The sequence below is a fragment of the Aureimonas glaciei genome (assembly GCF_014643375.1).
In the GTDB taxonomy this organism is placed as follows: Bacteria; Pseudomonadota; Alphaproteobacteria; order Rhizobiales; family Rhizobiaceae; genus Plantimonas; species Plantimonas glaciei.
This window is the reverse complement of record NZ_BMJJ01000020.1, coordinates 1-46,995: the sequence shown is the minus strand read 5'-3', so window position 1 is coordinate 46,995 and position 46,995 is coordinate 1. Positions and strand designations below refer to the sequence as shown.

The 46,995-nt window shown below is 62.9% G+C and carries 36 protein-coding genes, 1 tRNA gene and 2 pseudogenes; 28 read left to right on the top strand and 11 right to left on the bottom strand.

Annotated elements, in window-relative coordinates; translation table 11 throughout:
• The coding region (locus IEX88_RS25660; RefSeq protein WP_373289670.1) for a DUF6538 domain-containing protein at positions 1-768 on the bottom strand (768 nt) is incomplete at its 3' end.
• Between the two features lie 164 nt (positions 769-932).
• A tRNA-Gln gene (locus tag IEX88_RS25655) sits at positions 933-1,015 on the bottom strand.
• Between the two features lie 215 nt (positions 1,016-1,230).
• On the opposite strand from IEX88_RS25655, the gene IEX88_RS25650 reads away from it, so the two are divergent.
• The 7 genes from IEX88_RS25650 to IEX88_RS25620 all read left to right on the top strand — a co-directional run bounded on the left by IEX88_RS25650 (position 1,231) and on the right by IEX88_RS25620 (position 7,712).
• A complete protein-coding gene (locus IEX88_RS25650) occupies positions 1,231-3,000 on the top strand; it encodes a DNA primase family protein (RefSeq protein WP_188855321.1) in 1,770 nt (589 codons plus the stop codon).
• Between the two features lie 325 nt (positions 3,001-3,325).
• Entirely contained in the window at positions 3,326-4,537 is a 1,212-nt protein-coding gene (locus tag IEX88_RS25645) for a phage portal protein (RefSeq protein WP_188855320.1), read from the top strand.
• On the top strand, positions 4,537-5,079 hold the full coding sequence (locus tag IEX88_RS25640) for an HK97 family phage prohead protease (RefSeq protein ID WP_188855319.1): 543 nt from the start codon (positions 4,537-4,539) through the stop codon (positions 5,077-5,079). The genes IEX88_RS25645 and IEX88_RS25640 overlap by 1 nt, the downstream gene beginning before the upstream one ends.
• On the top strand, positions 5,076-6,257 hold the full coding sequence (locus IEX88_RS25635) for a phage major capsid protein (RefSeq protein ID WP_188855318.1): 1,182 nt from the start codon (positions 5,076-5,078) through the stop codon (positions 6,255-6,257). The genes IEX88_RS25640 and IEX88_RS25635 overlap by 4 nt, the downstream gene beginning before the upstream one ends.
• A gap of 77 nt (positions 6,258-6,334) precedes the next feature.
• Positions 6,335-6,754 carry a hypothetical protein gene (locus IEX88_RS25630; protein ID WP_188855317.1) on the top strand — a complete coding sequence of 140 codons (420 nt, stop codon included), beginning with the start codon at positions 6,335-6,337 and terminating at the stop codon, positions 6,752-6,754.
• Positions 6,755-6,756: 2 nt separating this feature from the next.
• Positions 6,757-7,365 (top strand): head-tail connector protein, encoded by a 609-nt coding sequence (locus tag IEX88_RS25625; RefSeq protein WP_188855316.1) that lies wholly within the window; start codon positions 6,757-6,759, stop codon positions 7,363-7,365.
• Positions 7,365-7,712 carry an endonuclease gene (locus IEX88_RS25620; RefSeq protein WP_210319339.1) on the top strand — a complete coding sequence of 116 codons (348 nt, stop codon included), beginning with the start codon at positions 7,365-7,367 and terminating at the stop codon, positions 7,710-7,712. The genes IEX88_RS25625 and IEX88_RS25620 overlap by 1 nt, the downstream gene beginning before the upstream one ends.
• 10 nt (positions 7,713-7,722) lie before the next feature.
• On the opposite strand, the gene IEX88_RS25615 is transcribed toward IEX88_RS25620, so the two are convergent.
• The gene (locus IEX88_RS25615) at positions 7,723-7,881 is read right to left on the bottom strand and encodes a hypothetical protein (RefSeq protein WP_188855315.1); all 159 of its coding nucleotides are present in this window, start codon (positions 7,879-7,881) and stop codon (positions 7,723-7,725) included.
• A gap of 141 nt (positions 7,882-8,022) precedes the next feature.
• Between IEX88_RS25615 and IEX88_RS25610 the strand changes: the two genes are divergently transcribed.
• From IEX88_RS25610 to IEX88_RS25555, 12 genes are all read left to right on the top strand, one after another.
• Positions 8,023-8,412, top strand: coding sequence for a phage terminase small subunit P27 family (locus tag IEX88_RS25610; protein WP_188855314.1), 390 nt, complete (start codon positions 8,023-8,025; stop codon positions 8,410-8,412).
• Positions 8,384-9,982: a terminase large subunit gene (locus IEX88_RS25605; RefSeq protein ID WP_188855313.1), complete on the top strand. Its 1,599-nt coding sequence runs from the start codon at positions 8,384-8,386 to the stop codon at positions 9,980-9,982. Before IEX88_RS25610 ends, IEX88_RS25605 begins: the two co-directional genes overlap by 29 nt.
• Before the next feature lie 67 nt (positions 9,983-10,049).
• Entirely contained in the window at positions 10,050-10,523 is a 474-nt protein-coding gene (locus IEX88_RS25600) for a hypothetical protein (protein ID WP_188855312.1), read from the top strand.
• Positions 10,520-11,146 (top strand): hypothetical protein, encoded by a 627-nt coding sequence (locus tag IEX88_RS25595; RefSeq protein ID WP_188855311.1) that lies wholly within the window; start codon positions 10,520-10,522, stop codon positions 11,144-11,146. Before IEX88_RS25600 ends, IEX88_RS25595 begins: the two co-directional genes overlap by 4 nt.
• A 303-nt stretch (positions 11,147-11,449) precedes the next feature.
• The gene (locus IEX88_RS25590; RefSeq protein ID WP_188855310.1) at positions 11,450-13,021 is read left to right on the top strand and encodes a P-loop ATPase, Sll1717 family; all 1,572 of its coding nucleotides are present in this window, start codon (positions 11,450-11,452) and stop codon (positions 13,019-13,021) included.
• A gap of 5 nt (positions 13,022-13,026) precedes the next feature.
• Positions 13,027-13,482 carry a hypothetical protein gene (locus IEX88_RS25585; RefSeq protein ID WP_188855309.1) on the top strand — a complete coding sequence of 152 codons (456 nt, stop codon included), beginning with the start codon at positions 13,027-13,029 and terminating at the stop codon, positions 13,480-13,482.
• A gap of 383 nt (positions 13,483-13,865) precedes the next feature.
• Positions 13,866-14,456, top strand: a complete 591-nt coding sequence (locus IEX88_RS25580; RefSeq protein ID WP_188855308.1) for a hypothetical protein — start codon at positions 13,866-13,868, stop codon at positions 14,454-14,456.
• Positions 14,453-14,662 (top strand): hypothetical protein, encoded by a 210-nt coding sequence (locus IEX88_RS25575; RefSeq protein WP_188855307.1) that lies wholly within the window; start codon positions 14,453-14,455, stop codon positions 14,660-14,662. The genes IEX88_RS25580 and IEX88_RS25575 overlap by 4 nt, the downstream gene beginning before the upstream one ends.
• Positions 14,663-14,928: 266 nt before the next feature.
• Positions 14,929-15,648, top strand: coding sequence for a hypothetical protein (locus IEX88_RS25570; RefSeq protein WP_188855306.1), 720 nt, complete (start codon positions 14,929-14,931; stop codon positions 15,646-15,648).
• The gene (locus tag IEX88_RS25565; RefSeq protein ID WP_188855305.1) at positions 15,641-15,832 is read left to right on the top strand and encodes a helix-turn-helix domain-containing protein; all 192 of its coding nucleotides are present in this window, start codon (positions 15,641-15,643) and stop codon (positions 15,830-15,832) included. The genes IEX88_RS25570 and IEX88_RS25565 overlap by 8 nt, the downstream gene beginning before the upstream one ends.
• A gap of 4 nt (positions 15,833-15,836) precedes the next feature.
• Positions 15,837-16,031 (top strand): hypothetical protein, encoded by a 195-nt coding sequence (locus IEX88_RS25560; protein WP_210319338.1) that lies wholly within the window; start codon positions 15,837-15,839, stop codon positions 16,029-16,031.
• Entirely contained in the window at positions 16,015-17,097 is a 1,083-nt protein-coding gene (locus IEX88_RS25555; RefSeq protein ID WP_188855303.1) for a tyrosine-type recombinase/integrase, read from the top strand. The genes IEX88_RS25560 and IEX88_RS25555 overlap by 17 nt, the downstream gene beginning before the upstream one ends.
• Positions 17,098-17,403: 306 nt before the next feature.
• Here IEX88_RS25555 and IEX88_RS25550 read toward each other — a convergent pair.
• From IEX88_RS25550 to IEX88_RS26985, 6 genes and pseudogenes are all read right to left on the bottom strand, one after another.
• Positions 17,404-18,159 (bottom strand): annotated as a pseudogene (locus IEX88_RS25550) (IS5 family transposase).
• 106 nt (positions 18,160-18,265) lie between these two features.
• Positions 18,266-19,318 carry a M23 family metallopeptidase gene (locus tag IEX88_RS25545; RefSeq protein ID WP_188855302.1) on the bottom strand — a complete coding sequence of 351 codons (1,053 nt, stop codon included), beginning with the start codon at positions 19,316-19,318 and terminating at the stop codon, positions 18,266-18,268.
• A gap of 2 nt (positions 19,319-19,320) precedes the next feature.
• Positions 19,321-20,649 carry an HlyD family type I secretion periplasmic adaptor subunit gene (locus tag IEX88_RS25540; protein WP_244640502.1) on the bottom strand — a complete coding sequence of 443 codons (1,329 nt, stop codon included), beginning with the start codon at positions 20,647-20,649 and terminating at the stop codon, positions 19,321-19,323.
• 50 nt (positions 20,650-20,699) lie between these two features.
• Positions 20,700-23,624, bottom strand: a complete 2,925-nt coding sequence (locus tag IEX88_RS25535) for a calcium-binding protein (protein WP_444542188.1) — start codon at positions 23,622-23,624, stop codon at positions 20,700-20,702.
• 512 nt (positions 23,625-24,136) lie between these two features.
• Positions 24,137-25,912, bottom strand: coding sequence for a type I secretion system permease/ATPase (locus tag IEX88_RS25530; protein ID WP_188855299.1), 1,776 nt, complete (start codon positions 25,910-25,912; stop codon positions 24,137-24,139).
• A gap of 82 nt (positions 25,913-25,994) precedes the next feature.
• Positions 25,995-34,250, bottom strand: coding sequence for a peroxidase family protein (locus tag IEX88_RS26985; RefSeq protein ID WP_244640501.1), 8,256 nt, complete (start codon positions 34,248-34,250; stop codon positions 25,995-25,997).
• A 935-nt stretch (positions 34,251-35,185) separates the two neighbouring features.
• Here IEX88_RS26985 and IEX88_RS25475 point away from each other — a divergent pair.
• A complete protein-coding gene (locus IEX88_RS25475) occupies positions 35,186-36,520 on the top strand; it encodes a sensor histidine kinase (RefSeq protein ID WP_188855298.1) in 1,335 nt (444 codons plus the stop codon).
• Between the two features lie 50 nt (positions 36,521-36,570).
• Here the strand turns inward: IEX88_RS25475 and IEX88_RS25470 are convergent, their stop codons facing one another.
• Positions 36,571-37,248 carry a response regulator gene (locus IEX88_RS25470; protein ID WP_188855297.1) on the bottom strand — a complete coding sequence of 226 codons (678 nt, stop codon included), beginning with the start codon at positions 37,246-37,248 and terminating at the stop codon, positions 36,571-36,573.
• An 800-nt stretch (positions 37,249-38,048) separates the two neighbouring features.
• Between IEX88_RS25470 and IEX88_RS25465 the strand changes: the two genes are divergently transcribed.
• The 7 genes from IEX88_RS25465 to IEX88_RS25435 all read left to right on the top strand — a co-directional run bounded on the left by IEX88_RS25465 (position 38,049) and on the right by IEX88_RS25435 (position 45,454).
• Positions 38,049-39,050: a hypothetical protein gene (locus IEX88_RS25465; protein WP_188855296.1), complete on the top strand. Its 1,002-nt coding sequence runs from the start codon at positions 38,049-38,051 to the stop codon at positions 39,048-39,050.
• Positions 39,051-39,166: 116 nt separating this feature from the next.
• Positions 39,167-39,607, top strand: a complete 441-nt coding sequence (locus IEX88_RS25460; RefSeq protein WP_188855295.1) for a hypothetical protein — start codon at positions 39,167-39,169, stop codon at positions 39,605-39,607.
• The gene (locus IEX88_RS25455; protein WP_188855294.1) at positions 39,607-41,967 is read left to right on the top strand and encodes an AAA family ATPase; all 2,361 of its coding nucleotides are present in this window, start codon (positions 39,607-39,609) and stop codon (positions 41,965-41,967) included. Before IEX88_RS25460 ends, IEX88_RS25455 begins: the two co-directional genes overlap by 1 nt.
• Positions 41,968-42,079: 112 nt before the next feature.
• Entirely contained in the window at positions 42,080-42,412 is a 333-nt protein-coding gene (locus tag IEX88_RS25450) for a DUF6634 family protein (protein ID WP_188855293.1), read from the top strand.
• 783 nt (positions 42,413-43,195) lie between these two features.
• Entirely contained in the window at positions 43,196-43,615 is a 420-nt protein-coding gene (locus IEX88_RS25445; protein ID WP_188855292.1) for a hypothetical protein, read from the top strand.
• Positions 43,612-44,976, top strand: a complete 1,365-nt coding sequence (locus tag IEX88_RS25440) for a hypothetical protein (protein WP_188855291.1) — start codon at positions 43,612-43,614, stop codon at positions 44,974-44,976. The genes IEX88_RS25445 and IEX88_RS25440 overlap by 4 nt, the downstream gene beginning before the upstream one ends.
• 88 nt (positions 44,977-45,064) lie before the next feature.
• Positions 45,065-45,454, top strand: a complete 390-nt coding sequence (locus tag IEX88_RS25435) for a hypothetical protein (RefSeq protein ID WP_188855290.1) — start codon at positions 45,065-45,067, stop codon at positions 45,452-45,454.
• A 172-nt stretch (positions 45,455-45,626) separates the two neighbouring features.
• Here IEX88_RS25435 and IEX88_RS25430 read toward each other — a convergent pair whose 3' ends face one another.
• Entirely contained in the window at positions 45,627-46,436 is an 810-nt protein-coding gene (locus IEX88_RS25430) for an ArsR/SmtB family transcription factor (protein ID WP_188855289.1), read from the bottom strand.
• Positions 46,437-46,575: 139 nt separating this feature from the next.
• Between IEX88_RS25430 and IEX88_RS25425 the strand changes: the two are divergent.
• Positions 46,576-46,899, top strand: a pseudogene (locus IEX88_RS25425) (EamA family transporter); the annotation flags it as partial.
• Positions 46,900-46,995: the final 96 nt, after the last annotated feature.

Here is a 46,995-nt window from a genome sequence, read left to right as displayed (position 1 = left end):
GGCAATGATCTCACGCTGCGTTGAGGCGGAAGGCGGCGCCTCCGTCGCCGCGTCTGGTGCAGACACGAATGCCAACCCGACGCGCTCCTCTTCCGGCAGCGTCGTTGCGACGAGCGCATTCTGTCGATGGTCGATCATCGGCCAGCGTTCGGCGACGTTGAGGAGAGCATCTGCCTTGGCGCGGTACAGCTCCATCTTTGCCCGCTCACGATTGGCGAGGGTATCGGCGAGGCCGACATCGGCCATCTGCTGACGCACGTCGCGATCGAAGACGCTGCTGCGCGCTTGCCTCTGCTCGGCCCGGAACGTCTCCGCGATCGGCGCGATGTGAGGCTCGGGAATGCCGTGGCGCAGCAGCAGCCCCCGTCCACCACAATCCTTCTCAAAGGTCAGCAGGCGCGTCGTGCCGAAAAGCTGGATGAGGCGATACGCCCAGCCAACCTCGATATCGGCCTCCATTTCGCGAACGTCATCGACAGCACCACTTCGCCGAACGGCGAAGGCGATATCGTCGAGGTGAGCTGTCATTCGCTCAATCTCGGCGCGGAAGAGCTGGTCGAGCTGGTCTTTCGTGGTCATCGCGGCGGTCGGTCTCACAGTCAGGTCGGCAAGCAGCGTGTTCAGCCGCCGCGCCATGTAGGCCGCTTTGAGATGATCGGACAACCGGAGTGAGAAGGACAGGCGGGCCTGACGGCGCACCTGCCGGAAGCGAGTCGGCACGCGTGCACGCCAGTAAAAGGTATGACCACGCCGTTCGAGATTTGCCACGTCATGCCGAGTCGCCAACGACCGGATCCCTTGAGCTTGGAGCCCCGTGGGACGGCAATGGCCATCACCTCTGGGCTACAGGTTTGGGCCCAAGGCGCGAAAACAGCGCTGAGAGGATTCTCAGCTACCGAAAGCATCAATGATTACAATGGCTTGATATGGTCTGGCTGGGGAACCTGGATTCGAACCAAGACTAGCGGAGTCAGAGTCCGAACCATCCCTTTGGTTTCAATGCTGTTTTTCTCCGACCAAGGAGAAAACACCGCATGCAATATCAATGCGTTACGGCAGGAATGCCGACTGCCGCGCTGGTCCTTTTGGACCCTGAAACGAAAACCGCCGCCTCGGCTGGAACCCGAAGCGGCGGCGATTTCAGTAAGAGATTTCAGAGCCTCTCGACTTCTCAATCTATAGCTGAAGGCCTTGCCGCACAAGCCTTTCCTTGCGGAAAGGAGCTTCGTCATGGCCGATGAGAACAAGGGCAACGGGCTGGAGAAAGTCCGCTCGATTATTGCCGAAGCCGAGAAGCAGAGCCGACCTTCCGAGCCACGCGAGATCGTCCGGTTTGATGGGATGGAGCGCGTCGACACCAATGCCGACGTGCTGCGGATCGGCGACATCGAGATCGCAAGATCCCTGATCGAGCCCGGCGAGGCGTTCTTGATTGAGGCGGCAATTCAAGCTGAGCAGGAGCTGAGATTGGGAAGGCTGCCGCGCGAGGCGATAGCATCGTCGCAAAAGGCGTTCTCGGAAGGTTTGGACTTGGCCCGAGGTATCGCGGCAGCGCGAGACTGCGCAGAGCTTGAACAAAACGATCGAGACAATGCTGTGCGCTTCCTTCGACACTATCCGAAAGAATTCCTCTATGTGAGAGGGCGCGGCATCTTCGCGTGGACTGGTACTCACTACGAGTTCAACGGCGGATCGGATCGCGCACTTGTTCGAGCTGGCGAAGTAGCCAAGGCGATTCATCGCGAGGCTCGGTTCGTGCATGGGCGCGATAAAAAGGAAACCGAGCAGCGACGCATGCGACGGCACACTTTCGCATGTACATCCGGTAGCCATCGGCCGCAGAACAATATGATCCTTCAGATGCAGGCTCGCCGGTCAGTCGATGCGAATGATCTCGACGCTGCGGATCTGCGTTTCATCACCCGCAACGGAACGGTCGAGTTCAAGGCCGGTGAAGAACCAGGCGCGTGGAGCTTCGATTTTGCCGAGACCCACAACCCCGACCACCTTTCCAGCCGGCGAGTAGAGGTCGACTATCGACAGGGCGCCGAGTGCCCCAAATGGAGAGCGTTTCTCGCCCAGATGCAGCCGGAGGAGGAGAAGCGAACCTTCCTTCAGCGCTGGGCCGGTCTCGGCCTCCTCGGCGCCATGGATCACCAGTCATTTGTGGTGCACTACGGCACAGGTGCCAACGGCAAGTCGACGTATGCCGCCGCCCTGGCACGCATCATGGGCGGCTACGCTGTCAATGCGCGCCCGGAAAGTGTCCTTTCGAGCGCTCAGCGTAGCGGTAAGGATGCCAGTCCAGATCTTGCACGGCTGATCGGCGTGCGCCTTGTGCAGGTGCATGAATATCCGCGTGGTGGCGTCATTGACGAAACGATCGTGAAGACCGTGACCGGCGGCGAGAAAATCGTCGTGCGGAATAATTACGAGAGCTTCTTCGAGTTGGCGCCCCGCTTCAAGCTGGAAATCTACGCGAACGACAAGCCGGGCATCCAGGGAGGGACTGAAGGCATCTGGCGAAGGGTGAAACTGGTCGAGTGGTCGGCATTCATTCCAGTCGAGCAGCGTCGCCCTATGGCTGCCCTCCTCGCTGAGTTCGAGGAAGAGTCGGCCGGGATACTGAATTGGATGATCGACGGTGCACTCTTGTACCTTGAGGACGGTCTGAAACCTCCGAAAAGCGTCACCGATGCAACAACAGAGTATCGCGACGAGAGTGACCCGGTAGGCGTCTTCTTGCGCGAGTGCATCAAAGACGACCCCGGGAACCGTGTCAGCGCAAGGCACATGCTGGATAGTTTTGAGCGATGGTGCGCCGCTAATGCCGTCAGGCCTATGTCACAGAAACGGTTCGGCGCCGCACTCACAACGCATGGTCTGCATAAATTTACTTCTTCTGGGACATGGTATTCTGACGTTATACTTCACAACGTCCCTGATGTTGACCCTCTCCCCCGTGCCCCCACTCGGGAACCCAGCGAAGAGAACGCCTAGTCGAAACCATCGCGAAAGGATCTTGGAACCTTTGCGAAAGGATCAAACCCTTATGGCGCAGGGCCTCGAAACCTTCGAAACCTTCTTTCCCATAAACCCCATGGAACGCAAAAAAGCGAGGAATTTTCATATAGGGCCTTTTTGCGCCTCTAAAGGTTTCGAAGGTTTCGAGCTCCTGCGCCATAAGGGTTTGATCCTTTCGAGATGGTTTCGGATGGTTCCACGATCCTTTCGAGCAGCCATCGAGCTTCGCAGCTGGTTTTGTCCGCAGATGTCCTAAGTTGGCAAATACCGGCGCGCCCGCGCCCGCGCGAATATGCCGGGCATGTTCACACGGCTTCGCACCTTCCTGACGACCGGCTTTCAGACCCGCGACGCTTCCATGGCGGCGCCGTCTGATCTTCTTGCCGCCATCCTCGGCACCGCCACGGCTGCAGCCGGCGTCTCGGTTACCCCGTCGTCGGCAATGAGGTGCACTCCGGTTCGTTGTGCAGTGCAGACGATCGCGGAGTCGATCGGCCAGCTGCCGCTGCACGTCTACGAACGTGGTGAAGGCGGCTCCCGGCAGCGGGCGAGCGACCATCTTGTCGCCTCGCTCCTGAACGGTGACGCGAACGACTGGACGCCGTCCAGCGAGTTCCGCGAGCAGATCACCCGCGACGCGCTCCTCGAAGGCAACGGCTACGCCTTCATCAATCGTGTGCAGGGCGAGCCGCGCGAGCTGCTTCGCATGGCGCCGTCCTCGATTGCGGTCTCGGCCGATCGGAACACGCAAGAGCCGGTCTACCGGATCACCAGCGGCAGTGACGTCGGCCGTCACATCGATCGCGCGGATATCCTTCATATCAAGGCGCCATCGCTGAACGGTCTCGTCGGAGAAAGCCCGATCGTCCAGGCGCGCGAGGCCATCGCCAGTGCCTTGGCGATGGAAGAGCATTGCGCCCGGCTGTTCGGCAACGGCGCGCGGCCGTCTGGCGTGATCGAGTTCCCCGGCAATCTCTCCGAGGACGGGCTGAAGCGCATGAAGGCCGGCTGGGAAGCTGTACACGGTGGCGCTCACAAGTCTGGAAAAACCGCGACCCTGTGGGACGGCGCCAAGTTCCAGCCCCTCACCTTCTCGTCTGTCGATGCTCAGTTCATGGAACTACGTCGCTTTGCCATTGACGAGATCGCCCGCGTTTTCCGTGTCCCGCCGCACATGCTCTACGAAATGGGCCGGGCGACCTGGGGCAATGCCGAGGAGATGGGCGCGACCTTCGTGACCTACACGCTGCAGCGCTGGCTGAGGGCGTGGCAGGGCGAGATCCGACTGAAGCTCTTCACGCCCGCCGAACGGCCGAAGTTCTTCGCCGAATTCCTCGTTGACGACCTGCTGCGCGCCGACATCAGCGCGCGGTCCGTCGCCTACAGCTCGCTGATCGCGAGCCGGGTTCTCAATCCGAATGAGGTTCGGGCGATGGAAAACCGGGCGCCATACGAGGGCGGCGAAGAATTTATCAATCCGCACACGACGGCGGCACCTGAGGCGGACGCGTGATGGACCATCTTGATCTCCAGTTCCGCTTCTCGGCCACGGACGATACCGGCATTTTCACCGGCTATGCCGCGATCTACGCCGAAATGAACAGTCACGGCGAGACCATCAAACCAGGCGCCTTCCGCAAGACCTTGGCCGAACACAAGCGTTCCGGCACTCGGCCGGTAATGCTGTGGTCGCACAACCCGTCCGAGATCATCGGCGTCTGGGATGAAATCGAGGAAGACGCGAAGGGCCTCCGGGTAAAAGGCCGGATCATTCGCGAAACGGCGCGCGGTGCTGAGACCTATGCGCTGATCAAGGCCGGCGCGGTCAATGGCCTATCGATGGGCTTCCGGGCGCGCTCGGCTACTCGGAGTGCCGATGGTGGCCGTGTGCTGACGGACATCGAACTCGTAGAAATCAGCGTGGTCGGCCTGCCGTCGGCAGCCAAGGCGCGGATCAAAAGCCTGAACTCCCTCAGATCTGGCCGCTCTCTCAGCGCTGCGGCCTTCGTTGAAGCCTGCCGCAAGGCCACCCGCTCATTGGAGAAACGCAAATGAACACCCATTCCCCGCTTGAAACCCGTTCGGCGCTGCCGATCGAGACCCGCGACGAGGGCGACGTCGATCCTCTCATTGCTGCCACGGCTGCGGTCGAAGAGCTGCGCACCAGCTTCGAAACCTACAGGACCGAGGCCGAGACGCGCTCGACCGCCGCTGCGACGGCGGCTTCCGAACGCATCGCCGCTCTCGAAACTCGCCTGAACCGTCCAGGCGCTGGCGACGAGCAGAACCAGAACGCTGCCACCGCGATCGAGCAGCGGGCCTTCTCCTCGTTCGTGCGTCGCGGCGATGGCTCGATGAACGCCGAGGAACAGCGCGCGCTGCGCGTCTCGACCGAAGAGCAGGGCGGCTATTTGGCGCCCGAACAGTTCATCGCCGAGCTGCAGCGCAACCTCGTGGAGATCTCCCCGATCCGTGCCGCAGCCCGCGTCGGGAGCGCCAGCGCCGGGACCGTGATTATTCCGAAGCGTACCGGGCGCATGACGGCAAGCTGGGTCGGCGAGATCGAGGACCGTCCCGCGACTGAGCCGGCTTACGGCCAAGCGCGGATCGAGATGCACGAAATGGCGGCTTACGTCGATGTGTCGAATTGGCTCCTCGAGGATGCTGCGATCGACATCGCCGCTGAACTCGCCTTCGACTTCGCCGAGGAATTCGGCCTCAAGGAAGGACAGGCCTTCGTCAACGGTGACGGCGTCAAGAAGCCGGTCGGCGTGATGGTCGATCCCTCGGTTCCGACCGTGCTGAACGGCCATGCGACGACCCTGTCGCCCGACGCCTTGATCCGGCTGATGTACGCCCTGCCGGCCTTCTATCGCAATCGCGGGTCCTGGCTCCTGAACGGCCAGAGCATCGCGGCGGTGAGGCTCTTCAAGGACGCCAATGGTCGGTATCTCTGGCAGGAGAGCATCGCTGATGGACAGCCTGCAACCCTCCTCGGTCGCCCGGTGATCGAAGCGCCCGACATGGGCGACGTGGCTGCTGACGCCTTCCCCATCGCGTATGGCGACTTCGCGACGGCCTATCGGATCTATGACCGGGTCAATCTGTCCGTCCTTCGCGATCCGTACACAGTCGCGACCAAGGGCCTTGTTCGCTTCCATGGCCGCCGCCGGGTGGGTGGCGCCGTGACGCAGCCCGAGGCCATCCGCAAGCTCAAGATGGCGACGGCTTAAGCCGGCGGTTTGAACCGAAGGGCGGCTTCATGCCGCCCTTCCCCTGAACGCCTGATGGAGTGGCGACAATGAGAAGTATGCAGACACATTTCGCAATGCGAACCGTCCTCGCCGCTGCGGTCTATGCCGCCGATGCTGCGGGTGCCACTGTCGATCGGCTCGGCTTCGGAACGGTGACCTTTGCGCTCTCGATCGGCGCTGGTGGCGACACCTTCACCGGAACCAAGCGCATCGACATCGTCGCTGAGCATTCCGATGACGGGACCTCGTTTGCGCCTATCCCGCCCGAACAGCTCGACGGGCTGATCGGTGATGGTGCGGGTGTGGCATTGTCGCTTCGCTCGGCCCATGCCGCCGCCACGGTGCACAAGGTGGCGTACATTGGCGACAAGCGGTACTCGCGCCTGTCCGTCGATATCGTCGGCACTCACGCCGCCGGCACCCCCGTTGCTGTCCTGGCCCTGCTCGGCCAGCCGCAGTCGCTGCCGGCAGTCTGAACATGCTGAAGGTCGTGGCGCCCGCTTCCGAGACCAGCCTTGTCGATCTGGCCGTCGTCAAGCGGGCGCTGTCGATCGCAGACGCGAGCGGCGACGACCTCCTTATGGAGCTGATCAGCCGAGCGAGCAGCGTGATCACAACCTACTGCCGCCGTACCTTCGCGCTTGAGACCGTGCGGGAAACCTTCCGAGGGAATGGCCGGGGCGCTGACGGGCTGATGCTGGCGCGTTGGCCCGTGGTCGCCGTCGATGCTCTGACGATTGGCAGCACTGCCGCCGATCCGTCGAGCGTCGACATCGAAGGCACGTCCGGCATCGTCCATCGTGTCGATAGTGCTGGCCGGTGCATCGGCTGGCAGGGCGGCGACATCGTGATCGAGTATGCTGCGGGATACGTCCTGGCGCCTGCTGAGGCTCGCACCTTGCCGGCTGACATCGAACAGGCTTGCATCCTGATCGTCTCAGCTGGCTATCACGCCCAGAGGCGCGACCCGATGCTCCGGTCTGAGCAAGTCGAGGGCATCGGGCGCGCTGACTATCAGATTAGCGGCGGGCTGCCATCGCAGGTGACGGCGCTGCTGGAGCCATACCGCAACGTGGGGATAGGCTGATGCCGGTTAGCGCTCCCCGGATCTGTGGTTGCGGCGATAAGCTGGCGAGCGGCGCCGGCTGCCATTGCAAGGCCAAGCGCAAGCGCGAGGCCGATGCCGTGCGGCCGTCTGCGGCCAAGCGTGGATATGATGCAGCATGGCGGCGCGTCCGTGCCCTCTTCGTGGCCAAGCACCCGGTCTGCAGCGTCGAGGGCTGCGGCAAGCCGACGACGGACGTGGACCACATCCAGAGCGTCGAGACGCGGCCTGACCTGCGTCTGTCGTGGTCGAACCTCCGGCCCTTCTGCCACCCCCATCACAGCCAGCGGACTGCCCGCGACCAGGGATTTGCGAGGGCCCGGCAGTGACAGCGTTTGATCAATGTAGGCTTGCAACAACCCGCTTCAGCTTTCGGACGGCGTCGTCCAGTTCACTCAAGGCCTTCTGCGGGTCGTCGTTCTTGATAGCACGCTCGCAGTCGTCAAGCTCATTGCGGATAATGCGCTGGATCATCATGGCTGCTTCTTCATTCGACATTGCCTGTTCCTCCTCCCGAGTTCGCACAGTGATGCACGGATGGGGGGTGGTTGCCAACTTCGCCCGCAGGGGCCGGGACCGACAGGGGTCCATCGCGCACGATAGAGCCGAATTAGAATTTAAATCAGGAGCTTAAGCATCATGCGGGGGTCAAAGCCGCGGCTCATCATCGACAATGAAGGACCGCTGGCGGTGACGACAGCGCCCGAATGGATGAGCGCGGAGGCTCGTGACGAGTGGGAGCGGGTGCATCCGATCCTGTCCTCGCGCCGGATGCTGACGCCTGCCGACATGGGCTCGCTGGAAAATTACTGCACCTCGATCGGCCGATGTCGGCAGCTGGAGCGGCGAATTCAGGAACTCGGCGACGCCGTGGATCTGAAGATGCTGCGCATGCAGGACAAGATAATGTCGACTTGCCGGCAGCTCGCCGTCGAGATCGGCCTCACACCGACGTCGCGCTCGCGCCCGGCCTTCCGCGAAAGGGAAGACAGCAACCACAATGACCTCTTCTCCAAGCTGGATCTCTGACGGGAGCGAAATCCCTGATCCGTTCGGCTATGGCGAACGGGCGGTGGAATTCCTGCGCTTCCTGCGGCATCCGAAGAGCAAATCTCCGAACCGTCAATTCGAACTGCCAGACTGGCAGGAACGGATCGTGCGCAAGATCTATGGCCCATGCCGCGAGGATGGCCGCAGATTGGCGCGGACGGTCGTGATGCTGCTGCCGCGCGGCAATCGCAAGACCAGCCTCGGCGCCGCGCTTGCGCTTCTCCACACCATTGGCCCGGAGCGCGTTGACGGCGGCCAGGTGCTTTGCTCGGCCTCCGATCGGAAGCAGGCGCGCATCGCCTACGAGGAGGCCACCGGCATCCTGCAGCAGGACTCGCGCATCGTCGCCAAGATGGGCTTTCAGGATTACAAAAACCGGATCGTCCATCCGAAGAGCGGATCGGTTCTTGAGGCGATCTCGGCGGATGCCGGAACGCAGCATGGACGCACGCCGACCTTTGCCCTCGTTGACGAGCTGCACGCATGGAAAAACCGGGAGCTTTGGGACGTCATCCGCACTGGTCTTGTGAAGGTTCCGGGGTCGCTGATGGTGGTGATCACCACGGCCGGGCGAGGTCAGGAGAACATCGCTTGGGACATTGTCGACTATGCCCGCAAAGTGCAGAGCGGCGATATCGAAGACCCGTCCAATCTCCCGATCATCTTCGAGACTGCCAAGGATGACGACTGGCTGGACGAGGACGTTTGGCGCGCCGTCAACCCCGGGCTCGCGAACGGCTTCCCTGACATCGATGGACTCCGGGCTCTCGCGAGGGAGGGAAAAAACCGGCCAGGGGACCGCGAGGCCTTCCGCCAGTTGCACCTGAACGTCTGGCTCGATCATTCGGCCGACCCGTTCGTTGACATGGAGATATACGATCGCGGCGCGACGCCGGTCGACCTCGATGCTTTGGACGGACGGCCGTGCTGGCTCGGGGTTGATCTCTCCTCGAATCGCGACCTGACGGCAGTAGTAGCGGCATGGCAGGATGATGACGACGGCTTCATTGTGCATCCGTGGTTCTTCTGCCCTGCGGACAATCTTCGCGCCCGTGCCGAACTCGACGGCGTCCCTTACACGACGTGGGCCGAGGACAAGCACATCCACGCGACCCCCGGAAACGTGGTCGACTTCCGTCGGGTCGAGGAGACAATTCGCGAGCTGTGTGAACGCTTCGAGGTGCGGGAAATCGCCTTCGACCCGCATCTAGCGCGGAACATGCTGAACAATCTGCTTGAGGACGGGCTTCCCGCCGTCGAGATGCGGCAGGGCTGGGTCACGATGGCGCCGGCAGTCAAAGAGCTGGAGCGGGCGATCGTCGGCGGCAAATTCCAGCATGGCGGCCATCCGGTGCTTCGCTGGAACTTCAGCAACATCTCCGTCGACACCGACAAAGCCGGCAATCGCATGTTCCACAAGGGCAAGAGCCGCGACCGCATCGACGGCGCGGTTGCTGCCGCTATGGCGGTTGCTCGAGCAGCTGCCGGTGAAAGCGGCCGGTCGGTCTACGAGACCGAAAAATGGTCGGAAGACCTGTCCTACTTTTAGAAGGGAAATTCAGATTGGCAAAGAGAATTGCTCCCACCCGACGACCCTCTAGTGAGCAGTCGTCGCCATGAGCTCGTTGAGGACGATCCCGCTCGAAGGCGAGGTACTGCCGCCTCAGGCGATGCTATCCGTGGTCGCCGCTATGCACCCACTGAAGCCCGACCATGACGTCGTGTTCGTGCTGGCCGGCTCGAGCGTCGAGGAGATCGTCGCCCGCTGCGCCGAGCAGTGCGGCGTCAGCCGACTGGCAGATGGCGCCTATGTCGCGATCAACGGCCACCCGATCCCGCATGAGATCTGGCACCGCGTGCGTGTCAAGGACGGCGCCCACGTGGTCGTGCGAGCCACCGCTGGCAAGGGTATGGGCGGCATCCTGAAGTCGATCCTGCAAATCGCCCTTGTCATTATTGGTACGGCTGTAGGGGGGCCGGTGGGTGGAGCCCTGGGCGCCGCGCTAACAGCCGGGATCGCGTTCGGTGGCAGTCTCGTGAGGGATGTCTTCCCAGCAAAGCCCCGACCGCAGATTGGAGCCGGACAATGAGCGCGACGAACGTCATTCGGAAGGCAGACGCGGTTCACGTTCTCACGGACGGCGTCCTTTCCAACTGGATAGATGGCAGGATCCAGAGCACCGCGCTCTGCCACAAGGTCTGGCAACTGCCGCACCTGAACGCGGTGGTTAGCGTGAGAGGCTGGGCGCTGTTAGGGCCGCACCTGCAAACGCTGATTTCGACTGGCGCGTCGACCTTCGACGAGCTGCGGTTGAAAGTGGTCGATTTGATCAAGGAGACGATCGAGTTCAATCGCCAGCAGTTCGGGCAATCGTTTCAGCAGTGGTTCGACGTCATCGTTGCCGGCTGGACCGAGGCGGGCGAGCCCTCCAGCTACATCGTCGGCAACCACGACACCTATGGGTGGCCGGCTTGGACCGTCACCGACCTGGGAGATTTCGCCGTTTTGCCGGCAGACGCTGACATGAACGCCAGGATCCAAGCTGCATTCCCGCACGTTCATTCCGCGGCGGACTTCGACCCCGAAGTCGACGGCGTCGCCCTCGTAGACATGCAGCGCGAGAATCCGGAACACGGCATCGGCGGGTTCGTACAGCTCACAACCATTCGGCCGGATCTGATCACGACGAAGATTCTGCATCGGTGGGACTAGGACGTCGCAGGTTCACTCGCGTCACACGCCGGATTGTCCACACCTGGCCAGGCAGCATCGGCGAGCGGATCGATCCGTCTGCCCGTCACCCGACCAAAGTCGTAGGCGGCTTTGGTTCGAAGAAGCAGAAGACGTCGGCATGAGGGAAGCGGTCGACGTCGTACTCACCGCCGCAGCCGTGCTGATGGTCGTGGCGCTATTGTTCATTTGAGGAGCAAAGTTGGTCCGATGTCGGCGACGCGTGACTCGAGAGCCGTTCGGTGTTTACTTGGCCCGCGCAAACTCGCGCAGAGGCGGTCATATATGCAAACGGGATTGAAGGCTGCGTGTATCCGCAGCCTGAGCTTTGGCAATCAAATCGCAGAAGAAGAACGAGAAGGGCTGAAGGAATATTTCGTCCGAACGCAAGCCTGGGATCGAATGTTCCGAGGCGACGTCGATATCATCTATGGTCCAAAGGGCTCGGGCAAGAGTGCGTTGTACGTCCTGGCGCAGGATCATGCGGACGAGCTGTTCGACCGAAACGTCATCCAAGTAGCTGCCGAGAATCCCCGAGGCGCTCCTGCATTTCGAGATCTCCAGATGCATCCTCCAGCTTCCGAGCGGGAGTTCATTGGCATTTGGAAACTGTATTTCCTTTCGATCTTGGGACGCTCGCTCAGAGAGTATGGAATTAACAATAAACATTCGGCGGAGCTTTTTCAGAAGCTTGAAGAGGCGGGGCTACTCCCAACCCAGAAGACGACGCTCGGCACCATTCTTACTTCCGTTCGTAACTATGTCGCGAAATTCATGAATCCGAGTGAAGTTGAGGGAGGACTGGCTTTAGATCCGGTAACTTTAATCCCAACCGGGGTGACCGGAAAGATCGTATTCCAAGATCCTGACATGGAAAACCAAAAGGCCGGATATATATCTGTCGATGAATTGCTGTCGGTAGCTGATCTTGCACTTGAGGTTTCGGGATATACGGTCTGGCTTATGTTAGATCGTCTTGACGTGGCGTTTGACGAGTCATCGGAACTGGAACGAAACGCGCTGCGCGCGCTGTTCCGAGCCTACCGGGACAACCGAACACAGGATCGAATCAAACCTAAGATTTTCTTGCGCACGGACATCTGGAAACGAATAACAGAGGAAGGCTTCCGGGAAGCGACCCACATGTCGCGTGACATAAACCTGATTTGGGATGGCGCCTCCATTAAGAATTTGATAATCCGTAGACTTCTTAGCAACGCTCAAGTGCTTCAGCTATACAATATCGATAAAGATCGGACGCTTTCAACTTCGGCCAACCAAAATGCCTTCTTTGACATGGTCTTTCCCGAGCAGGTTGAGGTAGGCGAAAATCAATCTACGACGCTGAACTGGTTAATTAAACGAACCTCTGATGGCACCAAACGCACGCAACCAAGAGACATCATCGTTTTTCTGAACAAGCTTGTCGAAGTGCAGAACCGGCGGCTGGAAAGGGCAGAACCTGAACCCGCTGGGACGTGGCTGTTCGACCGATCGTCTTTTAAGGAGGCAATGCCCGGCCTTTCAGAGTACAAGGTTACTCGGCAACTATTCGCTGAGTATCCTCAACTTCGCCCATACATCGACGCACTCCGCGAACAAAAGACTGAGCATAATGCAGATTCTCTTGCTCGACTCTGGGAAGTAGATACGGAAGAAGGTGCCACTATTGCGAAACAGCTTCGAGATATCGGATTTTTCGAGGAAAGAAATTCCAAAGGCGATATCACCTACTGGATTCCATTTGTCTATCGTTCTTATCTAGCCCTGTCGCAGGGAAAAATGCAGGAACTGCAAGCCAACGGCGTGCTAGCTAACGACTTCAGTTTTCTCGACGACCTATTCGATGACGACTAAAGCTGATGCGCCTGATGTCGCGCCGCTTCGGAAATGGCGCGACTCCACTCAAAGCCTTCAAACGCGAAGCGGCTGTCGCCTTTAGGGAGCTGCTGGCCGGAATTGTCCTCAGATGTCAGATTACTAAGACGTCCCGCGTCATCGATGATGCCATTGTGTCTGACAGGAGTTCGCAAAACATGGCTGGCAAGCGAGTTGGGGCGTGGAAGGGCGGCAAGCGGACGCTCGAAGAGATCGTCCAGCGGATGCTGGAAGATGCGATTGTCAAGAGCGGCTACCGCCGGGAGGAAGTGGCCCTGGCGCTGGTCAAATCGGCCGCTGAGCTTTCCGGCGTCCAGAGCGACCCTTCGCGAAGGGCTGTCATCACGGCGATGGAAGCGGCGCTGGTCATCCTGCGGCGGGCGGATGGCTACGCTTTGATGCGGATCGAGGATCTGCAAGCTCCTGCGGACAAGCTCTAAACGACCGAAAGCATTCAGCCCCGAGGGGCTGCGCTTGATTAACGATGTCGGTTGAAGCATGCTGCTCTGTGGAGCGTAGCAACTCCCGAGAGCGGACCCGCCAAGGTCTGGGCTCTCAGCCACAGAGCGCAGAATGATCTCGCCAAAGATCCAGACTGCGAAGCGAACGTGTCCGGCTGCCAAGCTGGACGCGACCGACATCACTATGTCGGGAGTCCGGCCGCTATACAAGACCCTTTCGAGGGGAAGGCGGTTGGGCACGTTCTCTGTGACGTGTTGCTACCCTCCCGGCTCCAGTGCTGTCCGCTGGCTTCTGGAACGCTGCCCGTAGCAAGGCGCCGTTCCCCGTCCGTAGCAAGACGGTTCAAACACAGAGAAGAACCATGACTTTCCATGATCATATGGCCGGCGCGAACAGCGTCAGGGCCTTCCTGAACGGGTTCCCCCGGCTTCGGACGGACGCGGATTTTCGCGCCGGATTCCGAGCCGAAGCCGAGGTCGAAATCGAGCGGCTGATCAGTGCCCTCGATCTGATGGACGGCGATCCCGATCTCGAGCCGTCGTTCAACGACTTGTGGGTTAAGGGCTCTGATGAGTGCGAGGGTTCCGACGACGAGGCGTCGCTCGGCTGGGGCATCCCCTCCGAATATCGATCGCAGGAGGCGCTTGGCTGTCACGTGTCGTCCTTCAGGATCGACTTGGAGCAGGATGCTGGCGACGAGGCCGAGCAAGATGCCGGCGACGAGGGCGAGCCGGATGAAGACCGCGAGCCGCTTCTTGGGTGGACGTTCGATGGCGAGCATTCAACTGAGGTTTGGCACCATGGCTGTGAGGAAGATGAAGCCAGCCTCGGATGGACCGGAGAGACCGGCGCGGGGTGGTCGCAGCGAGAGGGAGCCTACTCGGCTCGAATTGAGCCTGATCGCGAGACCGACGCTGCCGACGAGTTGCATGACGGGGAGCCTCGGCTGTGACCTCGGCCGAAGTGGATCTTGAGTCGGAACTCGGGCTTTCGCTCGATCGTGTTGTCGCCCTCGGTTTCATGGCTGACGCCTTCTCCGGCGAGAACCGACGGGTAGGCAATGCGCTCGGCGTCGTGGCTTCGGACGTCGAGCTTTCGCTTATCCGCTGTTTGACATTGATCGCCGAGATCAAAGCGTCGGCCAGGGGGGCACGCTGATGGCCCGCACTACCTCGAAGCGATGGCGGCTCACGATTTGGCCAAGGTTCTTGATCAGCTGCGGTCTCGTCGCACTGTCGCGGTTCGCGTTGGTCCTGGCGAAAACTGTAAGCCCCGAGTTGGAGCCTTAGGTTCCGCGCGCATGCCCTGCCGATCCCTCGGACAGGGCATGCGCCTCCTTCTAATGAGTGACACTCATTTAATGCTTGACCATCAGCCGAAATCAGACGAGAAGTTTTAATGACAAACGCTCATTTGGAACGATGATGGTCAAGCTCGCGGGACTTATCTCTACCACGGCAACTGCCCTCGGCATTCCTGAGGCGACCCTTGCGATTGCCTTTCGCTCCTTACGGGAGAGTGGCCTGATGACGACAGGAGGCAGAGGGCGCGCCGCGCCAGATATGACCTACCTGGATCAGGCCCGCCTAGTGATCTGGGCATTGGTCACGGACAAGCCTGCCATGGCTGAGCATGCCGCCGTCGACTTCGGGCGCCTCATCTGCACCGAAATAGAACCCGCTCCTGACAGATCGCCAGAGGCCGGCGCTCGGGAAATCAATCCGCTTCAGAAGGCGTATAAATTTGAGGACGCCGTTGCAGAGCTGCTGCGGGTTTTTTCTGAAGATACCCAGCTTGAATACTTCCAGTCGGAGTGCTTCGAAAGCGCTTTGGGGGTTCATCTTCCTCCCTGCGAGATAAGCGTCCATGTATCGTCGCTTACCGCAATTATGTATTGGAGGGGAGACCTTTACCATTTCTCTGACGCTGATCAGTCCTTGCTCGATAATGTTGTTCTTGATGCCTTCGAGCAGGATGTAGATGCCGCCGAGATGGCAGAAAAACTCACGGCACTTGAGGCAGAGAATCAGAGGTACGTAGAAAAAGCCGCTAGATACAAGTCTAATATCAAAATCACGCGCGGCATCATGACGAATACAATCGACAGTCTCGCCACTGCGTTCAGGGCATCCGTCGATGTCTGACCGTCGCCGAGACGTCGAGCTGCGGGGCGCCAAGCAGATCGCGCACGAATGCGGGGTAAGTGAGCGCACCATCCGGCGCTGGGTCGCCAGCGGCAATCTCTCCGGTGCCAAGAAGCTCGGCGGCAAGACCTCGCCGCTCCGCATGAACCGGGATGCACTCAAGCGCTTCCGTGAAGGGGAATAGAGACGTGACGAACCGTGCGGTTCCTTTCCGACAGGCCGACGTAACCCGTGCGCTCAAGGGCGCTAAGGCTGCGGGCATGCCTGTGGTTCGGGTCGAAATCGACCGCGACGGGAAGATCGTTCTTTTGACTGCTGCGGTTCAAGATACGCTCAACCCTTTCGACAAGTGGAAAGCGGAGCGCGATGCGAGTCAGGCTTAAGGGTCTGAACAGCAAGCGCAAGACGCTCGCTGACGGATCTGTCGTCACCTATTTCTATGCGTGGAAGGGTGGTCCTCGGATCGAGGGGAAGCCGGGCTCGCCTGAATTCATGGCGGCATACAATGCGGCAGTCGCCCGAAAGCTTCCGGCGACCACGAACGTCATCCACGGGCTTCTTCGCAAGTTCCAGGAATCATCCGATTTCACCGGCCTCGCCAAAAGAACCCGGCAGGACTACGTCGGCAAGGTGCTGCTGATCGAGAAAGAGTTCGGCGACTTCCCCCTCGCCGCACTTGGCGACAAACGGACCCGCAACCTCTTCATGGAGTGGCGCGACAGGCTCGCCAAATCGTCTCCTCGACAGGCCGATCTCGCCTGGACAGTGCTTGCTCGGGTGCTGTCGTGGTCGCTCAATCGCGGTCTTATCGACGTCAATCCGTGCAAGGCAGGTGGCCGCCTCTACGACGGCGGCACACGACGCGAAATCACATGGTCGGCCGACCAAGAGGATATCTTCCTGCGGCATGCGAGCGGCGGCATCCGCCTAGCGTTCCTCCTGGCGATCAATACCGGCCAGAGGCAGGGCGATCTGCTGCGGCTTCCCTGGAGCGCCTATGACGGGACGTCGATTCGGTTGAAGCAGTCGAAGACTGGCGCGCGTGTTCGCGTGCCGGTGACATCGGCGCTGAAGGCTGCACTGGATACGTCGAAGCGTGTTTCCCCGATCATTCTGACGACGCGAGGCGGCACGCCCTTCACCGAGGACGGATTCCGATCCTCCTGGCGAAAGACGAGAGAGAAAGCCGGCGTCGAGGGTGTGACCTTCCACGACCTTCGCGGGACAGCCGTGACGCGTCTTTTCATCGCCGGATGCACCGACGCGGAAGTCGCGACGATCACCGGCCATTCTCTCGGCGAGGTGCGCTCAATCCTCGACGCGAACTATTTCAGCCGGGACTACGCCCTGGCCGAAAGCGGGATCGCAAAGCTCGAAGCGAGAACAAAAATTCCCGACCGCGCTCCCGACCAGCCTACCCGTTCCAACGAACAGGGAGAAAAACAGTAGTGAAATCAATGGCTGGGGAACCTGGATCCCCAGCCAGCCGAAGTTCAAGTCTTTGAAAACACTTTTGGTTTCGGCTTTGCCGTCGCATTGGGCATCAGTTTTGTGCCCTGGTTGGGGGCCGACGTCAACGATGGAGAGTTTGGGAATCCAACGGACCGATCGACGGAAATGATTTCCGCGTGGGGCGATCTCAACTGCGTCGCCGCTGAAGAGAAAGCCTGACTCATTGGGGACGAGAAAGACGTTGCAGCCAGCACGTCGACGCCAGCTACAACCAGACCCTTGAGGGCTAGGGCGGATCGACATTCAGGTAAGCCACATTGTCGCGCCGGCGAGATGAACGAAGCCTGTGAAGTGGATCGTTCGGCGATCATAGCGGGTAGCGAAGCGGCGGAAGTGTTTGAGTTTGGAGAAACATCGCTCGATCCGGTTGCGATGCTTGTAGGCCTCGACGTCGTGGGGAATGAGGATCTTACGGCCTCGGTTCGAGGGAATGACGGCAGCGGCTCCCATCCTGGCAATCGCGGCCGCGCAGGGCGCCACTGTCATAGGCTTTGTCGGCCAGGACCGCCTGCCCCGGCTGACCGTCGAGCAGCACAGCCGCCTGGGGACAGTCGCCAGCCTGTCCGGCGGTGACGATGAAGCGCAAGGGCCGGCCGAGCGCGTCGGCGAGCATGTGGATCTTGGTCGTCAGTCCGCCTCGGGAACGCCCCAGCGCCTGATCTTGGGCCCCCCTTTTCCGCAGGCTGCCTGCTGGTGGGCCCGGACGATGGTGCTGTCGATCATCAGGTAGTCGTTGTCGCGATCGGCGGTGAGCGCCTCGAACACCCGCTTCCACACGCCGGCATGACACCAGCGGCTGAAGCGGCGATGCACCGTCTTCCACTTGCCATAGCGCCGTTAGATCGCACCAGTGCGCGCCCGAGCGCAGCACCCATAGACATCCGTTAACTACAACAGGTTGTCAAAGGCCGTCCGGCCCGGATCGCCAGCCTTGCCGGGCAAAAGCAGCGCGATCCGCGCCCACTGCTCCGCCTTAAGTTCGTACCGCTTGGCCGCCATCAGAAGCTCCGCGTCTCGACACGGAAACCCTATGAATCAGCGATCACATCGGTTGGAATCCTGAATGTAGATTTCGCCGAGGCGTACCCTGCAGGCACGGGAGCCTTTATCCATCCGCTTCGACGGACATTTTCATCGACGTGGCCGGGACGCCGGCCCTGAGCAGGTCGATCTCGACTCTGTAGGTACCAGCCACAAGGTCCCGACGGCTGCCAGCATAAGCCAGGTAGTTCGCCTTGCGTCGAGGCAAGGGGTCGGTGGTCTGGTCGATCAGTTGCGACCCATCCGGATGAACAATCCGGATGCGGAAGCGATCTCCTTCCTGCAGATTGATCGCCCAGACCCACGCGAGCGTCGACGTGCCCCCGGCCCTCGCCAACGGGGCTTTCCCCGCCACGAAACCCGGCAGGGTCGGCGGAGCATCGGTAAGACCAGCAGCGAGGATGGCGTGCTGCGGGCGCTCCAGCAGTCGCTGGATCGTCTTGGTGAACAGGCCGGCATTCGGCCGGCGGCAGCCAGATGCATCGGTGAGTTCGCGCCCCGTCAGGGGCTCGATTTCTCTGCCGTTATGACGGACCCCCAGATGGACGTGCGGAAACTGTGCCAGGCCAGAAGAACCGATGAAGCCTAGGCGCGTGCCTCGGGGGACGAACATACCCGGACGCACTGCGATACTGCCCATTTTCAGGTGACAGTATTGCGATGTCAGGCCACCTTCATGCTCCATGACGACGCCGTTGCCGCACTCCTTGCCCTGGAGCCCCTCCGCTTCTTCTCCGTCCAGGACGATACGGTCCGCGACACCGTCGCGAATGCGCAGAATCCGGCCGTCCGCGATGCCGATAACCGGAACCCCTCTTGCCACGTCGAGCATGGAACGCACCCGGAAATCCCAGCCGTCGTGACCGTCATAGGTTGCCTCGCCGCAGAGCGGGTCCATTGCGGTGGGGTCGGGATCGATGTCGGGCATCTGCTGGACGAAGCAGTCGATCCCAAGATGGCAGTCGATGGGAAGTGTGAGTTCCGGCAGGCGCGGCTCGGCCTTGGCGTTGATTGCCTGCAAAGCCGCCACGGCGAGAACGACGGCCATTGCTGCCGGGGCGCGTCGGGCAAGAGCCGCGGATGCCACGAGCATCGTCAGTCTGCGTTCCGCGGCCATTATCACTCCTCGCGGAACGATCGCATCATCTGGTCGCTGAATGGCTTGACCAGGTAGGACAGCGCCGATCGGTCACCGGTTTTGAAATACACCTCAACGGGCATGCCAGGAACAAGGAGTTGCTCGCCGAGGCCCCGGTCTTCGTCGGTAATTGCAATGGTCGACAGATAGAAGGTCTGGTTGCTGGCCGGATCGAGGATCGCCGCGGCGCCGACAATGTCGACCCGGCCCTCAATCTCCGGCGTGGTACGCTGGTTGAAGGCCGAAAAGCGCAATTTGACATCCTGGCCGACCGTTACCTGGTCGATGTCCGTCGGGGCTAGTTTTGCCTCGACGACGAGTTCTTCGCCCTCAGGCACGATCCCCATGACGGTCTCGCCGGGGGTGATGACGCCGTTGACGGTGTGGATCTTCAGGTCGTTGACGAAGCCGTCGATCGGGGCTCTCAGTTCCATGCGCAACAGGCGGTCCTTAGCGGCAACGATACGCTCCGACAGTTCGGCGATGCGGGCATCGACGTCGCGCAGCTCGCGCTGCGCGTCGGTGCGGACCTGCTGGTCGAGCTCGATAATTTTCATCCGGGCTTCGTTGATCTGGCCCTTGACCCGAGCGATGTTCGCCTCGATTTCGCCCTTCAGCCCGTCAATCTTGGCAAGGTCTCGCTCCATCAGGCGTGTCCTCGTACCCTCGACCAGCTGCCGGGTGACCAGCGGCGCCAAGCGAGCAAGGTCTTCGGCGATCATATCACGCTCGGTGGCGTTCGACTGGCGCTGCGAATCTAGCCCCTTCACCTGCTCGCCATATTGCTCGATCTGCGACTCCAGCTGATCGCGCTGGGCTTCGCGGGTGGCGCGGTTGTCGCCAAACAGCCGGCGCTCGCCCTCAGCGATCGCGGCCGTTGCAGCCCCCGTCTCGAAGGTCGGGTCAAACCGCACTGTTTCGTCGCCGTCGCGCTCCGCGCGCAGGCGCGACTGGCGCCCGGTCAGCTCCGACAATTGCGACGAGATGACGCCAAGCTCCGCCTTGGTCTGGGTCTCGTCAAGGCGGATGAGCACGTCGCCGGCTTTCACCATGTCGCCATTGGCCACGAGGATCGCCCCGACGATGCCGCCGTCGCGGTGCTGGATATCTTTGACCTGTTTTTTGACCGTGACCTTGCCCTGGGCGATGATCGCCCCTGAAAGGCTGGCCTGCGCCGCCCAGCCGCCGCAGCCCACGATCAGGAGAGTCGCGAGGAGGCCGGAAGCGACGATCCGCGACCGGATGCCGAAATGCTGACCGTCATTCGCCGGGACTGCATCGTTACCGGTTGTTTTCTGTTGGCCACTCATGTCGTTCTCCCTCGAAAATTGCTGCATCGTGCCGGGTCGTCGCATCGGCGTCAGCCGCTGTCGCGGTCGGCCAGGATAAAGTCGTTGGCCGTCAGGTCATGACGCCCCTGAACGACAAGCTCGAAATCCGCTTCTGGATCGTCATCGAGATTGCCGGAGACGACCGTGATCTCCTCGTCGCCCGAGTCTTCGGCGATGAGTTGGTGGCGAAAGGTGACGGCGCCGATCTCGGCAGGCGTGGAGGTGGCGGCACCGGCGAAGAATAGCTTCTGCGCGGCGAAGTCTTCGAGGCCCGTCCCGATCTGCGACAGGTCGATGCGGTCGCCGACAGAGAAGTCCTGGATATGGTCGCGCGGCCCTCCTTCGTTTGTCAGGGCATCCAGCGAGCGGAACACGAAGATGTCGTTGCCGGCGCCGCCGACCACGATGTTGACCTCGTCGTCGGCAACTAGGCTGTCATTGCCGCGGCCGCCGCGAATGTTCTCGATCTCGAAGATGCGGGCCTCTGCGGTGCCGCCGATCGTGACCCAACCGTCCGGAAGGTCGACCGTCACGTCGAAGACGATCTGCGACAGGTCCAGTGTGTCGGCGCCGCCGCCCCCGTCCGCGGTGTCGACCCCGCCATCGGGCTCGGCATCGATGACGAGGACGATGCAGTCGTCGCCCTCACCGCCTTCGAGGATATCGACGCCCACGCCGTCGATCAGCAGGTCGTTGCCGTCGCCGCCGATCAGGTGATCGTCGCCATCGCCGCCATCGAGCGTGTCATTCCCTGCCGCGCCGATGATCTGGTCATCGTCTTCGTCGCCGTGGAGAACGTCATTGCCTTCGCCACCTTCAATGGCGTCGTCGCCGGCACCGCCGTCGACCGTGTCGGCACCGCTGCCCCCATGCACTTCGTCGTTACCCGCTGCGGCGAGGATTTCGTCGTCGCCGTCATCGCCATGCAGGACGTCGTCGCCGTCACCGCCGTCGACCGTGTCGGCACCGATGCCCCCATGCACTTCGTCGTTGCCCGCGGCGCCGATGATTTCATCGTCGCCGTCATCGCCATGCAGGACGTCGTCGCCGTCACCGCCGTCGACCGTGTCGGCACCGCTGCCCCCATGCACTTCGTCGTTGCCCGCGGCGCCGATGATTTCATCGTCGCCGTCATCGCCATGCAGGACGTCGTCGCCGTCACCGCCGTCGACCGTGTCGGCACCGCTGCCCCCATGCACTTCATCGTCGCCCGCTGCGGCGAGGATTTCGTCGTCGCCGTCATCGCCATGCAGGACGTCGTCGCCGTCACCGCCGTCGACCGTGTCGGCACCGCTGCCCCCATGCACTTCGTCGTTGCCCGCTGCGGCGAGGATTTCGTCGTCGCCGTCATCGCCATGCAGGACGTCGTCGCCGTCACCGCCGTCGACCGTGTCGGCACCGCTGCCCCCATGCACTTCGTCGTTGCCCGCGGCGCCGAGGATTTCGTCGTCGCCGTCATCGCCATGCAGGACGTCGTCGCCTTCGCCGCCGTCGACCGTGTCGGCACCGCTGCCGCCATGCACTTCGTCGTTGCCCGCGGCGGCGAGGATTTCGTCGCCGCCGTCATCGCCATGCAGGACGTCGTCGCCGTCACCGCCGTCGACCGTGTCGGCACCGCTGCCGCCATGCACTTCATCGTCGCCCGCTGCGGCGAGGATTTCGTCGTTGCCGTCGTTACCGAACAGTACGTCGTCGCCTTCGCCGCCGTCGACCGTGTCGGCACCGCTGCCGCCATGCACTTCGTCGTTACCCGCTGCGGCGAGGATTTCGTCGCCGCCGTCATCGCCATGCAGGACGTCGTCGCCGNCGCCGTCATCGCCATGCAGGACGTCGTCGCCGTCACCGCCGTCGACCGTGTCGGCACCGCTGCCCCCATGCACTTCGTCGTTGCCCGCTGCGGCGAGGATTTCGTCGTCGCCGTCGTTGCCGTGCAGGAGGTCGTCGCCCGCGTCGCCAAGAATGACGTCGGCACCGGCTCCGCCGACCAGCACGTCGCGGCCGGCACCGCCGTCGATGTGGTCGTCGCCCTCGCCGCCTTCTATGACGTCCGTGCCCGCCTCGCCGTAAAGCACATCGTCGCCAAGGCCGCCGTCGATGACATCATCGCCATCGCCGCCATGCGCCTCGTCGCGACCTTCGCCGCCGAGGATCACGTCGTCGCTGGCATCGCCGTAAAGTATGTCGTCGCCTTCCTCGCCGTACAACGTGTCGTTACCGTCGCCGCCGAACAGGATATCGTCGCCGCTTCCGCCCCAGAGAACGTCGTGGCCGTCGCCGCCGACCAGCCGATCATTGCCGGTACCGCCGTACAGGATGTCGCTGCTCTCCCGGCCGTAGACCATGTCGTTGCCGCCGCGGGCGTCGATCAGGTCGGTATAGGGCGTGCCGATGAGCATGTCGTCGCCGTCGGTGCCGACGATCGCCTCGTTCTCGGGCAACCGGATCTCCAGATGCGCCGTCTGCATGACGGGTTCGCCGCCGTCGCTGATCTGGTAACGGAAGACCACAGCTCCCGCCTCGTCGGTTGCCGGCGTGTACAGCCAGCGGTCGAGGCCTATCCGCTCCAGGCGACCACCATCCGCCTCGAGATTGCGGACGATCAGGACATCGTTGTCGGGGTCGCTCGCGCCATGGAGCAACTCGCCCATAGTGATGATCACCGACAGATTGACGAGACCGTTGTCGAGAAAGACCGGGCCGGAGAGTACGGGCCGCCGGTTCAGTCGCGCGCCCGGAACGTCGTCGTCATCGTCGTCATCGATCTGGTCGTCATTGTCGTCATCGGAGGCGGTCCCGCCGCTGTCGGGTCCGCGGGTCTCGGGGCCACGTCCGTCGCCATCATCGCTCCATTGGCCCGGGGCTGATCCAAGTTCGTCGGCGCCAGGTCCCAAGGGGCGACCTCCCGCGGGCGGCGAGCCGGGCGGGGCCTGGTTGTCATTGGCCGTCGGCGGCATTGCACTGGCTCCCGGAAAACTGCCCGGTACGGTCGGTCTCGAGTTGCCGCCGGAAGCGCTGAATTCGCCGGACGGCACCTCGATCGCATGCTGGAACGCCGCCTGAAAAGCGTCTGCGCCGGCTTCGGTGAAGGCGAACTTCGACACGTCAAAGACCGGTAGCGCCCTGCCTTTGGCGATGGCGTCGAGATAGTCTGAGATGCGTACGACCGTGTCCAGTTCGGTATTCTCACTCGTCCCGATGGGCTCGATAGGATTGTCCGTCGCATACTGCTGCGCCTCCGGATTCTGGTCTGGTTGGGGCGAGCCCTGCTTCTTGCCGGGCGCTTCCTCTTCCTCGTCTTGGAAGAACTGCCTCAGCACCCATGCGAGCGAGATAGCGAACAGCGGCAGCACCGCCAGCGAGTTAACGCGCGAGGTAGTGTCCTTGATCTCGAAGCGCTTCTTCGGCGCATTGACTGCATCCTGGTCCGGGATGCCGAGCGTCAGCCGGTCTTCCATCGCCGCTCCTCCTAGACCGTCGATGCCGCGGCAACTGCCGCCGCTACCGGTGCGTAGATTTTTCCAGCGGGCGCCATCGGCCGCGCCATTGGGCGTGCCGGATCGCGCAGGATCTCCTCCTTCGGCCCGAAGGCGATTAGCTTGCCGGCCTGGATGACGCCGATCAGATCCACGGCGGCAAGGGCGCTCGGGCGATGCGCGACGACGATGGCGATGCCCCCACGGGCGCGAACCTTGGTCAGCGCCTCGGTCAGCGCCGCCTCACCCTCCGCGTCCAGATTGGAGTTCGGCTCGTCGAGCACCACCAAGAACGGATCACCGTAAAGCGCCCGGGCCAGGCCGATGCGCTGGCGCTGCCCGGCGGACAGCGACATGCCGTGCGGTCCCAATTCCGTCTGGTAGCCGTTTTTCAACCGCACGATCATGTCATGGACGCCCGCCGCCCGGGCCGCGCGGATGATCGTGCGCGCATCGGCCTCGGGGTCGAAGCGGGCGATGTTCTCGGCGATCGAACCGTCGAGCAGCGACACGTCCTGCGGCAGATACCCGATATGGGAACCGAGACGGTCGGTCCGCCACTGGCCGAGCTCGGCGTTGTCTAGTCGAACGCAGCCGCGCAACAGGGGCCAAACACCGACGATGCCCTTGGCAAGCGAGGTCTTGCCGCCGCCGCTGGGGCCGATCAATCCAAGGGCCTGTCCGGCTGTCAGCTCGAAGCTTACGTCGCCGAGAAGAACCGTGCCGGTGCTCGGCGCAACCACCGTGGCATTCTCGAGCTTCAGCGACTGCGAAGGGGCCGGCAGGTCGACAAGACGGGAATCGTCGTCCATGGCAGCCAGGGTCTCCTTCAGCCGGGCAAAGCTGCGGCGCGCCGCGACGACCCCCTTCCAGTTGCCGATGGCCAGATCTACCGGCGCCAGAGCCCTTGCCGCGGCGACCGAGCAGGCGATGATCGCCCCGGCGGTGAGTTCGCCATTGATCGTCAGATAGGCGCCGAGGCCGAGCAGCGCCGATTGCAGCATCATGCGCAGCACCTTCGACAGGCCGCTGAATGAGCCGCTGATGTCGCTGGTTTTCGTCTGCAGGTCGAGATGACGCGCATTGGCCGCCTCGAAGCGCGCGACCGCACGGCCGCCAAAGCCCATCGCTTGCAGGATGTCGGCATTGCGGGCATGAGAATCGGCGAGGTTGGCACGCTGCACGGCAACGCGGTTCATCTCGGCGCTGCTGCGTCTGGTCAGATACTCGGTGATGATCGTCAGCGCGATCAGCACGAAGGCGCCGCCGATCGTCAAATGCCCCAGCATCGGGTGCAGGAGATAGACGAAGCCGATAAACAGCGGCATCCATGGCAGGTCGAACAGCGCGACCGGTGCCTGGCTGGCGACAAAGCCCCGCACCGTGTCCACGTCGCGGCCGCGCTCCAGCGCCTCCGAGGTCGAGTAGCCGTAGCGCGGCATCTCGATCACCACCTGGTGGGTGAGCGGCGCAAGCTTTGCATCGATCCGCGCGCCGAAGCGCACCAGGATTTGCGAGCGCAAGATGTCGAACATGCCCTGGAAGAGATACAGGCCGATCGCCAGGATCGACAGCGCCACCAGCGTCGGTACACTGCCGCTGGTCAGAGCCCGGTCGTAGATCTGCAGCATGTAGAAGGCCCCGGTCAGCGCCAGCAGATTGATGACGCCGGAGAGGCAGAACAGGAAGACCCCCAGGCCGCGATAACTGCCGATGCGCTCCGTCATGGTGGTCGGATTGGCGCGATGGCGGCGTCGTTGAGTGCTCATGGGAGCCTTCCCCTCGGATGAAAGCGATGATCGGAAATCGCAAGCAAAGGACGGGGGGCCGAAGCCCCCCGTCCTGCATCGGTCAGGCGACGCCGTTGAAGTCCGACTGGGTCAGGTTGTGAGTACCCGCGATATCGAGGGTGAAGTCGGCCCCGGGCCCGCCGGAGACATTGCCCTGGATGCGGGTCAGCGCCTCGCCGTCGTCGCCGGTCACATGGCTGACGAGTACCTGTCCCGCGCCCGTCAGCGACGTCGTCTCCAGGGAGAAGCCGGCGGGGCCGGTCATACCCGCGAGATCGATCTGGTCACCACTGGCAAAGCCGGTGATCAGGTCCCCGTCGGCATCGGCCGCCGTGCGGAAGACGAACACGTCGTCGCCGCCGCCGCCATCAAGGACATTGGCCACGGAACTGGCGAAGATCTGGTCGTCGCCCGCCCCGCCGATGACGTTCTCGAAACCGAAGATCGCATCGTGGCCACTCTGGCTGCTGGCAACACTGCCATGCTGCATCGTGCCGTTGCCGAGATCTATCGTCAGGCTCGCCGTGATCGCGGCGTAGTCCAGCGTGTCCTGGCCCGCCTCGCCCCAGTAGATGTCGTCGCCGTCGCCCTGCCGGGCGATAAAGCGATCGTCGCTCGCTCCGCCATAGGCCGTGTCCGATCCGGCACCGCCCTCCAGCATGTCGTTGGCGTCGTCGCCGAACAGGCGGTCATCGCCGGCCTCGCCGAAGATCATGTCCGCCCCGCTTCCGCCCAGCAGGACATCGCCATCGGCACCGCCGAAGATCATGTCGCTGCCGGCATCACCCTTGACGAGGTCGGCTCCCGACCCGCCCATCAGCGTGTCGCCCTCGTCGCCGCCGAGCATGACGTCATCACCGTCGCCGCCGGCGAACGCGTCGGCCTCAGCACTGCCCATCATGACGTCCGCCGTCGCGGTGCCCGTTAGTACCAGGCCGGCAGCAACCGGTGGCGGGGTCGGCGCATCGTCGTCATCGCCGTCGTCGTCAGCATCGTCAGCATCGTCACTATCGTGGTCGTCCTCCCCCTCATCGTCGTCATGGTCGGACAATGCCGGCGTGACGAATTGCGGCAGTTCCGACGACATCGTGAAGCTGATCGAGTTTTCCTCGCCTTCGAGCAAAACTTGGCCGGTTTCCTCGTCGATGGTGACTGCGTAATCGGCTATGGCTGTTCCGAAGGGTAACTCGATGACGTCCTGCGGCCGCAGCGTGCCGACAATCGTGTCGTTTCCGCCATTGGATTTGAACACGATGCGGTGCGCCGAGTTGAGCGAGGAGATATCGATCGTGTCGTCGCCGGCATCGCCATCGATGGTGATGGTGTTGGGGCGCAGGCTGGTGCCGGAGAAGTCGCCGATGATGTTGAAGGTATCGCCGCCGGCGGTGCCGGTGGCTCCGGTCGGATCGGAGCCGTTGACGCGGATTTCCTCGACGTCCCACAGTTCGGCAATCACGGACGCGAAGTTGGTGCCGTTGCGGGTGATGACGATCTCGGTGTTCGCGTCGAGGCTCGCGTTGATATTGTTGGGAATGGCGTCCCAGGCCGCACGGGTGAAGATCGTATACGTCTCCGCCGATGCGTCACCGTTGATCACAAAGGTGTCGCCGAGCGGGCCCTCGGTGCCGCCGTTGAACTCGTCTCGCCCATCGCCGACGTTCCAGATCGCGGTGTCGTCGCCGACACCGCCGTTGAGTAAGTCGTTGCCGGTGCCGCCGATGATCGTGTCGTTGCCGCCATTGCCGTTCACGATGTCGGTCCCGCCAAGAGCGTTGATTGTGTCGTTGCCGTTGGTACCGTTGAGGGTGTTGTTGCCGGTGGTTGCACCGCCAAGGGTTGTCGTTGTCGCGAATGCAAAGTCGCTGGCCGAGATGGTGCTGTTGTCGATTTCCTCCAGGAGGATTGTCCCCATCACGTTTCCGCCGGCGTCGCGGATCGTGATCCGCGTATCGTCTGTTGCCCCGTCCTCAATGTCCTCGATCTGGATGCGGGCAGCCGCTGTCGTTCCGATATTTGCTGCAGTCAGATCGAGCGCACTGACGTCGATGAGGTCCTGAGTTGCCGCTGAGCCGCCGTTCTGGTCGAAGTTGACCACGCGGTCGTTGCCGAAGCCGGTGGCGTTGTAGGCGATCACGTCGTTGCCGCTGCCGACATCGATGATGTCGTTACCGGCCCCCCCGATGATGGTGTCGACATCCCCGCCTGCGCCGCCGCTCAGCGTGTCGTCGCCGTCGCCGCCGTCGACCAGATCGCTGCCGTCACCGCCATCAATGGTGTCGTTGCCGCCGCGCCCGAACAGCTGATTGGCGTTGCCGTTACCGTTAATGACGTTGTTGAGTGCGTTGCCAGTGCCGATCAAGGCGCCGTTGTTGAGGTCGAGGTTCTCGACGTTGGCGCCGAGCGTATAGTCGACGTCGGACTCGACCCGGTCTGCACCTCCAGTGGCGAGGTCGGCGTTGGTCTCCGTCACTACGTCGCCAGCTTCGTCGACGAAGTAGACGTCACTGCCGTCGCCGCCGATCATCGTGTCGGCACCGAGTCCACCCTGGAGCGTGTCGTTGCCGCCTAGTCCGCTCAGCGTGTCGTTGAGGTCGCCACCGGAGATAACGTTGTTGATGGCGTTGCCAGTACCGACGAACTGGTCCGCATCGACGCCGGCGTAGGTCAGGTTCTCGACGTTGGCCATGAGTTCGATCGAGAGAGCGGCCATTTCGGTCCGGACCTCGTCGGTCCCCGCTCCGGCTACTTCCACAACCACATCGAGAAGGTCGTCAACAACGTAGTCGTCGTTACCGCCGCCGCCGATCATGGTGTCGGCACCAAGGCCGCCATCCAGCACGTCGTCGTCGCCGGTGCCGGAGCCACCGACCAGGAGGTCATCTCCATCACCACCGATAAGGTTGTTGTCGCCGCCAGCACCGAAGATCAGGTCATTTCCGGCGCCGCCGGTGATCGTGTCGCCGGTGCTCTCGCCAACGATGACGTTGTTGGCAAGTGAAGCGGAGAGGTTGGCGCCGCCGTCGTCGCGGCTGATCAGGTAGTCCTCGCTGCCGAGGGCATAGCCTGCATAGACCGCACCGTTGAAGTTGATGCGTTCGACGCCGGTCTGGGCGTTGGCACCGTCGAACTGCTGGTTGACGGTGATCACCTGCGTCACCGTCTGTGCGCCGCTCGGCAGGCCGTAGGTTATGATCAGTTCGCCGTCATTGGAGTCGGTGTCGTTGTCCGCCATCGAGAGGCTGTTCAGCGTCAGGATCGGCAGGCCATCGACATCGAGCCCGGTGCTCGGTGCGAGGATCGAGATGCGATCCGCGGTGCCGCCACTGGTGGCGGAGAAGCCTTCGTTAATGGCGTCGTTGCCGTCGCCGAGGGCAAACGAGTAGGTGTCGTCTCCGAGCCCGCCATTGAGGGTGTCAGCACCAGGTCCGCCAACGAGGATGTCGTTGCCAGTGCCTCCGTTCAGTGTATCGTTACCCGCCAGCCCGAGGATGAGATCGTCCTGCGCCGTACCGTTCAGCGTATCATTGTTGGGCGTGCCGACGATAATGTTGAGCGGATTGCCATCGAGGAATTCGACGCGCTCGATGTTACGCAGGCGGTCAGTGCCGTCGAGCGAATCCTCGATCGCATGCGAGACGATGAGCTGCCCGTCGGTACTGGCCGAGAAGGCGTATTCCGAGCGGTTACCCTGGTAGCGCGCGGTATCGATGTCGCCAGGGGTGGTATCGGTGAGGATTTCACGCACGATCACCAACTGGCCGGGATTAAACGTCCCGTTGAACATCTTGGCGGCCAGCGTCGTCATGCTGTTGTGCGACTCGAGCTCGGGGCCGGTGCCATCAGCATTGGCGCGCACGCTGATGCGCACGTTGAGCCACTTGTCACCGTCGATGATGTCGTCGCCGGCATTGCCCTGGATGCTGTCTGAGCCGTCACCGCCGAGGATGATGTCGCCGGCGCTGAACACGACCTGGCGCGCCACCATGGCGCTGACCTGAGCCTCCGTCAGTCCGAGGACGGCGGCAAGCCCGTTGATGAGCTGGATGCCCTCCTTCGTGAGCTGGCTGCCGCGGTAGCCTTCCTGGCCGGTCGTGCCAGCCGGCGCGAGCGGATCATAGGGCAGGCGTTCCTCGGCAAGTGCATTTGAGCCCTTAAGGACGTCGTTGAAACGGCTGCCGGAGAGGCCTTCCATCGAGGCATACTCGTCAAGCGCGGTGTTCGGCGGCAGGACGGGAGCCTCGTCGAAGACGATAGGAATAGACAGATCGGCCGTTACTCCCGACGTGTTGTCCTTGTACGTGGCCCAATCGAAACCTGACATGCCGGCCATCTTGCCGCGGCCTGCGCTGCCGACCATGATGTCGTCACCGCCTTCGCCGATGAACTCGTCGAAGCCACCGTCCCCGAGAAACACGTCGTGCCCGTCGATGCCGTCATGGGCGAAGACCTCGTCGAAATTATCGCCGGGTGCGCCATCGAAGGTGCCGGTCTCGATCCAGTCACTGCCCTCGTTGCCGAGAATGCGTTCAGCGTTCTTGTTGCCGTAGATGAAGTCGTCGCCTTCGCCGGCGAACACTTCCGAGCCCATGTCGGTGCCGAGGAACACGAAGTCTTTGCCGGCACCGGCGAGGACGAGGTCGAGGCCTGGTCCGGCGTGGATGACGTCGTTTCCGGCGCCGCCCTTGATGTTGTCGTCACCCCCGGAGTCCACGATGATGTCGTCGCCATCACCACCATTCAGGATGTCGTTGCCGAAGCCGCCGTCCAGTCGGTCGCCGCCGCCGTCGCCGTAGAGCGTGTCGTCACCGATGCCGCCGATGAGGATGTCGTTGGCTTCTGTACCGCCGAGTAGGACGTGGTCGCCGCCAGTGTATTTGAGATAATTGGTGTCGACGCCCGGGGTGCTCGGATTGTTGCGCACCACAAGTGGCGTCAGAATGCCCCCGCCGACTGGATCAAGGCCCCGATTGTCAGCACTTTCGTCGATATTTGGAGTGTTGGGGTCGTCTTCCATAATGCCATCGGCGCCCGCGTCTTCACCCAGGCCCGGATTGTATTGCCGTGTCCGATCGATTTCGAGGATGAGGCCCGGAACCGAGAACACGTCGGACGGCAGATGCGTGGCGTCCGTGTTGCGCATGATCATGGCGGCGAAGGAGTTGTTCTCCATTTCGCCAAACAGGTGCAGGCCATCGAGGCGCTGCAGATAGTAGAAGCGGTCGCCGCTCTGAAGCTGTTCCATCTGAACTTCAAAGACGAAGTTGAAGGTGGAGCCGAGCATGCCGCCAAAGGGCATAATTTCCTCGGCAAGGCCGCCAATCCACAGGTCGACCAGGTCCAGGCCGCCCTTGTCGCCGGCGTAGATGCCAGTGCCGTTAAGGAAAGCTTGCCTGTCATCCTCGTCAAGCGGGGACAAGGGCTGCTCCACGTTGAGCTTGATGTCATCAACCAGAATCTGGTTGCCGCTGCCGCCAGCCTGTTGAATTTCAATTCGGAGCGTCTGTCCGGCCAGGGCAGCACCGATTGCGCCGGTGTCGAAGGTGACCGTAGACCAGTTGCCGTCTGCGGGTTCGGTCAGAACCTGCGTGGCCAGCACCGTGCCGTTGCTCGAAAAGAGGCGTGCAGTGCCTCCCGGCCAAGCCGTGTCGGTGCGGTCGCCGATGTCAAAGCTGAGGCTGTAGGTCGCGCCTTCCGCGAGAACCACGCCGGTATCTTGAGACAGAAGGCCATCCTGGCCCAACCAAACCACGTTAGTCCCGTCGATCGATGCATTGTTGGTAACGCCGTCAGCGGGATTGAACATGCCGCCAGTACCGGACATGGTCCAGCCGGTGGGCGCTGTAAGCGTGTAATTTCCAAGCACGTCTGAGATGACGTTCGGGGCGAGGTCTGCCAACGAGTCCGTTTCGAAGCTGGCGTTCGATATCGCCACCGCTGCGCTTCCCGTCGCAGTCAGGCCGACCAGCGCCATTGCGGCGTCGCGCTTCTCTTCAAGCGTACTGGCGAGCAGGATCGTGTCGTGCGTGCCATAGGCGGCGATGAAGTTGATGATCGAGGCTTCGTGCTTGAGATGGCTGGCGAAATCGACCCAGCTCTCATAGGGCTTGAGCAGGACGTTCTGGTTGCTCGCCTCGTAGAACTCGGCGCGTGCCGCGTTCAGCGAGGGAACCCCGGTGTCGCGACCGCGGGCCAGATTGATCGTGGCCAGGTCGAGAGGAAGGCCGAGCAAGTTGTTGCGCAGCGCACCTGTCACAAACTCGTCGATCTCGTTGCCGACCTGCCGCGTCATGCCGCGGACGATGGCGCCCGCCGCGAGCCCGTCGTCAATGCTCCCCCCGACGCCGTTGAACGCCGTTGGATTGAGGAAGCCCTCGATCAGGCTGATATGGTTCGGCGTGAAGGCGGGATCGAACTGCTCGATCGATTCGGTCAGCATCGAATGGCCGAACCGGTAGACGACATGCGCAAACTCGGCGACGATCGCCGGGTCGAGCGTGGTGTCGAAGCCGTCCGGGACCAGGAAGACGTTGATCTGCGGCTGGATCTTGCGCGCGAACTCCTCGAAGACGAGGTGCTGATACTGCATTTCCGTGCCGAATTTCGCGGCCTGGAACAGCCGTTCGCCATCCCAGCTTCCGTCCGGCTTCCGCCATTCCGCGATGAAGGCGGCATCGCCGGTTGCCAACACGACGTCCTTGGTGTGCTGGACGAGCCGGTTGTGCTCGGCGTGGAAGACGTGATGGACGGCGGTCAGGCCGATATTCTCGTTGGCGCGGCCGTCGCCGGCGATAAAGTGCGCGTCGAGCAGTTCGTTGTCGTATTCGGTATCGCCGTTGCCAGGATTGCCGAGCCCGACCGTGATGTCGCCATCCGCGATCTTGCCGAGTGGCACCGCGTCATGCGCGATATCGGCCAGGAAGGCGTGGCTGGTGCGGAGCGCACCGACCGTGGTCGGGTTGACCGGAGCGGCGAACGTTCCCGATTGGACGACGTCGTCGGCGGTGTTGGGAATGCCGTCCGCGCCAATCCCGGTGATGATCTGCGCATAGCCGGCCGCGTTGGGAATGAAATTCCCGTACTGATCGGTGCGCAGCAGGGGCACGCTGCCGACGTCGTTGTCGGTCAATTCGATGCCGAGCATGCGCGCCTGCGCCTTGACTTCACCCCATGTGGCCATGCCGCCATTGGCGCCCTCGATCAGGAGGCCGGTGGCATGCGGCACGTCGTTCGCGTCAAGCTCGTACTGCCGCAGAAACACCTGGTGCGATGGGTGCGAGGTGTATGTCTGGTTCTGGTCGACATAGGCCGTCGTCGTGTTGACCGGCCGGACGTCGTCCGCCGTTCCCATGACCCCATCTACACCGGCCGACACGGTTGCGCGCGTCAGGACCATGAAGTTGGTGTGGCTTCCCTCGACATAGAGAGGATCGTCCGGCTGCAAGGGCACGAAGACGGTGCCGCTGCCGCCCTTGTTCACGAGGTCGAGGCCGTGGTCGAAGAACTGGCCGAACAGCGTGAACCAGGAGTTGAAAGGCGCCGACAGGCCCTCGTCGGGCGCGATGTTGGGCAGATGGACGTTGTCGCCGTCCATCTCGATGGCGAAAGGCACGAGCGCCGCGTCGCGTACGCCGCGCGCGGCTTCGAGGGTGACCACGGCCGCGCTGTGGCTGGCAGTAGCTGTCGCAAAGGCAGCATTTGCAGCATCCAGAATTAACTGTTCCGCTGCGGAAAGGGGCGTCGAGGGGTTATTGTCGGCGCCCAAGAGAGCGTCATCGACCGCCGTCTGAGCATTCTGCATCAAGACCCGCGCTTGATACTCGGCGTCAAGGGCGGGCTTGAACGCCGCGTAAATCGCCGTCACAGCAGGCAGAGTACCGATGGGATTCGCATTTCCAGCACGCTCGAGAGCCGTCAGTATGGCCGCCGGGTTGCCCAGCGTCTGGTCGACGAGCAGGTTCGAGATTGTGCGAAGGCTCGAGTCGAAGACGAGCGAATTGGGATTGTTCGACGGGTTGTAGTTCGGCGCCGTCGGCATCGCCGGAGCAGGGCCTGGCCCATCCGGATCGAACAATGTTCCATCTGCCGGCCGGTAGACGGGCTGGAGCAACTCGGGAAACTGGTTGTCCGCCGCGCCCCACTGTTCCTGGCCGGGCAGCAGATGATTGTAGGAGCCGTCGACCGTGCGCAGCCCCCAGGCGATGTTGTAGGCGGGGATCAGCCCGCCAGGTCCATACAGCGGCTGGCCGGCAGCATGCGCCTCGGAAATCTTGATCTGGTCAAGAATGAAGTCGAGGTCGCTCTTGATATAGGAAACCATTGTACCCTCCTCAGGAGTGTCGGTGCCAAACGACAAAATTGCTGATCCTTCAGCAGGCCCAAAACAATTCGAACACATGCTGACTTACCGCTCGATCCGCCCCTAGTTGATAGGGAGTTACGGGGCAGTAAAAGCAGCTCTGCACGAGGTTCTACCGTCACAGGATGCTACTTGCGCAGGAGGGGTAATAGCTCAGAAGGTCCAGTCATTAACCAGACTTTGGGACCGGAAGATCAACCGCCCTTGGTCCCGGGACAGCTGAGTCCTTGGACTCGTTCTCAGTGCGACCTTAGTCCGATGACTTTGCGGGTACTTGCGCGATCGGGCGCAGCCCAGAGGCCTCGGCATCGCCTAGCTCATGGCCTCCGAGCATCTTTCGGTGGCGGCGTTCGTCCCGTCGACCGTGCCCATGAAAAAGCGCGCATCGGGATCGGGGATAGCCAAGACGCCAGACAGGAAAGTGGGGCTCGGCCCCCCGTCGTCCTTCACGATATCCGCAGCGTCAGGAGGGGCGTCGTCCGTTCTCGCCCATTGGATTGACAGCAACCCGCCCCGTCAGATCGAGGACAATGCAGCCGAGCAGGGCGCCAATAGAATGCCAATAGACAATCTTCAGTTGCCGGAGATCGAAAACCAAATACTACAGATTGCAACTGCGCTCGTTTGAACGATTGCACCGCTCTTAGGCGCAATCCAGATATAATGTTGACGAAGCGGGGCAGATGTAGGCTGATATGCTCACTCAGCAAGTGGCAGATTGCCGCACATGCACATTCGTCGCTGCGAACGTCTGATGAGACTTTTTCCGGATTTTCGGCATGGGGTAAGGGCAGTTGTTCCGAGACACTCTAGCAGATTCCGACCGGAGCCATCAGGCGACTAGGGATGGGCGGGGAGCCGGGCGTTGGTCGTACCGGACGGGGCTCTCGCGGTTGATGACCCGGTGGCGTCGCTTTGGGCCGGCCAAGCAGTTTCTGCTTGTCGTGACGCTGCTGCTGATCCTCTTTCTCTCTGTGGGCGGCGTGCTGCAGTCGCGACTGATTACGGCCACTCTGGTCGACAATACCACCCGAGTTGCCTCCATTTACATGGAGGGCATTATCTCCCCCCATGTTCAGTCACTAAAAACTTCTCGTCGGCTTCTCCCGGACGAACAGTTCCAGCTGGAAACGTCAATCGCCGACACCGGATTGAGGACGCAGATCCAGCAGATCAAGATCTGGCTCCCCGACGGCACGATCGCCTATGCGAGCGACCAGAGCCAGATCGGTCGGCGATTTGATTCAGAGAGCGTTCGGCGGGCCGTCAACGGCGAAACGGTCCGAAATTTCGATGACGATACGGAACATCAGGGTGACAGCGCACATCATTATTCCGCTATCCTCGAGACATACATTCCGATCCGCGATCCCGGCGGCCACGTCATTGCCGTCGGCGAGTTCTATCAGGATCTCGATGCCATCCGCGACCCGGTCTTTGTGGCCATTGCTGGCAACTGGGCAATTCGCGTCGTTCTCGGCATTGCTGCCGTAACGCCGCTCTTCTTCATCATCCTCAAGGCGGACAGATACATCGCCGTTCAACGGCGCGTGATGCGGGTCAATCACCGCAGAAGCGTCAAACTGGCCCGGCAGAACCTGGTGCTAAGCATCGAGGCTGACAAGCTGCGCCGACATGCGGCTCGGGCCAATGAAGAGCTGCTCAGCCGTGTGGGCGCCGATTTGCATGACGGGCCAGTCCAACTCCTGACGCTCGCAGCCCTAAATGCCGCAGATCCGCCGATGGCAATGCAGTTGTTGCGAGAAGCCACCCACGAGCTCCGCTGCATCGCCAGCGGCCTGGTGTTGCCGGAATTGCGCGACCTGACCGCCGGCGACGCGGTGCGCCTCGCTGTCACGCGTCACGAACAGAATACGGGGACCACGGTAGAGAGGAATATCGCGGAGTTATCGGTCGGAATCTCGCACGAGCTCAAAGCGTGCATGTACCGGGTGGTGCAGGAAGCACTTCGAAACATCGTCCGACACGCTGGCGGCCGGGGCCAGAAAGTTGCTGCAAGCCTGGATCATGGAACGGTTGTCATTCGGATAGACGACGCCGGGCAAGCGAGACCGACCGAGGCCAGAGACGGACAGAACCCGGGTATTGGCCTCCAGGGCGTAAGGAACCGCGTTGCCGCCTTCAATGGGACGCTCGAAATCCGACGCGTTCCCGGCAAGGGGACGACGCTCATCGCGCGGCTCCCGCCGGACCTCGCACCCGCGCTTTGATCGCGCAAGGTTCCCATTGAACTTCTGCCAACTTGGCAGAATGGGTCGCGTCAGTTCATCGTATCGTCCGTGCGTCGCCAGTCACGGCCGCTGCTCGCGCCGGCGAGCTTCTGGGCCGCTAGAACAACCTCCAGCCGATTGCGAGCATTGAGCTTCTGCATCAGTAATGTCATGTAATGCTTGACGGTTTTCTCGCTGATGCTAAGCCGAGCGGCGATCGCCTTGTTGGTGCAGCCCGTCAGCAGTAGCTTGATAATCTGGTCTTCGCGGACGCTCAAATGCGGGCTGCCGCCATCGCGCGCGGTCGGCAGGCGAAGGGCGGTGATCATTTTGCTCGCCAGACTAGGCGTCACGAATGTCTCGCCTTGCATCGCGCTGTTGATGGCAGCCGTGAGTTCACCAGCGGTACTGCCCTTCAACACGTAGCCGTGGGCGCCGGCCTCGAGCGTGTTGATGGCGTGATCAATACGGTCAGACGCGGTAAACGCCATGATGATTGTGGACGGTGACTGCAGACGTATCCTGGCGATGGCATCCAAGACGTTCCCTGGCATCTGCAGATCGATGAGCAAGACGTCTGGGTGCTCTTCGGCGGCGATCGTCAAGGCGTCGGCGGCCGATGCACCACTGCCAACGACGGCGTAGTTCTGATAATTTGAGAATATGCTGACCAATCCTTCACGCAGGATCGGATGATCATCGATGAATGCGATTGAGGTAGGCGTCATGACACGATCCCGTCACAATATGGCCTTATTTATCGCTCGTACAAAACTCACCTTATGTAAAGTATGACGGTAGTTCAAGGCTTTCGGATGCGGGGGCGGGCGTGAAGTTTTCGACCGGGTGGTAAGCCGGCGTCCGACAACCGCCGATGAACGAGCGGGCGTGCGTGGTGATCGTCATGAATATTTCGCCGATCGAGCCTCTTTGGATTTCGGTTGACGACAACGCGAGGGCGCCAGGCTGACTGCTCGACCCTGGAGGCATGAGGGTCATTCGGAGCTTTTGCGCCGATCGTGCCGGCGCGTCCGACGACGAATGGGACGCCCTCCCTTGCGTTAACCATGCCGGCGCCGCGTTTCGCCGACGCCTTGCGATCGGTGGCTGAAGGGCTCAGGTATTGTCTAGGGCTCGGATTACCCCGAGCCGACACGAGACGGCCCCCGCTGGTGGTTGCACACCGAACGAGGGCCTGACCCGCAACCTGATTGAGAGGTCTTGGGCTATGACGAGCCATAACTGCTTCGTCCCTTCGAGGGAAGATTTGGAAACGACGATCGCGGCGCCGCTGTGCCCGCGGGAATTGCAGGGCGCCATAACGCGCATGCAGACGGCCGCCTGCACTTAGGCGCTCCGGCCTCTTCGTTCTTCCGCATCCATGCGAGATGATTACACGACGCTGACACAGGCTGTGGCACTCCGCCCCGACTTGTCGCCATAGCCTGTCCGTCCGACGCCCTCACCGGCGCCGACGTGCCCGGCTGCGGCACCCGCCGATCATCTCCCTTATCCAAGGGACTTTTCCATGCGTCTTTCTTCGAAGGGTGCCGCCTCGGCTGTGGCCGAGCGTGCCCGCTATTCCTGCCGCATCGCGTTCGGCGACATCGAGGCCGATCTCGCGGCGCTGATCGACAAGGCCGTCGCGGCTATCACCGCCAGCACGCCGACCCCCGATGCGATCCTCGGGGACTACATCGGCCTCGCCGCCCTGATCCGCTCGGTCTCGGCCCACGAGGGCAAGCTGCTGGAGCAGGCGATCATCGCCATCGGCCAGCGCAATCCCGACCTCGTCGTCCTCTGGCAATCGCTGCGGCTGCCGGTGACCCCGGCCGCGCTGGAGGCGATCGCTCTCAATCGCGGCGGCACGCTGAGGGGACTGAGCTTCGACGCCGACGCCCGGACCCGGGTTACGTACACCCCCGACCTCGTCCTGGTGAACCGCCGCTATCACAGTGCCACCATCCTCGACGTGAAGCGCTCGATCGCCTCCTACCTCGACACCCATCGTCTGGCCGAGCTGAAGACCAAGATGCTGGCGACGTCGCTGATCCTGCCGGACTGGCTCTACAAGGAGCAAAAGCGGCTGATGGTCGACACGGTCGGCATCGCCATTCTCGACGGCGCGAGCGCGCCCGGCGACCATGAGAACGGCATCTGGGCGATGGACGAGATCGACGACCTCATCGAGGTCGACGGCGCCGCCGAGACGATGGCCGAGTTGCGCCGCCGCTTCGGCGTAAAGATCCGCACGCTGCTGTCGGCAGAAGCGCGTCGGCTGGCCCGCTTGTATGCCGGCCCGGCCGCGCGGATGCGGCTGAGCTGCACCGCGGCCCTCTTGCCGATGGACGGCTCCCCGGGGACGCCTGTCGCGACCGACGTGGGCGACGATGACACATCCCCGTCGTGGCCCAACTCGCCGAGCGCCGACAGTGCCTACGGCCGGATCAGAAATAATTTCCGGTCTGCGGCCCCGCACATACCGCGCACCATCCGCGTCGGCTTCGCCAGAGCGCGCCTCGACGCCTGATCCTGCCCGTGGCTCCTGATCGCCGATCGATCCCGAGCCGCAGCCTCTCCTCACTCTCAGATTCAACCTCGCCGCCGCCGCTGAATGCTGGCGCGGCGCAAGGGAAAGCCATAGCCATGCCCCAGCCCCACACACCCGACAACCGCCCGCCACAGATCCAGCCGCAGCCGTTGCCGCTGCGCCGGACGCTGACGGACACCGTCGCCCCGTCGGCCGTCGACGCCTTCGGGGCCACCCAGGCAGTCCAGCCCGTCGACTCGGCCGCTGCCATCACCGCGACGCCGCCGGCAAACCCCGCCGAGCAGCCGGATGCGCACGACCCTGCCATGCTGGTCGGCCTTTCCCTCTGGACCGTCCGCCAGCACGAGCGCTACCTCGAAGCTGCGGCAACTCGGGATGACGGCCGCCCACTTCACAGCTACCCCACCGTCCTCGTCGACACCCTGCGCCGCCATGCCGATGCCGGGGACCCGACCTGCCGTCTCGTCCTCGACTGGCTGCTCGGCAAGGGCCTCCTCGAGACCGGCCCCGAATGCTCGCGCAAGGGAGCCTTCTGATGGCGGCGACCAAGCAGAACGGCAAACTGAGCAAGCGCCAGTTGGACGCCGGATCAGGTGCGTCGGCGCTCGCGATCCACTACGCCATCGGCGAGCACCCGGTGGCCGAGAGCGTCGCAACGCTGCTTCTCGTCGAGAAGGCCTTGCAGCAGAGCGGCATGGCGACTGGCGATCTCGCCGCTTACTTCGATCGGCCGGGCTCGGTGGTCGTGCTGCGCGCCGAGGTCTCGGGCTTTGCGGCGTCGACCCTGCGCCTCTTGGAAGAAGGATCGATCCTGCCCGGCCGCACGCAGACGCTCGACGTCGGCTATGTCAGGCCGGGTGGCCACGTGCGCTTTGCCGACGACCTCGACATTCGCTTCCGCATCGTGACGATGCTCTGCGAGCCCGACGGTGATGACCCCGAGGGCGAGTCCGACAGCGCCTTGCGCACGCGCATCGCCAACGTCACCCGTGCCGGCTATCCGCTGCTTGTCATTGCCGAGAAGATGGCCATCCCCGCACTGCTGTCGCTGGCTGCCGACCAGGTGCTGGATGCCGGCGCCCTCGACGTCGACGTTATCGCAGGGACGGCGACACGGATCACGGCAGACGATCCGGCCCATATCCATGCGGCACTCACGAGGGCATCGTTCGATCCAGCCCGCCTCTCGGTCGACGATCTATCGGTAGCGATCCGGTCCGGCGTGCCGATCGGCCGGATGATCGAGACACTGACCCACCTGGCGGCAACCGCAGAAAGTGGCGACGGCGATGGTGGCGCGGAAACCCGGTCCGGCAGCCAAACTGCGTCACAGGGTGACCGCGACTGGGATCGCCGATCAGCGGGCCTGTCCACCATGGGCAAGGGACGGAAGGAGAAAGGGCGCTCCGACAAGGCCCAGTCCGACAAGCGCAAATGCGGTGCGGCCTCGGCCAGCGGCTCCGACGTGATCCTGCCGGATGCCTCGACCGATCCCTATCGCCTCAGCGTCGAGACCCTTGCCGGCTATGGCGACGCAAAGGGCTGGGCCCTCGACCTCAAGGCCGATCTCGATCTATGGCGCACAAGATCGATCGCCTGGGACCAACTCAGCTCGCGCCTGCTTCTGTCGGGACCACCCGGCACCGGCAAGACCACCTTCGCCCGGGCGCTCTGCAACAGCCTCCACCTGCCACTGCACGTCTCATCGGTCTCCACTTGGCTGGAGGCCGGCTACCTCGGCAGTGTCATCACCCGCATGAGCGCCGCCTTCGAGGAGGCGCGGGCCAACGCACCCTCGATCCTCTTCGTCGATGAGTGCGACGGCATCGGCAAACGCCAGTCTCAGGACCGCGACTTTGCCGACTACTGGAATGCCCTCGTCAACAAGATGCTGGAGCTGATGGACGGTGCGGCCAGGGCGGAAGGGGTCATCATCGTGGGCGCCACGAACCGGCCGGAGGCGATGGACGAGGCGCTAAAGCGCTCGGGTCGCTGGGAGCGACAGATCGCCATTCCGATGCCGGACCGCGAGGCGCTGACTGGCATCCTTGCCCATCACCTCGGCCCCGACCTCGCCGCGGTGGTCGCGACGGTCACGGCGCCGACCCAAACCGCATTACCGATGCCGCACCGCCAGGACGAGGTCGAGGCAGTCTTGACACGCCTTGCCCGGCAAGCGGCAGGCCTGAGTGGCGCTGATGTTGAGCGGCTGGTCCGAGAGGCCCGCGCCAAGGCCCGCCGCGACGGTCGCAACCTGACCCATCCCGATCTCGCCGCGCGGCTGGCCTTCGGACGCCCGGTCCGCCCGCGTGACCTGCGCTACCGTATGGCCATTCATGAAGCGGGCCACGCGCTGGTACGTCGCGCGCTGAAGGTCGGCACCGAGGTCGGTCTGTCGATCGAGGCGGCGAGTGGCGGCTATGCCGAATCTTTGCTCGACGTCGACGTCGTGCAGTCGGAAAGTTGGGTGAGCGCCCTGATCGCGGTCTTCCTCGCCGGGCGCGCGGCCGAGACGCTCGTCTTCGGTGACACCACGAGCGGATCCGGCGGCTCGCCGACGAGCGATCTTGCCAATGCCACGCGTCTCGCTTTGTCGATGGAGATCGAGCTCGGCTTTGGCAGCTCGACGCCACTGCTGCATCGCTCGATGGATGGGGCAGAACTCCTGCTCTTGCGTGACGACCCGCTGCGCGACTCCGTCCATGCCCGGCTGGAGACCGCGCTGGCTCTGGCGACTCGCACGATCGAAGCGGACCGGGCCTGCCTGCTGCGACTGGCCGACGCTCTGGCCGACGCAGGCAGCATGAACGCAGCCGAGATCGCCGCCGTGTTCGCGGAAGAAGCTACCGACCCGAAGCAGTCCGTCGCGCCGGATCAGCCAGAGCCGCCGGTCTGAACACGTCGCCCTGTGCGCGGATGCACGCCACCGCACGCACGTTGCCGCCGACCATCACCACTCGGTCCGTCCCGATGTGGACACCTGTCAAACGATCAAAGGAACATTGCCGATGAGCATCATCATCCTGCCAAACGGCACCGCTCTTCACATGGATCAGGAGTTGCACCTTCTGACCCAGCTCCAGCGCGACATTGCCCGTATCAATGAGGGACCGCACCCGACCGCGAAAGATCTGGCTGATGCTCCGATCCTCGAACACTGGTCGCTCGGCATGCGCATGCAGCCCTGCCTCACGGGCGAAGTCTACAACCACCCCAAACTGCGCACTGGCGCCAGGACGGTGACGTCGCAGCTCTTCGTGTTCGCCCCCCATCACAGCTATGCCCGTACCCTCAGCCGCTTCTACCGCCTCGGCCGTCCGGCGACGGACGCCGAGCGGTAGTCGCCAATATTGCGACACTCTCTTGCCGATAGGCTTGCACAAGGCCGGACCGGTACCCATCTTGATCATGTGCAGCGCGTCCGGCATGTCCGGGCTGTCGCGCAACAGGCTTCCAAACTGCCGTCCGACCACGGATGTACTGGCGAGTTGGCAAGAGGAAGCCGAAATCCTCGGAAGGGGACGTGGGCCGCCGGAGGAAACTCTCGGCGGCTTCTTCGTATCTGGAACATAGTGTCGACGCTGTTCCCGCCTCGATCTTCTCCCATCGGCTTGCCCCCTTCCTCGCGTGATCGCGTCACGATCGTCCTTGGCACCACTGCGCTGCGCGACCTCGATGCTGATCGATGTGCTCGTGACCTGTAGCGAGTTCCCGGCAACGCACCTCAAGTCAGGTCAAGTTGCGCATAAGCGTTGCAGATCTCCGAGCCGCCGTTGCAAACCTGCAGTTTGCCGTTGCGAAGCTCGAAGCCCGCGTTGCGAATGTCTGGACACGCGATTCATCGGACCGATCGGCGACGCTGCCCGTAGGCCCGCCCCGTCTCGGCAGCCGCGGTTACGCTGTCTCAAAGTGCGCGCACTTCGAGTTGACCTGAGATGAATTGAGTCAAGTTGCGCATCTTCGTTGCGAAGCTCTGTGCAAGCGTTGCGAACATCCGGATCGTCGTGTCGAGGCTACGTTCATCCGTTGCAATGCTCTGTCACGGCGTTGCGAAGCTCAGGCGGTCCGATTCAGCGGCATACGCCGTTGTCGCTGGTGCAGGTCGATACGTCGAGAAGCTGGGCATGGCCGCCGTCAGCGAGGGCTTCAAAACGACTCCAAAGCTGCTTCCAGGCGACAGGCCAGCGATACTTGTCGTTTACATCGCGTTCGCCGCAGAAGGCGGATGGAGCCTCTCTGCTGAAGGCGCAGGCGGGCCATGGGTCCCGTTTTGGTCGACGCAAGCAGATGACATGCATCGGCGCTCGAGCAATCGACAATCAGGCACAAGCTTACCCGCCGTCGAAAAAAGTTCGCAACAAGCAAGAAAGTTCATTTTACTATCTTCGACCCAAATACAACCATCTGAATACAGCCAGTTTAACAGTCTATGTGGCGCTGTTTACTTTGATGTGGATTTCGGTGACTTTGACTGCGACCAATTTATGCAGTATGTTCAATGGGTTGCGGCCATTCAGGCAACGCAGCATAGGAGACTGACATGAGCGAAGACATGACCCCGCCCGAGCCGAACGACGCCGACATCACGCCGCAGGAGGCCGCGCTTGCGCTGCCCGACGTGCCCGACGCGGGCGCCGTGCCCGCAGAGAAGAAGGAGCGGCGCGCGAATCCGAAGGTGACGAAGGGCCCGACGGCAACGAAGGCTGCCCGCGGCAGGAAGGCGCCCGTCGAGAAGAAGGAGAAGACACTGAGGCCGGAGAAGCGGCGCATCTTCGACAAGTCGATGTTGCCGCCCGAGACGCGCGAGCGCGTCGAGCAGCGCTTCCAGAGGCTCGACGTCCTCGGACGCAAGACGACCGAGAACATGCTCGACATGGGCGAGGAGTTCCACGGCCTGGCCCTCGACGTCGAAGATCCGAAGGACTGGGAGGACCTCGTCAAGGCCAACGCCGACTACGAGGTCAAGACCGCCAGGAACTGGAAGGCGGTCTTCGCCAAAATGGGCCACCGCAGGGCCGAGATCATCGCGCACAAGGTGACGCCGACGGTCCTCATCAAGCTGCTGCCGGCTAACGAGGAGACGATCGACGCGGTGATCTCGTCCTTCGCCGAGGGCAAGCGTCTCAAGGTCTTCGAGGTCAAGGCCCTCGTCGACGCCTCGAAAGAGCCCGGAGAGGCGGGAGCCGACGGATCGGCCCGGCAGGGCGGTGCCAAGGGCATGCGGCTCTTCGGGCTCGCCAAGCTCGCGCGCCAGCAGAAGAGCGTGATCGAGGGGCTGAAGGCGATCCGGCAGACGTTCGCCGCTGCGCTCGAGGCGAAGAAGCTGGAGAAGGGCAAGCTGGCGGGCGAACTGGTGCCGATCGCCAGGCTCGCGCACCGCGAGCTGACCGAGATCCTCTGCGACATCGACCCGAAGTCGCTGGTCGGCGGCGTCGCCATGCGGCACGTGAAGGTCGAGGACCCGACCTGGGCCAAGCTCCTCGGCATGCTCTACACCATGGCGGCACCCGACGGTTGGCCCGACAAGGTTCTGCTGAAGAGCTGGATGACGGACAAGGTCACGCCGCTGCTCGCCTTCGCGATCGACGGCGCCGCCGTACCGTCGAAGAACGAGGTCGAGGTCGCTGAGGGCGAACCCGTCGAGGGTGGGATCGAAGAGGAGGTCGTGGTTGCCCAAGAGCCGCAGGCGATCGCTGCCGCGAGCGATGCGCCGGGCGGTGGGTCCGAGCCGGAAGACGCGAAGGCGGTGACGGTCGCCTCGGCGAACAGCTCGGCCCCGTCGGCGATGGCCAGGCTCCGCAAGCTCCGGGCCGATCGCTCGAACGTCGTCAGCTTCCTCCCCGAGACGCAGGATCAGACGAGCCGGGCCGGGCGCGAGGTCACCGGACCGAACGGCGCAAGCTGATCCGGTTGCTCTCACTACTGGCCCCGCCGTCTTCGGACGGCGGGGCCCATCGCCCTTCATCACAATGACCGATCTAAGAGACCTGTCGATGACCGACACACCGCCAAAGCCACCGAAGCCCGCGCGAGGTTCCAAGGCCAGCCGTGAATCCCCCATCGTTCGGTCGGCTCGCAACGACCGCCAAGCCGAGTACCAGCGAGCCTATCGCGCCGACCAAAGGCTAAAGCGGATCCCGTCGCGAGATGATGCTGCCCGTGTGGCTCTTCACTGGGCAATCACCCAAATGATCGAAAAAGCTGACCAGGACGGGCTTTCTCGTATGCACCGTGGGATCGTCCGGCGGTTGGTCGAGCTCGGCTTCGACCCGCAAGGCGCCGACCGCCGGGTCAGCGATCTCATCGACCGTTACGAGGACGGCTGGACCTTCCAGGCAAAGCCACACCTGCGAGCGGACCCCGAGGGCGATAAGCAATCGTGACGTCGGTCGGTCGCCTTGGCTCTGCGGCGACGAGGGTTGCGAAGCCTACCTGGCCTCCGGGTCGTCCAACGCTGATTTCGGTGCAACGCGATCGCGGTCATCTTAGCGTCGAGGTGCCGAAGGGGCGGTTGGCGGCCATTACTACAGCAAACGGCGTTTGCTATTGAAACGGTCATCCAGACCGAAGCGCTTCCTGCGGCTCGGCTTCGGCGGAAAAGCAGAAATGATTTCCAGGCTCGGCAAAGGCGAAAGCCAAGGGCGGCTGCGGCGCCACTACTCGCCAGACCGGCTCGCACCGGAACGTCTCGGCAAAGCCACGCTCGCCGGCCCCGCTGATCCGCAGCGTCCGGCTCTTCGGCACGCGCGCGAGCCAGCCGAGCTCGAGCTTGCGGTCGAGGAGGGCGGCGCCGAGCTTTCCCGAAAGATGCAGGCGGCGCTCGCTCCAGTCGAGGCAGATCCGGCAGAGCGGGCGCTCGGCTCCGGCGAGCGCGTCGCTGTCGATGCCGAGATCGGCGAGGAAGCGGCGGCCCTCGTCCGACACGAGGCCGATGCCGTCGTCGAAATGGACAAGGCCGCGGCGCACGAGCGCATCGGCGATGGCGACGCCGAGACGGCCGGCGAGATGATCGTAGCAGGACCGCGCCAGCCGCATCGCCGCATCGCGCGGGCCACGGGGACGCGACGGTGGCCGGGCCGCACCGCCCGACAGCGCCATCAACCCGTCCAGCGCCCGCGCCACCTCGGACGACGCCAGGCGGAAATAGCGGTGGCGCCCTTGCCGTTCGACGGCCACAAGGCGCCCATCCGTCAGCCGCGCTCGGTGACCGCTCGCGGTCTGCGGTATGACGCCGGCATGGGCAGCCAGCTCCCCGGCCGTCAGCGCCGCGCCCCCCACCAGCGCCGCCAGCATGTTGGCGCGGGCGGGGTCGCCCATTAGGAAGGCGGTCTCGGCTATCGTGTTGCCCGTCGGGAGGTCGATCATGCCGGGAGGATAGGCGCCGGCGCGCGGCTTGTCAGGAGCCGACGCTTCGGCGAAGACCGAAGCATATTGCAGGCAGGCCCGGCTAGCGTCCGCGGCACCGACGCCTCCTCACGACCCGAAAGACCCGAAAGACCGGAAAATGCCAGACCATCCCCCGCGCCTTGCCGTCAGCCTGCTGATGCTGCTCGCCCTCGCCACCCTCTGGGGCGCCTCCTACAGCTTCATCAAGATCGGCGTGTCCACCATTCCGCCGATCACGCTGATCGCGGCGCGCACGCTGATCGCCGGCGGGCTGCTCCTCGTCATCCTGCGCCTGCGCGGCCTCCGCCTGCCGACGGACAGGCGCAATACCCAGCGCTTCGTGATCCAGGCCTGCCTCAACTCGGTCCTGCCCTTCACGCTCGTCGCCTGGGGCGAGCAGCACGTGGATGCCGGGCTTGCCGTCATCCTCAATTTGTCAACGGCGGAGCAATTCCAGGCCAGTGTGGCGGAGTAAAACCAGGCCACGCGTCCGAGAGGGCACGACACAGGAAAGGGCCCGATCGGGCCCTTTCCTGTG

Coding starts and splice junctions, on each gene's coding strand:
- IEX88_RS25540 (WP_244640502.1), bottom strand. CDS start 20,649: ATGAGTGGCCAACAGAAAACAACCGGTAACGATGCAGTCCCGGCGAAT.
- IEX88_RS26985 (WP_244640501.1), bottom strand. CDS start 34,250: ATGGTTTCCTATATCAAGAGCGACCTCGACTTCATTCTTGACCAGATC.
- IEX88_RS25615 (WP_188855315.1), bottom strand. CDS start 7,881: ATGTCGAATGAAGAAGCAGCCATGATGATCCAGCGCATTATCCGCAAT.
- IEX88_RS25435 (WP_188855290.1), top strand. CDS start 45,065: ATGACCGACACACCGCCAAAGCCACCGAAGCCCGCGCGAGGTTCCAAG.
- IEX88_RS25595 (WP_188855311.1), top strand. CDS start 10,520: ATGAGCGCGACGAACGTCATTCGGAAGGCAGACGCGGTTCACGTTCTC.
- IEX88_RS25630 (WP_188855317.1), top strand. CDS start 6,335: ATGCAGACACATTTCGCAATGCGAACCGTCCTCGCCGCTGCGGTCTAT.
- IEX88_RS25565 (WP_188855305.1), top strand. CDS start 15,641: ATGTCTGACCGTCGCCGAGACGTCGAGCTGCGGGGCGCCAAGCAGATC.
- IEX88_RS25625 (WP_188855316.1), top strand. CDS start 6,757: ATGCTGAAGGTCGTGGCGCCCGCTTCCGAGACCAGCCTTGTCGATCTG.
- IEX88_RS25580 (WP_188855308.1), top strand. CDS start 13,866: ATGACTTTCCATGATCATATGGCCGGCGCGAACAGCGTCAGGGCCTTC.
- IEX88_RS25455 (WP_188855294.1), top strand. CDS start 39,607: ATGGCGGCGACCAAGCAGAACGGCAAACTGAGCAAGCGCCAGTTGGAC.
- IEX88_RS25470 (WP_188855297.1), bottom strand. CDS start 37,248: ATGACGCCTACCTCAATCGCATTCATCGATGATCATCCGATCCTGCGT.
- IEX88_RS25585 (WP_188855309.1), top strand. CDS start 13,027: ATGCGCCTGATGTCGCGCCGCTTCGGAAATGGCGCGACTCCACTCAAA.
- IEX88_RS25460 (WP_188855295.1), top strand. CDS start 39,167: ATGCCCCAGCCCCACACACCCGACAACCGCCCGCCACAGATCCAGCCG.
- IEX88_RS25590 (WP_188855310.1), top strand. CDS start 11,450: ATGCAAACGGGATTGAAGGCTGCGTGTATCCGCAGCCTGAGCTTTGGC.
- IEX88_RS25450 (WP_188855293.1), top strand. CDS start 42,080: ATGAGCATCATCATCCTGCCAAACGGCACCGCTCTTCACATGGATCAG.
- IEX88_RS25445 (WP_188855292.1), top strand. CDS start 43,196: ATGGCCGCCGTCAGCGAGGGCTTCAAAACGACTCCAAAGCTGCTTCCA.
- IEX88_RS25645 (WP_188855320.1), top strand. CDS start 3,326: ATGTTCACACGGCTTCGCACCTTCCTGACGACCGGCTTTCAGACCCGC.
- IEX88_RS25555 (WP_188855303.1), top strand. CDS start 16,015: ATGCGAGTCAGGCTTAAGGGTCTGAACAGCAAGCGCAAGACGCTCGCT.
- IEX88_RS25440 (WP_188855291.1), top strand. CDS start 43,612: ATGAGCGAAGACATGACCCCGCCCGAGCCGAACGACGCCGACATCACG.
- IEX88_RS25430 (WP_188855289.1), bottom strand. CDS start 46,436: ATGATCGACCTCCCGACGGGCAACACGATAGCCGAGACCGCCTTCCTA.
- IEX88_RS25605 (WP_188855313.1), top strand. CDS start 8,384: ATGACCTCTTCTCCAAGCTGGATCTCTGACGGGAGCGAAATCCCTGAT.
- IEX88_RS25640 (WP_188855319.1), top strand. CDS start 4,537: ATGGACCATCTTGATCTCCAGTTCCGCTTCTCGGCCACGGACGATACC.
- IEX88_RS25650 (WP_188855321.1), top strand. CDS start 1,231: ATGGCCGATGAGAACAAGGGCAACGGGCTGGAGAAAGTCCGCTCGATT.
- IEX88_RS25610 (WP_188855314.1), top strand. CDS start 8,023: ATGCGGGGGTCAAAGCCGCGGCTCATCATCGACAATGAAGGACCGCTG.
- IEX88_RS25530 (WP_188855299.1), bottom strand. CDS start 25,912: ATGAGCACTCAACGACGCCGCCATCGCGCCAATCCGACCACCATGACG.
- IEX88_RS25545 (WP_188855302.1), bottom strand. CDS start 19,318: ATGGCCGCGGAACGCAGACTGACGATGCTCGTGGCATCCGCGGCTCTT.
- IEX88_RS25620 (WP_210319339.1), top strand. CDS start 7,365: ATGCCGGTTAGCGCTCCCCGGATCTGTGGTTGCGGCGATAAGCTGGCG.
- IEX88_RS25570 (WP_188855306.1), top strand. CDS start 14,929: ATGGTCAAGCTCGCGGGACTTATCTCTACCACGGCAACTGCCCTCGGC.
- IEX88_RS25635 (WP_188855318.1), top strand. CDS start 5,076: ATGAACACCCATTCCCCGCTTGAAACCCGTTCGGCGCTGCCGATCGAG.
- IEX88_RS25475 (WP_188855298.1), top strand. CDS start 35,186: ATGACCCGGTGGCGTCGCTTTGGGCCGGCCAAGCAGTTTCTGCTTGTC.
- IEX88_RS25600 (WP_188855312.1), top strand. CDS start 10,050: ATGAGCTCGTTGAGGACGATCCCGCTCGAAGGCGAGGTACTGCCGCCT.
- IEX88_RS25465 (WP_188855296.1), top strand. CDS start 38,049: ATGCGTCTTTCTTCGAAGGGTGCCGCCTCGGCTGTGGCCGAGCGTGCC.